Source organism: Methanolobus sp., assembly GCF_030682845.1.
Lineage (GTDB): Archaea > Halobacteriota > Methanosarcinia > Methanosarcinales > Methanosarcinaceae > Methanolobus.
Genome location: NZ_JAUXNK010000054.1, coordinates 1 through 41,841, shown reverse-complemented (window position 1 = coordinate 41,841; position 41,841 = coordinate 1). Strand labels below are relative to the sequence as shown.

Genomic DNA, 41,841 nt, shown 5'->3' with positions numbered 1-41,841 from the left:
CAGGGCGGCGTTCTTGGTAACCATGGTGAGGATATCAACCAGTTATTGAAGAAGATGAGGTGAGCCGGGATGGTAAAAGGTAACACTAAGAAATTCAGGGGATCACGCACCTGCGGTGGAGGCACCGGCAAGAACAGGCGTGGCGCCGGAAACCGTGGTGGAAGAGGTAAATGTGGTGGAAACGCCCATCATCACACCCGTGCAATGCAGCGAGGCTACAACCTTGGTTTGCAGAAAGGATTTGTCCGTCCTTTCAAGACACTGCACGACACCTCCATTGTCAATGTAGGCGAACTCGATGAACTGGCAGACCAGCTTGTAGAAGACGGTTTTGCTGAGCTCAAGGATGGAGTTTACCACATCGATCTGGATGATCTTTACATTGAGAAAGTGCTCGGTACTGGCAAGATATCAAAGAAACTGGCCATTACTGCATGTGAATTCTCAGCGACAGCAAAGGCCAAGATCGAAAATGCAGGTGGTTCCTGCACAGGACCTGAAGAGTAATGCCTTAATGGCATTACTTATTTATTCATTGTTCTATATCGCAAAGAAAGCGTATATTTATTAATATTTAAGATTATTTAGCCATACTCGTTTAAATCAATAGTATGGATTTCCCAGTCAAGGGTGGAATTAATGAGTCTTAAGGAAAGTTTAAAACCAATTTTTAATAAATTACCTGCGGTTGCAAGTCCTGAAGGGCACGTGCATTTCAAAAACAAGTTGATGTGGACACTTGGGATACTCGTGCTTTATTTCATACTTGCTAACGTCCCGCTGTTTGGATTGTCACCGGATTCGATTGACCTGTTCGAATCTTATCGAGCATTCTTTGCAGGAGCTTCCGGATCATTGATGCTCCTTGGTATAGGACCAATAGTCACCGCATCCATCGTTCTCCAGTTGCTGGTAGGTGCCAATGTCATAAATCTGGATATGTCTAACCCGGAGGACCAGGCATTCTTCCAGGGTGCACAAAAAGCTCTGGTTTTCGTGATGATAGTCCTTGAGTCTCTGCCACAGATAGTTGGTGGATTCGTACTGCCAGATGCGGGTATAGCGGCCACTCTTGGTATCAGTGTGGGTGCTCTCACGTTCATACTGTTCCTCCAGATATGTATAGGCGGTGTGCTGATCCTCTTCATGGATGAGGTCGTTGCCAAATGGGGAATCGGTTCAGGTGTAGGCCTGTTCATCGTGGCCGGTGTATCACAGCAGATAGTTACAGGTCTGTTCAGCTGGGTCAGGGATTCAACTGGCTTGCCAGCAGGTTTCTTCCCCAAATGGATCTACATAATACAGAATGTTGGCACTGATTACCTGTTCACAGGTGACGGTCTAATGTTCATGCTGATCAGGGGAGGCATACTTGCTCTTAGTAGCACGATTCTTATATTCCTGATTGTGGTATATGTTGAAAGTACCCGTATCGAGATTCCTCTGGCGCACAGTGCTGTCAGGGGAGCAAGAGGAAAGTTCCCGGTAAAACTTATCTATGCATCAGTCCTTCCAATGATCCTTGTGAGGGCATTGCAGGCCAATATCCAGTTGATAGGGCTCCTGCTCAGTAGCAGGGGGATCACTATCCTGGGTGAGTTCCAGGGTTCGACACCAATCAACGGAGTAATGTATTATCTGTCACCTATCAACAGTCCTTATGACTGGATACCATCCCTTGTAAGGGAGTCATTTACCAGTTTGGGCGCTGTTGCCCCGGCAACATGGCAGATAGCTTTACACGTCCTGGTCGATGCAGTATTCCTGATAGGGGGAGGTATGATCTTCGCTCTGTTCTGGATAGAAACAACCGGAATGGGTCCAAAGCCGACTGCAAAGAAGATCTTTAACTCGGGTATGCAGATTCCCGGTTTCAGAAGGAACATAGGAAGCATTGAAAAGGTAATGATACGCTACATTCCAAAAGTCACTATTATCGGTGGTGCTTTCATAGGTGCCCTTACTCTTGTTGCAAGCATGCTGGGCACTCTTGGAGGTGCAGGAGGTACGGGGCTTTTGCTTGCAGTCAGTATCACCTACCGTCTCTATGAGGATATAGCATCCGAACAGATGATGGAAATGCATCCGATGGTAAGGTCCTTCTTCGGAAAATAAATCAGGTGTTGAGTATGAACGTAGTATTATTTGGTCCGCCGGGTGCTGGAAAAGGCACCCAGGCCAAAGAACTGACAAAGAAATACGGCATTCCTCACATATCCACAGGAGACATCCTCCGGGCAAATGTCCGCGATGCGACTGAACTTGGTAAGGAGGCAAAAGGTTACATGGACCGGGGCGAGCTTGTCCCGGACACCGTACTTATTGGTCTTATCAGGAACAGGCTCAATGAAGCAGACTGCGTGGATGGCTATCTTCTTGATGGTTATCCACGGACTATACCTCAGGCAGATGCTCTTGATGGGATTCTCCGGGAGATCGGTAAACCTCTTGAAGTGGTAATTAATATCGATGTTTCAGATGATAATCTAGTGGAAAGGCTAAGTGGACGCAGGACATGCCCAAATTGCGGTGAGAGCTACCATATTGTGTTCAATCCTCCTGAAAAGCAGGGTATATGTAACGTGTGCGGTTCCCAACTCTACCAGAGAGACGATGACCGGGAAGAAGTCATCCGGCAGAGGCTCACTGTCTATAACCAAAAGACAAAGCCACTGATCGATTACTATGGGAAAGCAGGTATCCTTGTCAATATCGATGGCAGTGGTAATGTCGATGAGGTATTCCAGACGGTTTCCGGGGTAATGGACAAATACTAGTAACTGATTAATAAAATAAGGTGATGATAACCCGTGGTAACTGCCAATTATAAGAAACAGTTTGAGCGAGCGCTGCTTGCTCTGGGTATTTCCATGATGATAGGCATTGTGGTCCTGGGGGAGGAGTTCAGGAATTCACTGGGAAACTCAGTGGGATTCTTCATGAATCCTCTGATCACTCTACTGGGAGACAGCAATTTTCATATTGTGCTGTTCATAATGGCAGCCATAACTGCTCTTTACGCAACGCTCATCCAGAAATACACTATGGATTGGGATCTTATGCGCAACGTTCAGGAGAAGATGCGCGTATTCCAGAAAGAGTTCAGGGAGGCACAGCTCTCTAACAACACTGCCCTGATGAAAAAAATGGAGAACCAGCGCTCTGAGATGATGACCCAGCAACTTGAAATGTCAAAGCAGCAGTTCAAGCCAATGGCATATATAAGTATAATCTCTCTGCCTCTGTTCATGTGGGCTTACTTTTACATCAACAGCCATGAAGCCGCGACCATGGTTTTCCCATTCTGGGGCGAGCATATACTGACAGATGGATTGCTTGGTCCTTTCCATTACTGGATATTCTGGTACTTCATAGCGTCCCTGGCAGTAAGCCAGTTAATGAGAAAAGCACTGGATGTCGGTGGAATTTAATTGCTGCTGACAATCAGCGGTCTTCCGGGCAGTGGTACTACCACTGTTTCCCGTATCCTTTCCCAGAATCACGGTCTGGAGATGATCTCTGCAGGTGAGGTTTTCCGTTCCCTTGCGAAGGAGTACGGTATGACCCTTGCAGAGTTCGGAGAACTGGCTGAGTCGGATGATTCCATAGATCTCCAGATAGACGAGCGCCAGAAGGAGATGGCCCGTACAAGAGATAACATCATCCTCGAAGGAAGGCTCGCGGGTCATATGGCAACGCGTGCTCTCAAGGTATGGATAAAAGCCCCTGTGGAAGTAAGGGTCCGGCGCATAGTGACGCGTGAATGTGGTTCCTTCGAACAGAAACTTGAGGAAACGAGGGAGCGCGAAGCATCGGAATCTATCCGGTACAAAGGCATATACAGTATTGACATAGGCGATCTCTCAGTCTATGACCTGGTCATCGATTCCATGAAATGGGACCAGTTCCAGGTTGCAGATATTATCTCCTGTGCGATAGAACGCTTTTCTGAACAATAGTTTTCCGGCAGGTTATGATATGAAATCTGATGAAATGATATTTGATGGCGTGAGGTCTGCTGGGATGCTACCCTCAGAGTATCCACGTGAACTGGTTCAAAGGACACAGGCAACAACAAATCCGTCATATGGGTGCTTACCTGCTGAACGTCCTATCCGGGAGTATGTGGAAATGGGTGTGGTGAACCTCGATAAGCTGCAAGGTCCTACAAGCCACGAAGTGACTGCATGGGTCAAGGATATACTTGAGCTGCGCCGTGCCGGACATTCGGGTTCCCTGGATCCGGGTGTCACCGGCGTCCAGCCAATAATGCTTGGGAGGGCAACAAAAGTGGTCTCAGCCTTGCGCCTGTCAGGCAAGGAATATATCTGCCACATGCGTCTTCATGAACCGGCTCCTGAGAAAAAGGTGCGTACCGTGTGTGACGAGTTCGTAGGCCCTCTATTTCAGATGCCTCCCGTGATATCTGCCGTGAAGCGTGAACTGAGGGTCAGAATGATCTATTATCTCGAAGTGCTTGAGATAAAGGACAAGTCCGTACTTATGAAGGTTGGCTGTGAGGCGGGCACATATATGCGTAAATTGTGCCATGACATCGGTATGGCCCTTGGCACCGGCGCCCACATGCAGCAATTGCGAAGGACCAAAACAGGCCCTTTCAGGGAAGATACCCTTGTAAATCTTCATGAACTGAAGGATGCTTATGTATTCTGGAAAGAGGACAACGATGAATCATGTCTTCGCAGGGTGGTCAGACCCCTTGAAGAAGGTCTTGCCCACCTGCCAAGGATTATCGTCCGGGATAGTGCCATTGATGCAGTATGCCAGGGCGCCGCACTTGCTGTGCCGGGGATAGTAAGCCTTGAAAAAAGCATCCGGATAGATGACCAGGTATGCATCTTCAGCCTGAAAGGTGAGGCAGTGTCCTTGTCCAGAGCGCTCATGGACACTGAGGAAATGCTCAGTTCGGAGCATGGTCTTGCTGCATTGACCGAAAGAGTAATAATGGTTGCTGGCACTTATCCGCAAGGCTGGAAGAGCAAACCCCGCGAAACATAATGCCGAGGTAGTCTAGTGGTAGGGCGCAAGCCTGGAAAGCTTGTGGGGCATCCGCCCCTCGGGAGTTCGAATCTCCCCCTCGGCGCTTTTTTAAAAAAAATCAGTCATTGAGCCAGACTCAATCCTGATGTGATTATTCAGCGATTACTTTATCTGTTTTTATTTCTTTTGTTAAAGGTATGGTTGCTGAAAATGAATCCTCCGTGGAGTTATCATGCATCACTTTTAGTGATTGCTTGCGGGAAGTGAACTGGGAGGAAGCCTCGACAGTATTTGAGCTTCCTCCTCTTGGAAGGCAGAAGCGTGAACCGGAAAAACTTAAGCGTGCTTTTGAGGCAAGTTACGCTGTTATAGTTGTGCACGATTCCGGTAAACTGGTTGGTATGGGCCGTGCCCTCTGTGATGGTGAATATCAGGCTGCCATATATGATATGGTGGTGCTGCCGGAGTATCAGGGCAAAGGCATCGGAAAAGAGATAATTTCAGGATATGTGAAAAACTGCCTGTTGAAAACATAATTCTGTATTCAGTCCCGGGTCGTGAGGATTTTTACATGAAATGCGGCTTCAGAAAAATGCGTACTGCAATGGCGAAACTGAATCCTTTTATGTCTGACCGGGACAGCGGTTATCTGTAATTGCCAGGAGCTGCACCAGAAAAGACAGTGAAGGTTTAACCTTCACTTATCCCTCTTCTCTTTCATGCCCTCTACTTTTTCTTTGATATCCTCCTGTGCCTTCTTAATGTGAGGTTTTGTCTGTTCATAAGCTACCTTGCTCTGACGGGCAAGTTCTTTTGTCCCCTTTACGGTCAGCTCGGCAGCCTTCCTGCTTCCTTGTTTGATTGCAGGGAGACCTTTTTCATTGAACTCTTTGACTCCTCTTCTCGAAAGCTCTCCAACCCTGGCGTTCTTTTTTCCGAGCACAATGAGCCCTACTCCAAGTATCGGGAGCAACAGCCACATAAGCGGGAACTTCCTGTCACTGTCGTCGTGGTCTGTCCCGTCGGCTATCTTCAGGTCGAATTCCTCACCCAGGTCGCCCTCATAGGCATAGACCGGGTCTGTATCCTTGTAGGTCTCATAAGGCATGTCGCCCACAACACCGGTCTTCTTCAGGGAAAACTTGTGGCTGTCAAAATACTTTCCGGGTTGCTCCAGCCGGCTGACAAGCTCCTGGTTGCTTATGGTATAGTCTTCCTTTGCGGCATATTCAACAGAATAAGGGGTGATACTGATATCCGCATGCACATTTCCGGGCAGGGGTTGCACGTACAGCAGACCGTCCCTGAGATCCACGACATACTCGTAGTCATCCCCTCTTCCCGGTTCGGTATAGTGTACTTTGACAAGGTACTGTTTTAATTCCTTGTCGCTGACCTTGAGGTAGGCGCCATCCAGCCTCACTGCAGTGCTCCTGTTGAGCCTCTCATAGTTTGCAGCCCGCCCGACGATCATGCCCTTCCTGTACTGTATCTCGTTTGTGGAGTTCAGGCAGCCAAGGTCAAAGAAATACTCTCCGATATCGTATGCATTATTGCTATTGGCATCTATGAAGCCTTCAAACGAATCCCGTATGCGGTTGCCTTCAGTGGTGTCCGCGAAGAATCCATGTTCAATGAAGAGCCTGTCGATATCGTCAGCCTTACTGGGATTGGCCTGCTTGAATGCCAGGTAATAATCGTAGAAGTCATTCCTTTGGACCTTCAGCACGGACCAGATGTCCTCCAGGGACATGGTAATGGAGTCACCTTCCTCATTGTTGCTGTCGTAAAGGTCCCAGAGCAGGGAGGCAACGGCAAACTCCTCCAAGTACCCCCGACTGTCCCAGGGACGGTAGTTGTTCTCCAAGCTTCCAAACGATGCGTAGATCTCCGGCCTTGTGACACCGTCCGCAGGGTTGGAGTCCCCGTACTTGTCAGATATTGCCAGTGCTATGAACTCGGCAAAACCTTCCTCGTAAGAATCTCCTGTATTGGGGTTAAGGAAACCATTGTGGTTGACAGTGCCAGATACATTGCTTCCATGTGTCCATCCTCCATAGGTGGCATACATCAGGTGGTGGGCGAACTCATGGTACTCCCGGTTCTTCGGTCTGTTGGAGTTTGAGTATCCCGCATCATTCGTGGAAATAAGTATCTGCGAACGAGAGGGTGAGTAGAGTGTCTTATCTTCCGTATTTCCTACAAGCACCTTCACAGGCAGCTTGTGATCAACATCCGCTTTCAATTCCACAAGGCAGAAATCCACTGCCTCGTGCATGTGGGAATATATAACTGAAAGGCTTTTGAGATCAGAAAGCAGTCCTGTGCTGCTGCCAGCCTTTGTGTCCCAAGCACCGTTAAGCCTGATGTTTGCCTCTATGTCCTGATGGTCTTGCAGTCTGAATTCCTTATAGTACCATACACCTTTGTATGTGCTGCCGCTCAGATCATATACCGTGAAATAGTTCTTTCCGTCCCTTTTGTAAACGAAGTCAACCCATAATTGTACTTTCACATCGTCCTCTTTATCCTTTAGGTCTAATGTAAGCGGTATTCTGAAGTCTCCGTCCTTGTCAATACTGCCTTTGAATGTTTCACCTTTCACCTTAGCGGTCAGTTGAGCATACGGCATAGGATTGCCATCAGCATCGACCACATAACCGTAAATTGAAACACTCTTCTTTCCGGAGATCGGCAGGTTTGTTTCAAGGACAGATGGGTGTGTACCACTCCCCGTTGCTATGGGTGCATATTTCTGGCTCATGACTATTTTGTGGCACTCTTCCTCAAATTCACTTACAACATCCTCTATCTCCGATTCTCTGACCTTCATCTGTTTTATGATGTTCCCGTTGTACAGGAGGAAATCATTGATCAGCACGGCGTAGTTGTAGCTTATACTTATGTCGTACTCCTCATAACGCTCACTCGTGCCGGGTTCAATTCGGGTGACCTTCATGGTTGGTGACCATTGCAATATATAGTAACCTGTTGATGTCCCGCCCTGTCCGAATGAACCATAATTGTAACCGGATACTTTCATACGTTCGGGAGGATTGCTCATATATTCTTTTCTTATATAACTCCCAACAAGGTAATCATCAAGCGTCTGATAACTGGTCTCCCTGCTAAAGCTTCCTCTGTAAAGTTTTGTCTCTGCATAGAAGTCACTCTCAACATACCTGAATACAGGAGTGAAAATAACCTTGTCCCAGTAATCCGTTTCAAACCTGCTCGTTTCAGTATTGGGGAATTCGGGTGTCTCAACAGAGAAGCTTACGGGAGATGCATGCACCTTCTTTGAAATTTTGACGATGTAGTCAGGATACGATGGCTTCCAGTCCGGATATTTTTTCTGTATTTCTCCGGTGTTGCCAAAGAATTGGAAGATCAGGGTAGACTCTTCATCCCCGTCCTGGAAACCTGAGAACTTGACAGCATCGAATACTATCCTTTCCTGTCCGGCGTATTCTATCAGTGAGGGGTTATTTATGTCTCCCTCCACCTTTAGCTGGATTCTTCCGCCGTTCCTCGTTATATCTATGGTTTGTGTCAGTTCCCTTACCAGCGGGTCATCGATAATAAGGACTACTTTGAACATCTCTCCGGATGCTACATTATCAGGCATCTCTATCCGGACGCTGTCCTGCGCGGATGCAGGTGTCAGGGACAGAATGAACAGTATCAATATTGTAAAATACTGTTTTAGCCTAATATTTTGTTTGTCAGTACATGGCTTCTTGCTGTTGTTGTTGTTGTTGCTCATAGCATCGCCCACAATAAATAGTATTATAATATTATTTATATTATATTTCTATTTTAAGTATAAAATAGATTGCAACCACATTTTGCTATCTGTTAGGGAGCTGTCTAAAATAAAAGACTCTCACCAAATTATGCGTAAATAGGTTGAAATAGACAAACAGGATTATGGTCCGATTATACGATGCGAATAAACACGATCCAGCTTCTGACGAATACCTCGCATACAATGTCCAATGTGTTCGTCCCGATATTTGCAGCTTCTCTGGGTGCTTCCTTCTTTGAGATAGGGCTGATAAGCGCTCTGTTCGGCCTGGCTTCTTTTGTGTCTTCATTTATATTCGGGAAGGCTGCGGACATCAATCGTCTGCGCCCTATAGTGCTTATCGGCCTGGTGGTCTCCGGGGTAGCGTTCTTCCTGCAAGTGTTCGCATATGATGCCCTTTCTCTGGCGCTTTCCAGGGCGCTTGTGGGTTTTTGCATGAGCATATATCCGGCTGCACTCACCGTGTACATCTATTATCAGAAGGGCAGCATTGGGAAATTTACTTCCTTTGGCTCACTGGGGTGGATGATAGGCTATCTGCTTGCAGCCGTGATCGAGGATGTCCATTTCCTGTTCATACTCTCATCAGTATTTTATTTCGTAGCTTTCCTGAATGCCTTGAAACTAAAGGATATCGAAAAACCTTCTATGAATATCAGTTATTTTTCAGTTGACACATTCTCCCGTAATATTGACGTGTACCTCTCTATATTTGTCAGGCATGTAGGTGCGGTTGCAGTCTGGACAATGCTGCCTCTGTATTTGCTCCATCTGGGGGCCACAAATTTCTCCATAGGTGTTATTTACGCTATAAATCCTCTCGTGCAGTTCATTGTTATGCGCAGGATGGACGGACTTGATAATGAATGGCTTATCAAGTGGGGATGCATCACATCCGGGCTGGCGTTTACTTGCTATCTGCTTGCTCCCAGTTTCATTTATGTGATACCTGGGATGGTCTGTGTGGCATTTGGGTGGTCTTTCCTGTATGTGGGCGGTAACCAACTTCTCGTGAGCCGCAATGCTGAAAAGGCAACGGCTACCGGCATTCTTAACTCGGTCATAGCTGCAGCCAGTATCGTGGGATCGATCGCAGGAGGAGTAATGCTTCAACAATTCGGGTATAAGGAAACCCTGATCTTCGCAATAGTATGCTCTTTGCTGGGCATGGCCTTTTTTAAAATAAGGGTCAGTTCGTCTTTGGCTGCCTCTGATAAACCGCAGGTGGGTAATTCCCTAACGGATTAAATCATTGTCATGGTATTAGCCTGCTGTTCTGGGGAAAGTATTTATGTAATAATACTGTAGTGAAGTTCGCTTTAACTACTATTTTGTGTTGCACAATAGCATTAAATACAAAAGATAGTATATACAGCCGAGTCATGTTCTATTATTTAGAATAACATTACCCGCAAAGTCGGGTGTGCCGGAGTTTCTGTGCTCCGGGGCTACGGGATGCATTGCATCCTTAAGGAGGAAATTAAATGGCAGATGAGGAAATAAGACATTTAGTCCGTATCATGAATACTGACCTTAAAGGAAGTCAGTCCGTAATGTATGCGCTGACCGGTATCCGTGGTATAGGATTAAGGACAGCAAGGATTATCGTAGACGGAACCGGTATTGACCCTAAGGGCGTTATTGGTTACCTCCCTGATGAAGATGTTGCAAAGTTGGATGCAGCTGTTGGGGAATTTGAGAAGAAGATGCCAACCTGGATGCTCAACAGACGCCTGGACCCCCTTAGTGGAGAGGACAAGCATCTGCTTGGACAGGACATACTCCTTACCTTCAGAGAAGATATAAACAACCTTAAGAAGGTCAGAGCCTACCGTGGTCTCAGGCACGAGAGGGGTCTCAAGGTAAGAGGTCAGAGAACAAAATCCACCGGAAGGCGTGGTTCCACCATTGGTGTGAGCAAGAAGAAGTAAGGTGATTTTATGGGATATCCAGGTAAAAAGAGAAAGAGCTACGATACTCCGAAGCATCCATGGCAGGCAGCCAGGATGGCAAGCGAACTTGAGCTTGTTAAAAAATACGGTCTTCGTAACAAGAAGGAACTCTGGAAGGCACACAGTGTCCTCAGAAGATATAGGGCGGATGCACGCAGGCTTCTGGCAGAGGGTGAACTTTCAGGTCACAACAAGACTGAAGCTGACCAGATTCTGGCAAGGCTCATACGCTTTTCCATGTTGAGCACCGATTCCAATATTGATGATATCCTTGGTTTGCAGACCAACTCAATCCTTGAGCGCAGGTTGCAGACTCAGGTGCACAGACTTGGACTTGCACGCAGTCCCAGGCAGGCAAGGCAGTTCATCACTCATGGTCATATTGCTCTCAATGGCAAGAGAGTAACTATCCCGAGTATGCTTATATCCAAGGATGAAGAGATGCTCATTGACTACTATGGCAACTCCCCGCTGACCAGTGAAATGCATCCGGAGAGGCCGGCCCAGGTAGCATCTAATGTCGCAGGGGCATGAAAGGAGGAATAAGACATGGCTATAAACGGAATATGGGGCATAGCTCACATAAAATGCTCATTCAATAACACTATCATCACTGTAACTGATATTACAGGCGCTGAAACACTGGCTAAGTCCTCAGGTGGCATGGTCGTAAAGGCAGCACGTGATGAGAGTTCACCATACACTGCTATGCAGATGGCAAGCCAGCTCGCAGATATGCTCAGGGACAAGGGTATCGAAGGTATCCATATCAAGGTACGCGCTCCCGGAGGCAACAAGCAGAGAAGCCCGGGGCCCGGAGCTCAGGCTGCTATCAGGTCCTTTGCAAGAGCAGGGATCAAGATCGGCAGAATACAGGATGTAACTCCTGTACCACACGACGGAACCCGTCCAAAGGGTGGAAGAAGGGTATAATTGTATATAATCTAATGGATATGGACTCATGACAATGGAAGTAGACATACTGGAGATGTCAGAGAGGTCTGCAAAGTTCGTATTGTCCGATGTGAGCGCAGCTTTTGCAAACGGTATAAGGAGAGCAGCGCTCTCTGACGTACCTACACTTGCAATAACCTACGTGAACATCTACAACAATACCTCCGTCCTCTTTGATGAACAGCTTGGATTAAGGCTTGCCCTTATTCCTTTAGCCGCAAACATTGAAGAGTTCGTACCTGTTGAAGAGTGCATATGTGGTGGCTCAGAGTGCCCTGCTTGCAGGGTCTCTCTTACACTTAGTGCCGAAGGCCCGAAGGTGGTCCATTCAGGTGACTTCGTTTCATCTGATGAAACTGTACAGCCTGCCGAGGCCAACATTCCGATCATTGAACTGAAGGAAGGCCAGAAAGTTGTGCTTGAAGCCATAGCCCACATGGGCTACGGTAACCAGCATGCTCGGTGGCAGGCAGGTGTTGCTTGTGGATACAAGAACATGCCTCTGGTCACATTCAACAAATGCGATAGTTGCGGTGCCTGTATAGGGGAATGTCCTCAGGGTATCATCAAAATGGGACCAGAAGGAGCAGGGATCTCCGAGGATGACATTCTTAAATGCATACTCTGTAAACTCTGCCAAGGGATTTGTGAAATTGACGCAATTACTGTTTCTCAGGATGAACGTGCGTTTGTTTTCACTATGGAATCAGATGGTTCCTATACAATCCAACAGTTAATTATAAATGCAGGGAAGAGCATTAAGGACAAAGCCACCCGGATGAGGGAAATTCTAGAGTCCTTGTGATCCGGTCAGGAGATACATCTCCTGGAAATTTATTTCATTTGCACTCGTGCGGGGGTTGCCCAGCCAGGCCAAAGGCGCTAGGTTGAGGGCCTAGTCTCGTAGGAGTTCGTGTGTTCGAATCACACCTCCCGCACCATATTTCTCTTATTTGATAAGGTTGATTTAAACAATATCTCTTAGTTAATATAAACACATTCAATTTACTGATCATTTGCGGGGGTTGCCCAGCCAGGCCAAAGGCGCTAGGTTGAGGGCCTAGTCTCGTAGGAGTTCGTGTGTTCGAATCACACCTCCCGCATACTATTCTTCTATAGTTTTTAAAAAGAGCTTTTAATATGAACTCCATGTGCTGTACTTACTAGTCAGTTATTCTGTTATGTGCACTCTCTGTTAGCGAGGCATGTTTTACTTCACTTATCTCTGCCTTGCCAAGCGCTTTCAGGAAATGAGCAGCACGCACAGTTGCATGCTGTTTCCTTTCTTCTACGCGGGCCTGGTAGACCCGTATGGAGCGCAGGAAATCTATCTTGCGGAACTCCGGCCAGAAAGGCGCACAAAAATAGGATGCACACTCATTACCGTTTGCCTGCCATGGCAGGAAATTGGATACGCGTTCATCGCCTCCGGTACGGATTATAAGGTCTACGTCGGGAAGAGCGGATCCGCCGGCCGGGTAGAGGTGGTCTGAGATAGTGTCCTCATTAATGTTATTGAGTTCAATTTCGCCATTTTCGACCATCACGGCTATTTCCCTTACTGCCTGCACAATTTCCTGGCGACCTCCGTAGGCAATTGCAACATTGAGATTGAACCGGTCATAGCCTGATGTCACAAGCTCCACGTTCTTTATGGACTCCCGGAGCATATCCGGCAATTTATCGATGTCACCGATGGCATGAACGCGCATCCTTCTCTCATGGGTCCTTTCATCCTCTCCTATTTCGTCGAACTTCAGTCCGATCAGCTCGAACAGTTTATCCTTCTCAGCGTTTGAGCGGCTGAAATTCTCTGTGGAGAATGCATATATCGTCAGGTGTTCGATGCCCAGCTCGCAGGACCACTCAATAACCTTCTCAGTGATATCGGCTCCTTTAATATGGCCAAAAGAAGCCATTTGTCCCAGCTTACGTGCATACCTGCGGTTACCATCCATTATTATGGCGACATGCCTTGGAATAGGTGCATTTTTGACCTCCTGTGTAAGGAGATGCTCGTATCCCTTATAGATCCACGGGGGTATGTGCTTTAGCATACGGAACACCATTCAATATCAATCGAATATCTCACTCAACTATGTATGGCGTTTTGCTTTTCCATTTAAAATAAATAAGCAGGTAAGGGTATTGGGATAATAATGATTGATGGTCGTAGTTGTATAACAACGATGAAAGCAAGCACAAAAATCCAATAATTAATAATTCTCCAGGACAGACTTGACTATGTTCTTATAGTCTTCCTTCAGCAGATATATATTATGATCGCCAGTCACATCAATGCTAAGGATTCCAAGTCTTGTGTTCATAAGACCGACCATCGCAGAAACTCCCCTGTAGCTCACATCAAAATCCGCATTGTTAAGATGTTCGTACACGTCACCTGTAGTGAATTTACCACCACTCAGGAACAATTTCAATACTACTTTACGTATACCCGTATCATCGCGACTGAGATATTTTATTAACCTATCCCTTACTCGCTCTTCTATCGTTTCCAGTACAAACACCTCTTTTTTCAATATGTTATTTTATCTTATAAAACTATTGTACCTGTGAGCACGCAAAACCTGCGCGCGTAATGAAAATCGTACTACTTATACAATTCTAAGATATATAAGTTGGCTCTAAAGAGGTATCCTTTCAACGACCAATCCATTCTCAAAAGGATACCTCTCCACAATAGACATATTATTTGTAATTTCTCTTACCATCTCTGCAACATCTTCCAGTATCCACCAGGCAGTTTCAACAGATACTTCATTTGTTTCTACCATTTCCGGAGGGATTTCCTGTTCAATAAGCAGTTCTGTCACTTTCTGTGCAGCCATTGCGTCCTTGCATATTATCTGCCCGTAAACAACAGTGCCATCCTCGGTTGTGTCATCAAATGCTCTTGCTGTGTTGCGGGCGACACGCAACAGGCGTTCCCTGAGCTGCACAGCATCCTTGTATGTTGATGAGCAGAAATGCACTTTGCCTGTATTATCCTCGCTGAATATGCGTCTTGTAAGTTCCATTGAGCCAGCAACGGCGTTAGATATATCACCTTCAAGTACAAAACCTTTGAGTTTCATATCCCTCGCATTTGAGTCTGAAAATTCCAGTTCGTTCATATTGAGAAAACAATCCATCTCTCTGGCAAAAAGTGCGACCTTGTCTATACCTTCAATAGCAGGGATCTCTATTCCGGCCATGATATTACACTTTCTGGCGAACCTTATGGACCTGGCATAGGGGCTGGTGTCCAGTACGCTCCACATGGCAACAGGGGGGTGGAATCTTATCTCATCAAGCCCTGCTTCTGCAAGCCTGGACATAGTGTCCTCATCAGGTGCAAGCGAGGTGTACAGGTGTATATGGTGTCCCTTGCCAAATTCTGATTTGAGGAGCCTCATGTAATGAAGCACCCTTTCAGGCACCAATAAGGGTTCCCCCCCGGTAATGCCTGTTCCCAGGGCATCCATTAGCCTTGCCTCTTCCAGTACATCCTGATCGCAACTGACAGACCTTTCATTCGCATAAGTCGCATCCTTTTTTCTCTCAACAGAAACCGGGCAATAGAAGCAGTCCCTGGGGCATACCCCTGTTATAAAGAGAACCATCTTGGCTCCCTGCTGGCACAGCTTGCAGCCCTCGGACAGGTATGTATGGAATGATCCTGATTCAGTCTGGTTCAAGTTACTCATTTCGGACTCTATACTCTGGTCATATATAAGACTTAGTTATCAGACATGGTTCAATACTTTAATGTATCATCCTTCTGATATGTTCCCGCATGCACGGAAAGGAGGGACACATAGCAGTCATAGGGTGCAGGAAATGTTCGAGATGCGACAATTCCTGTCCTTACGGAGCCCTTTACAGGGTTAATGGCTTTACAAGGGTTGATTACAGTAAATGCACTCTCTGCATGGCATGCATTAAAGTATGCCCTAACAAGGCGCTGATACATATCGATTAAAGCTGCACTCTCTATTTTATTTCCTTTCCGATTGAGAAAGCCTTGCCCAGTACTTTGCCAACTCCGTAATAATTCCGGATCTCAGGTCCGAATATGATCGGTCTCACCTTTTCTATGTCAGGCACGCCTCTCTCATCCAGCACGGATTCCTCTGCCCGGATGTCCATGATCTCTCCGATGAACTGCGTATGGAGCCCGATCTCAAAACTGTGTACCAGTTTGCATTCAAGTACAATTGGGAATTCCTGGATGTAAGGTGCATACACCAGGTCACTTTTCACGGGGGTGAGGCCGGTAGTCTCGAACTTGTTCTCATCCTTTCCGCTTGCCATCCCGCAATAGTCCGTGTGTTTCACATATTCTTCCGAAGGTATGTTTACAGTGAACGCCTCTTTTTCCATAATATTGGTGTAGCTGTAGGTCGCTTTCCGAAGGGATATGCTAACACAGGGAGGGCTTGAGCAGGAAATGCCTCCCCATGCAATGGTCGCTGCATTCGGGGTGCCGAACGCATCATATGTACCGATCACCCATGCAGGTGCAGGATAAACAAATGGTTTAGCTCCTATGGATCTTTTCATTGATATCAACTCCCTGAGCTATATTTGAACGATGGATATTGAACTTTACGGAACTTTCTGCCATATTACACAAGCCCCCTGAAGATGACCCTTGACACCACTGTTGAAAGAGTGAATATGATTATGGATAATGGAAGCACCTGTCCCAGGTCGTACATCAGCTGAGCCCTGTCGCCTCCGTATTCGATGGTGCCTGAGAAACGGGTGAGTATTACCGTTATCATGATAAGGTATACGCCTATGGAGAGCATGAACAGGTCAGACGGGATGGACTGCTCAAGGTCTGCCGGGGATATCTGTCCTGGTCCAGGTATCATATTTGCCGGAAGGTTCGCCATGCTGTGGGATATGTTCTGAAGTATCTTTGCAATGACCTCAGACAGGGCCATGGTGACTCCTGCTATCAGGGGTGCGAAGATGGCTGCTGTTGAGCGCATTGTGGATGTCATGTCATATAGCGACCTCTTAATGTTCTGCTCGACATCCTGCAGTTCCTTGAGGTGGTCTGCAAGCTTGACAATGGCCACGCCTGCCGCCTCATGGCTTTTGTGTGCGCTCTCTACAAAGAGCTTCATGGTGGTCCGTATCCTGTCAGAGTAAATATCCTTGAATGCTCCAAACTCATCGTCAAAGATGGCTGTCATGATATCCGCCCTGATGCTCAGCAGGTTCAGGGATATCCTTTCAAATGCTCCGGCTATCTGTGATCCCTGCATGGTCGATGCCGCATGCATAAATGCCTCCTCGGTGGCCCTGCCCTCAGATATTCTTCTGCCCAGTACAAAAAGGGCATCTGAGAATTCTATTTCCATCCTCTTAATCTCGTCACGTATCTTCTTGTAGGGTGTATAACTCATGTTCAGGTAGAATGCAATTGCAAAGACCAGCCCCCACAGGATAAGCAGTCCCGGAGGCAGGACGCCCTCAAGCGTTGCGGTTGATATGATGTTGCCGGGATTTCCCAGGACCATCCATACATAGCCAAGGAAGATTATTCCAATGCCCAGAACCGTAGATATCATCGCAGCAGTCGCCTTTTTCTTCTTTATGCCCGTCAGTTGCGGGTGACTGTCGGGGATATTCTGTGGAACAAACGTGGCAGGCCTCTGCATGAGGATATATTCCGCGTAGGCAAATGTCGCCAGCGGCAGGATTATGTTATACAATGCAACAAGAGTGCCTATGCCAAAGCGGATGCCTACCACGGTTATCGCAGGCATGAGGGCGACCAGTGCAAGAGGGATAAGGATGAATATGGAGTACAGGATGTATGTAGGGCTTTTCAGCTTTGATGCAAAGTTCTCCATCAGTCTCTTTGTGTTCTCCAGCACTATGTCAAGGGCCCTGTTCAGGGTGATCACCCTCTGGGCTTCGTCCGGTTCACTGGTCGAGCTCTTGATAAGGTGCAGGGCCCGTTTGAAATACTCACTGTTCTTGCCCCATATGTTAGCAAATTCCAGTGTGGCATCATCCATTCCCCTGTATTCCCTAACATGAAGGTTCCATAGCATCTTTCTCAGATCCTTTGCCAGAGGCCTGTCCGAGCTCTCGCCAGCAAACCGGATAGCTACTTCCATGTTAGGGACAAGCTTCATTGACATGACTATATAGCTCAGGATCTCGGGCATATCTCCAAGGGAGCGGACCTTCATCCACCTGGAGTATATTTTGAGGTACTCGCTGAGGTATATCAGCGTAAGAAGGGGGAGAATAAGGCTTATGGCCACGGTTATCTTGAGCGTGGCAGCCTCAAAGCTGGTAAGCCTGAATATGATAAAATCAGCAATGAGGAAGCAAAGGAACATAAAACCTGATACTGTATACGCGAAGAATGCAGTTTCATAAGGTTCCAGATCAAGTCCCGTATATACAAGCGAATCCCTGTATTCTTCGCTTACAGCCTTATCTGCTTTCTTTCTAAAGGAAGCAGGGTTCCACAGGAGCCAGCTAAAGTTCCTGAATGTGAACTTGCAGCCGTGGTAATACCAGTTCTCTTCATTGCTCAGAGAAACCACCTGCTGTTATCAGGGCGTTTTCGTCCGTGACAGGAAATTCATGCGTATGCTGCGCAAATTGGGGTGAGTGCTTTGATGCGAAATCCTCAAACCACTCCGACCATCTCCTGTAGATCCTCTCCGGATCAGATCCTCCCTGAGAGCTTTTCTCTTCTTCTGTTAGCAGCCAGAACATATTGTTTGCTGTGCCTACAGTGACTGATTCCACAAAGAATGCATCCTTCTTGCCGTAATCCGCCATTTTCTCCTTGATCTTTGCTCTCAGGCGTATATTCTGGGAGGCCTGGTCGATGCTCATGCCCCATTTGCCTGCTATCTTGCTGATGAGCACCGACTGTCCCCTGTCCATTATATCAGCCGGTACCAGAGTATCAATGGATGCGTTATATTTCAGTACATCAGAGAACACTGTGTCGGTGTCCCGGGGGTCCCAATTCTCGTTGACCTCGGCTATCTGGATAACCCTGCGCTTTGAAACCATGCTTCCCTCGATTCTGGTATTGCTACAAACTATAACTGCATCCGTTGACTTGAAAGATGCAGGCGGGACGCCAAGTGTATGCACTATGCGCTCGTAGACCGAACGCGTTGATGAGCCGTGGATAGTGCCTATGACCGAATTACCGGCGGCTCCAACCTGCATGGCTTCGTAAAGGACCGAAACCTCGGGACCCCTGACCTCTCCCATTACAAGGGATGAGCTCCCAAGCCTCAGGGAAGCCCTCAGTGCCATTGAAGGCTCTATTTCGATGCCATATTTTATGATGGCCGATTGTGAGTTAAGTCCCTGCACCTTCCACCCCATCTCCTGAAGCTGTTCGATTGGTATTTCCGGTGTATCCTCTATGGTGAGTATTCTGTACTTCTGGGGTATCTCCAGCAGCATGGCGCTCAGCAGGGATGTCTTGCCGGCTCCCACACCACCAGCAACAAGTACAGAGGCCTGTCCATCCATGATAAAGCTCAGCAGCCCCGCAGCCAGCGGGGATATGGAACCGGTGTTGATGAGTTTTGGAAGCGTCCATGGGTCCTTTGCGTGCTTCCGGAAAGCATAGGCTATTCCTTTTGCACTGAGGGGATCCCCGATGACCGACACACGCACTTTATATTCCTTCAGGAACATCTCAAGCACAGGGGTGGCTTCCCCAAAGGGGCGACCGCTTATCGACCGGAGCCTGGATACCATCGAGTCCATGTCATCCTGGGACAGGAAAATATTGGTGACGCACTCTTCCCCGTCCAGCACAACATGCACAGGGTTCCTGTCAGCCGGTGCATTGACATACACGTCCGTGATCCTTTCATCAGAGAGCAGGTCCTCAAGTATGCCAAGGCCGGTTGTGTACTTGGCGAGGATGTCTGTGTAAAGTTTAACTTTCGAAGGTTCCAGTGCCATTCTCCGAAGTTCAGCCTCTTCCAGTAACAGGCGTTTTCCCAGGAGCTTGAAATAGTTCCTTGAGCTGGAGGGGTTTGCGAACTGCAGGTCTTTGGGACGATGCCTGATCATCTTCTTTCTCACGGTTTCAATGATCTCCAGCTCATCTGCTTCAAGGCAATACTCCGCAGGGTTTATGACATACATCTTCTCCGGCCGGTCGGTCAGCTGGTAGATAGATACGGGAAGTGACCTTTCGTTCATGTGATCAATGTCGTAGCACTCAAGGAAGACCGTATTGTCCGGAGGCTCGATGTATATGCGTGAAGTGGAAAAGGGCGGTCTGACATACGATCTCAGGTATACTTCGTAATCTGCATCTTCAACACCATCGGAAGGCCCTGTAACTTTAGTGTGCAAGGATCTTTTTATGTCGAGAGAGTAAGTTGACATCTCCTGAAGGATGCTCATGAAATCCTGAAGACATTTTTCACATTCCTCGTATTCTCCTGCTCTCATATCTCCAAGACTGTACGGATCGCAGTACCGGTTGATCATAGAACAGGCCTTCAAAGGGTCCTGCCCGGATTTTATAATGATATCCTCTATCAATTGCTGACGGATGGATGCACATTTCCTGCATTCCCTGTAGGTGCAATCCTCATGTGTTAACCTTGCAGTGGAATAAGAGCTCAGGCGGTCGTGGAGATGTGCCATCATGTAGATAATTGCAAGAGTTTTTCCTTCATAGTCCCTCTCATATAGGTTTGAGAGAACAAGCCTGTCAATTACGGGTTCTCTGAGGAGTATGTTGAAGACATTCTTTCTGCAGACCGGGCTCTGGAATGTGGACCCATGGGAGCACTCTTTGCAGTTCACAGTTATTATCCCGTGTTTTTTTGAGGACCTCATTTTGTAGGGACAGAGCGTCTCTTCGTTCTCACTGCTCTTATTCAGGAGGGATATCCCTGATATGATATTGTCTATCAAGAGAGAACACCATGTACTTGTAGCCCTTACCTTGCGGATGAACCCGCTTTTGGGTGCATATGTGTGTATTTCCACAAGGGTGCTGTTTTCTATATTTTCCTCTTTGTGTAACTCTTCTGCATTGATTGCCCTGATATCATGCAGTCCTTGCTCTTCCCCAAGGTAAATATCCGGTCTTGCTTTCGTTTTGGTCAAATCGTCTCTCCTCTTTGGATATTTTAGAAAGGAATTTGACTAACTATTAAAACATTTCGAAATAAATCTGCAGATAAATTTTCTTAGTGTACTAATATTTTAAAAGTAATCGTGTCGGGAATAGTAATATAAAAGTTGGCATAATACTTTCACACGACTTCCTTTATGATATAATACCAGCAAAGCGTTCTCATAAAGGCCGGGAGATAACTATGGGAATCTATACTGTTTCACAACTGAACGACCATATCAAACAGTTACTGTGCCAGGATCCCCTGCTCAACCAGGTCTGGGTGCGCGGGGAGATATCAAACCTCACAAAACATAGTTCCGGCCATTACTATTTCACCCTGAAGGACAAAGGCAGCCAGATAAGCTGTGTCAGCTTCAGGTCGACCAACAGGTCGCTCAAGTTCGAACCGGAATCCTCCATGAAAGTCCTCATATTTGGCTCGCTGGACGTTTATACGGTTCGCGGACAGTATCAGCTCCATATACTTGATATGAGGCCGGACGGTATAGGCGAACTGTACAAGGCCTACGAGCAACTGCGGGCAAAGCTGGAGGCTGAAGGGCTGTTCGACAGGTCACGCAAGAGGCCAGTTCCGAGATTCCCGCAAAGGATAGGTGTTGCCACTTCTCCCACAGGTGCAGCGATCCATGATATCCTGCATGTGCTTGGACGCAGGTATCCTGTGGATGTGCTGCTGGCCCCTGCTGTCGTGCAGGGGGAGATGTCTGCGCCAAGCATTGTAAAAGCCCTTGAGCACCTCAACAGGGCGGATGTCGATGTCATCATCGTAGGCAGGGGAGGAGGCTCGCTGGAGGACCTCTGGTCATTCAATGAAGAAATTGTTGCAAGGGCAATATTCGAATCAAGGGTTCCTGTGATATCGGCCGTGGGGCATGAGACCGATTATACAATAGCTGATTTTACGGCAGATATGCGGGCTCCCACGCCATCAGCCGCGGCTGAGCTGGCAGTTCCGGACAGTTTAGACCTGAAAAGGCATATACTCTCCCTGTCGGTACGTATGGGGAAGGCTGCAATACATTACATGTCTGAACTTTCTGACAGGCTTGATCACCTCTCCGGCAGGATTGGTCCTGAAAAGCTCAATGAATTCCTGCGCCAGAACTATCAGAGGGTGGATGAGCTGAACATCAGGCTGGAGCGCCATGCGGGAAGGGTAATGGAATCCAAGCGCACTTCCTTGAGTGGTCTGGCAGGCCGGTTGAATGCGGTAAGTCCCCTGAGCACTCTGGAACGTGGGTACTGCATTGCGATGATGGCTGACGGGAGCAGGCCCGTTCGTGGCGTGTACGATGTCAATACGGGAGACGATCTCAGTCTTAAGGTAAAGGATGGTACTATCATGTGTAGTGTGAAAGATGTGTCAAAAAGCGTAATACCGGAATAAGGGGAACATAGGACGGAGGGAAATAATCATGAGTAAAGGTATTGGCGAGAGTGCCGGGAAGAAGAAAGTTGCGGGGAATCAGGACGTGATTAATGCTGATAAGAGAAATCAAGCTGCTAATATGGATAATGAAGCCTGCGAAGATGAAACAAGCTTCGAGGAATCCCTGGATGAGCTTGAAGCCCTGGTGGACAGGCTCGAAAGAGGCCAGCTGCTTCTGGACGAAAGCCTGGAACTGTTTGAAAGAGGCATGAAACTTGCCCGTATATGCAACAGGAAGTTATCAAAAGCAGAAAGGAAGATAGAGTTGCTCATTGAAGAGAACGGCAGCCTGAAGACCGTGACCTTCATGGAAGAATAACAGGCGTTTCCCGGGATTGAAAAATAGTGGGCTTAAGCCTTATTCTCATCCTCAAAGTAACGCCTTGCCAGTAATAACGTGCTGCTTCCCAGCAGGATCAAGAGGAATATTGCTATTACCATTCCTTCTGTATTGAAATCCTGCCATGAATGGACCGAGGCCCACATGCCGCTGCGGGTCACAAAGGTGGCGAATATCACAAGTATGAATGATGCCATCGCAAGCAGGGGCGCAAGGAACCCATATTCTCCGTGGGATGTGCGTGTCCTGGCATGCAGGAACGCAGTGGCTGTTATCCATGGGATGAGTGATGATGTTTCCACCGGGTCCCATGACCAGTACCATGCTCCCCATCCAAGCACTTCGTACGCCCAGAAGCCTCCGAGTCCGATGCCAAGGGTAAGGAAGAGCCATGCTATACGCATCCAGTCCCTTGCGATGTTCGTCCATCTGCCATCTTTTATAAGGAGGTTAGCAACGGCTGCTGCAAAGGGTATCGTGAAAGCCGCATATCCCAGGAACAGCACCGGCGGGTGTATAGCCATCCAGGGGTTGCGCAGCAGAGGGTTCATGCCCTGCCCGTAGGGTACTTCTACAAGAGTTGCAAAAGGGTCCCAGTAATTGATCCCGATACCTGTGCCTGCAATGGTGTAGGTGGCAAAGGGGTTCTTGATGACCAGTATCAGCAGGAAGACCGATGCGATGGCCAGAGACACCATTCTGGTGATGTTCATCAGTTTCGTATCTGCGAGTTCTTTACTCTGTCCGGTGTACTGCACAAGCAGTAGTATTGCAAGTATTGCCCATGCCCAGAGCAGTAGTGAGCCCTCCTGGCCTGCCCAGAGAGCCGAGATCCTGTAATACCATGCAAGGTCCATGCTGGAGTGGCTGTAAACATAATAGTAGGATGCATTGACTCTCAAAAGGTGTGCAACGAGCAGCACTATGGATAGTGTGGCCGATACCGCACATGCCATCTCCATTTTTTTGGAGCGGTTGCTGTGGGTGTGCCGTCCTTTCAGGTGATAGGCAAGTGAAAATACTGTGGCTCCCAGTCCTGTGAGGAAGGCTACCCAGATAAGGATCATCCCAAAATTCATACTTTGCCTCTTATGTTCTTATCCTGTTTCTGAACCCGGGATCTTCTATCGCTTCCGTAATCTATTGCGATGAGTGCAGTGATACCTATGACCATCAGATAGAAACCGCCCCAGAGGAAGTTTATGTAGGGTACGGTTCTCATGTACAGGTCTATCTCTCCTTTCTGCAGGCTGATGGCCCTGGGAGCGATGAAGAGCTCTTCAGTGAGCCCGCGGTGTATATAGGTAGTCGTATAACTCTGGCCCCACTTGAAATCAGTAATGTACTTTACCTGACCTTCCCGGAAGTAAGCTCCATTCCTGTATATGTCAAAATCCACTTCAGTTGTATACGCGGATCCGGGATATGTCTGGTATGGGTCGCCTGAGTAGTATGAACTCATATTGCTGACCTTTATTGCATAGTCCTGCCCGGGGAACTGCCCCATATTACCAGAACTGATCAAATTTGACCCTTCCACTTTCATATTGGCACTAAGCACTATTCCGAGCAGGATGAAAAGTATTCCCAGGTGGATGATGTGTGCGCTTGCACCCCTGGCTGTTGCGACGAAGGAACTCCTTGTGAATGTTTTTCCGATCTTGTATATGGTTGCAAACACGGCAAGCGCAATTATGGGAATGGAAACATCTATGGCCAGGTTCCCAAAAGGCGATATAAATGCAAAGAAAGCTGCAAGTGCCGTATAGCCTGCTACTATCAAGGCAGTGTTCTTTTGCCCCAGATAGCCTGCGAGCATGCACACGCTCAGCAGTATTACAAGCCCGGCTGTGGGCAAAGCTGTCCGGTAGTTGAAATAACTGGGTTCAAGACGTATCTCCGCTCCTGTGGTCAGCTTTGCAATAAGCGGCGTAAGCATACCCATCAATATTATTGTTGCCAGGAGCAAAAAGACAACAACAGCAGCAAGCATTGTATTTTTAGGTGTCAGAAGGGGCCTTGTATTTTTCATCTGTTGTCAGCCTTAATCTTACAATAGGTATGTAATATAGAGTTTTCTCTTGCATGCATCATAATTTAAATAGATGCCGTGCAATCATGTGCATATAAATGTGATAAAACGGATGGACATAATGATAGAGATACTGCTTACTGCTCTCTGGCTGATGCTTCCTGCATATATCCCAAATTCAACAGCTGCCGTATTTGGTGGTGGCAGGCCCCTGGATGGTGGAAAGACGCTTAAGGATGGGCGCCGCATACTGGGTGACGGCAAGACATTCCGTGGACTTATTGCAGGCACCGTGTGCGGAATGCTGCTTGGCCTGCTGCAGATGTATTATATGTCACGGCAGACCACTATCTTTGGAATAGAACTTCCATCCTTTGGCGCGATGCCGGGCGCCCTTTTGGTAATATTTGCGCTGGCTTTCGGGGCACTGCTTGGTGATCTTTCCATGAGTTTCTTTAAACGCAGGCTGGGTCTTAAAAGGGGTGCTCCACTTCCGGGTGTTGACCAGCTTGATTTTGTACTTGGGGCATGGGTACTGACGTATATCGTCGCACCTTCGTGGTTCACAGCCAATTTTACATTCTACGTAGCACTTGCAGTAATTCTTGTCACTCCTCTGCTGCATGTTTCTACAAACATTGTCGGATACTTTATAGGGGTAAAGAAAGAGCCTTGGTAAAGCCCGGGCATTATATACTTTTATTTATGATTTTACAGCAGATGGGGATATATTTACATTTCCAATCAGGTGATCATTATGCCAGGATCAGAGAAAAGCAAACAGTTACTTACCGATGCGCTGAAAGCCTGCGGTGCTGTCAGGTTCGGGGATTTCACACTTGCCTCCGGAAAGAAGAGCACTTACTATATCGACATCAAAAAAGCAAGCACTGACCCTGCGACCCTCAGGATCATTGCGCAGGAAGCTACAAAGATTATAACGGGCATGCAGGTAGATGCGGTTGGCGGCGTGGTGCTTGGCAGCGTCCCCCTGGCTACTGCCGTGTCCCTGGAATCCGGACTGCCTCTCTTGCTTATACGCAAAGATGATAAAAGCTATGGCACAGGCGGGCGTTTTGTGGGTGAACTCAGAGCAGGCTCAAAAGTGCTGCTTCTGGAAGATGTGACCACAAGCGGTGGTTCTGTGAAGGATGCCATTGAGGCGATACGCGCGCAAAGTGGTGAAGTTCAGCATGTTGTTACTGTCGTGGACCGTGAATCGGGAGCTACGGAGAATCTCGCTTCCATCGGTGTCAAGCTTATACCGCTTGTGAGGGCGAGTGATCTGGTATGATCCTTGCGGAGTTTTTACGGGAAAATGAAATAGTAAATTATTTATTACAATAACTAGCACTTTATGCTATTCCAATTTCTAATGAATCAGGGGTCCGATTGCAGACCTAAACCATGTCCTAACAAACAAATCCCTATCTAGCAACATGTCGTAGTCATAATTGTTTCAATAACGAGGTTTTAAGTCATGAACATTCTAGTAGTAGGTGGTGGCGGAAGGGAGCACGCTATCACGGCAGCACTGGCGAGGAGCAGGAAAGACCCTTCTCTATTTGCAGTAATGTCAAAGAAGAATCCGGGAATCGCAGAACTATGTGAGGATTTCCTTCTTGCCAAGGAAACAGATGTTGAGAAGGTAGTCGGGTTCGCAGTCAGAAAGAATATCGAAATAGCAGTTATAGGGCCCGAGGCCCCGCTTTCCGTGGGCCTTGCCGATGCCCTGGAGGATGCCGGTATCAGTGTTGCCGCCCCTAAAAAAGCAGTGGCACAAATAGAGTTCAATAAGGGCTGGGCTCGCAATTTCATGAAGGATAACGGAATAGCAGGCTGCCCGAGATTTGAAGTGTTCACGGAGAGAGGGCCTATGGACTCTTTCATTGACGAGCTTGGCGATGTTGCTGTCAAGCCTGCCGGCCTTACAGGTGGCAAAGGCGTAAAGGTAATGGGCGATCAGTTGCCTGACCTGGATGCTGCTAAGGAGTATGCAGCAAGCCTGCTTGCAACCGGCAGCGTGGTCGTGGAGGAGAACCTTAAGGGCGAGGAATTCACCCTGCAGGCTTTCGTGGATGGCGAGCACCTGGCTTTCATGCCGACGGTGCAGGATCACAAGCGTGCCTTTGAGGGCGACCTTGGGCCTAACACCGGAGGTATGGGCTCTTACAATGATGCGGGAGAGATCCTGCCATTCCTTGTGGAGGAAGACGTAAGCCAGGCAAAGCAGATAATGCTGGATACCATCAGGGCCCTGCGCAGGGTCACAGGCGTCGGTTACAGGGGAGCCCTGTACGGCCAGTTCATGATAACCAGGGCCGGACCCAAAGTGATAGAATTCAATGCGCGCTTTGGAGACCCTGAGGCTATGAATGTGCTGTCCCTTCTGGAGACCGACTATACTGATGTGCTGTCAGCTATTGTTACGGGCACACTTGACAAGCTTGATGTGAAGTTCAGCAGGAAGGCTACTGTGTGCAAATACGCTGTTCCTGCAGGCTATCCTGACGCTCCGACGAGTGACAGGGAAGTCACAGTGGGGGATATTGGTGACGCCCTGCTCTTCTATTCAAGCGTCTATGAGAGTGATGGCAAGGTCTATACGACCGGATCAAGGGCTGTGGCAGTGGTGGGCGTCGCGGATACTATTGCTGAGGCTGAGAAGATCGCACAGCATGCGCTGGACAATCTTAAAGGGGACCTGCATTCCAGGCGGGATATCGGCACTGCAGGGCTCATACAGAGGCGTATCGATCACATGAGGACGATACGCAATATGCAGTAACTGACCAAGGGAATGATAGCATGAAACATCTTATCTCAATGGCTGACCTCTCGCAGGAAGAGATCATCGAAATCCTTGATGTGGCAACAGACCTGAAGGAAAAGCGTGTGAAGGGCAAGGTCACTGACCTTCTGAAGAACAAGAGCATCGGGATGATCTTCGAGAAGTCATCCACACGCACCAGGGTGTCTTTCGAGGTTGCCATGAACGACCTCGGGGGCCATGCGCTCTACCTGAACCCGAGGGATATGCAGCTTGGCCGCGGAGAGACAGTGGGCGATACCGCCAAAGTGCTCTCGCGCTACCTCTACTGTATTGTTGCAAGGGTGTACAGCCACGATACTGTTAGTGAGCTTGCGGCACACTCTGATGTGCCTGTCATCAACGCACTCTCGGACAGGGAGCATCCCTGCCAGATAATCGCAGACCTGATGACCATCCGCGAATACAAGAACCGGCTCAAGGGCCTGAAATATGCCTGGGTCGGCGACGGTAACAATGTGTGCAATTCCGCCATCCTTGGCTGTACGCTGGCGGGAATAGAAATCGCGGTTGCCTGCCCGCCAGGATATGAACCCGACCCGGAGATAGTGAAACAGGCCAGGCGGCTTGGCGGCAAAGTGACGGTCACCAACGACCCGGCAGAGGCTGCAAAGGATGCCGATGTCCTCTATACCGACGTATGGGTGTCCATGGGAGATGAGGACGAGCGCGAAAAGCGCCTCAGGGACCTCGCCCCCTACCAGATAAATATGCAGCTTGTCAACCTTGCAAAACAAGATGCCATCGTGATGCACTGCCTCCCCGCACACCGCGGCGAGGAAATCTCCGCTGAGGTCATGGACGGCCCTCACTCCGTAGTCTTCGACCAGGCCGAGAATCGTCTGCACTCACAGAAAGCCCTCCTGCTGAGAATGATGGCCTGAAGGCCATCCCCAACATTCTCACCCAAACACAAAGTTTAACTAGAAAAAGCGCTACTAAGCATCATTCACAATGCGGGAGTCGCCCAGCCAGGTCAAAGGCGCTAGATTCAGAGTCTAGTCTCGTAGGAGTTCGTGCGTTCGAATCGCATCTCCCGCACCAGGAACTATTTCTCATAAGACATTTAGATCTCTTCTCTTTAGTGCTATGCTTTGTATTTTTGCAGAATTTTGTCTATAGATTATGATTTCAATAGGTTTCCTACAGAGCCATTTAAACTGTAATTATTAAATAGACTTAAAGATTTTTAGTAAATGATTTATATTAACAACTATATTCTAACTTAGAAGATAGTTTATTATGTTTGTATGTATCTTCAAATAAGTTCATAATACAATCAAAATAGAATCTCAGGAGCATTGCTCAGTAAATTTAAAGTCATGGGAACACAAAATTTTAGCTCCTGAATAGGTCTTATAATTAAAACCGAATAGATTCTGCATTAATAATGTGACTGTTTGTAAGTTTCATCATAATAATTTAACAATTTGAATTATGAAGGCCTGAATAATGACTGACAATGAACAGCAATTTTTAAGTGATCTTGACACCAAGCTCTGGAAGGCTGCTGACAGACTACGCTCTAACCTGGATGCTGCCAACTATAAACACGTGGTATTAGGACTTATTTTCCTTAAATATGTATCAGATGCCTTTGAAGAGCGTCAGCAAGAACTGGTTGAGCTGTTTAAAAATGACGATGAGGACAACATCTATTATTTGCCTCGTGAAGATTACGATAGCGACGAAGACTACCAGGAGGCCATAGCAAGGGAGCTGGAGATCGGGGACTATTACATAGAGAAGAATGTTTTCTGGGTACCCAGGACCGCCCGCTGGAACACTCTTCAGGAAACTGTCACCCTTCCCACAGGCAGTGTGATATGGCAAAACGAACAGGGTGAAGACGTTAAACTGCGTTCAGTGTCATGGTTGATCGATAATGCCTTCGACGAGATCGAAAAGGCAAACCTGAAGCTTAAAGGCATTCTCAACAGGATCAGCCAGTATCAGCTGGATTCTGACAAACTCATAGGCCTGATCAATGAATTCAGCACTACTCGGTTCCATGATCCTGAATATAAGGGCAAAAAGCTTAACCTGAAATCAAAAGATATTCTTGGTCATGTTTACGAGTACTTTTTAGGCCAGTTCGCACTTGCCGAAGGGAAGCAGGGTGGCCAGTACTACACACCTAAATCCATTGTTACCCTGATAGTTGAGATGCTGGAGCCTTATAAGGGACGTGTCTATGACCCTGCTATGGGAAGCGGCGGGTTCTTTGTTTCCAGTGATAAGTTCATTGAAGAGCATGCTAATGTGATGCACTATAAGGCCGCTGAGCAGAAAAAGCAGATATCGGTTTACGGTCAGGAGTCAAATCCGACCACATGGAAACTGGCTGCTATGAATATGGCTATTCGAGGCATTGATTTTAATTTCGGTAAGAAGAACGCCGATTCCTTCCTTGATGACCAACATCCTGACCTGCGTGCTGATTTTGTAATGGCGAACCCTCCTTTTAATATGAAAGAGTGGTGGCATGAGAAACTGTTAGGGGATCCGCGCTGGGAGTATGGTACACCGCCCCAGAACAATGCTAACTTTGCGTGGATGCAGCACATGCTATACCATCTGGCACCAACAGGCAGTATGGCACTGCTTCTTGCTAACGGTTCCATGAGCAGTAATACTAACAATGAAGGCGTGATACGCAAAGCTCTTGTGGAGAATGATATCGTGGATTGCATGGTTGCACTGCCCGGTCAGTTGTTCACTAACACTCAGATCCCTGCCTGTATATGGTTCTTAACAAAGGACAAGTCAGCAAAGGATGGTAAAAGGGACAGGTATGGTGAGGTCCTGTTCATTGATGCCCGCAACCTTGGTTATATGAAAGACCGTGTGCTGCGTGATTTTAAGAATGAGGATATACAAAAGATAGCCGATACCTTCCACAAGTGGAAAAAAGAATGGACCGAGGAGGACAACGAGCCAGGCTTCTGTTTCTCAGCAAACCATGAGACTATCAAAAAGCACGATTTTGTCCTTACTCCCGGTCGATACGTTGGTGCAGAGGAAGAAGAGGATGATGGTATTCCTTTTGCCGAGAAGATGGGATCACTTACGAGCAAGTTGAAGGGTCAGTTTGAAGAGAGCGACAAACTGGAAGCTGAGATCAGAAAGAATCTGGCAGGTCTGGGTTTTGAGATATGATACATGAACGAAGCCGGATCATTAAAAGGGAATGCTGAATATGGATAAAACGGAACTGTTCAACCGGCTGGAAGAGCTTGAGTGGGAAGATTTTGAGGTGAAGGAGGCAAAATTTTCTATTCCAAAAAGCAGTTTTGAAACAGTCAGTGCGTTTTCGAATACAAATGGTGGCTGGCTTGTTTTTGGAGTTAGGCATCAAAATAGCGGTTTTGAGATCAGTGGTGTTGAAGATGCTGAACGAATAGAGCAGGATTTTACCACGGCTCTTCGGGGGGACAAGTTCAACCAGAAGATCAGGGTCAGAAGTGTGAAGTATGATTTTGATGGGAAAGTTGTGCTTGCTTTTTATATTCCTGCATCTGAGCAGAAGCCCGTCTATTTCAATTCAAGAAAAAATACGTTTATACGAACCGGCAGTGGAGATCAACGTGCGACGGATGTTGAGATCGATGCGATGTACAGGGATTCTTCGTTCGGTCTAAAGGATAAGGAACTTACCGGGTTTACTATTGATGATCTGGATGAGAGGACGATTTCTGATTACAGGACTTATCTTGAGAATGTGAACCCTGAGCACAGATATAATAAATTGTCAACAGAACAATTGCTGGAGAAGCTACAGGTTGTAGTCGATGGCAGGGTCACTATCGGTGGTTTGCTGGTCTTTGGAAATGAGGATAACCTTAACCGTATGCTTACTGATTTTCGGATAGATTATCTTGAGATCATGGGTACGTCCTATTCTGATGCTCCTACACGGTATAATTACAGGCTTTATGAGGAAGAGAATCTGTTCCGGTTCTATTTCAGCATTTTTGAACGCCTTATGAAAAAAATCGACCTTCCGTTCACATTAAGAGCAGATGGCTTTGCCACTGACAGCCAGCCCCAGCTTGTTGCTATTCGTGAGGCTCTTGTGAATCTTCTGATGCATTCTGATTATTTCAGCCCTATGAAGCCAAGGATAAGAGTTTTCCTTGACAGGATAGAGTTCTTAAACCCCGGCAGCCTCCCAAAAGATATCGAGTCCATCATGAAAGAAGATTTCACGATGCCAAGAAATCCCATTATTACGAAAATTTTCAGGGTCATCAAACTCTCCGAAAACGCAGGTTCCGGCTTTGATAAAATGTTCACCGGCTGGAAGTCCTATTATAATACCGAACCTCTGGTTTCAAACGATGTGGATTTCTACAAGATCACTTTCCCACTGACAAGAGATATCATCTCCGAAAAAGCGTCGGAGAAAACTAGGGAAGAAACTAGGGAAGAAACTAGGAAAAAAACCAAGGAGAAAATAATTGAGATTATATCTCAGACTCCACAGATAACAACTGATGAATTGGCTGAATTGACAGGTATAACGGCCAAAGGCGTTGAATGGCACATCAAAAAACTAAAGGATGAAGGTTTATTGAAAAGGATCGGTTCGACAAAAGCAGGTTCATGGGAAGTAGTTGGTAGATGAGGTATAAGTCTAGTTCTGGCACAGCTTGCGCCAGAATTGTCCAACGGCTTGTTGGACAATTACCCTGTGTGCATAATGAAAGTTACATGTAGAGTATCAGGAGACCAAATATGCAGTTTTTCGATGCCATTGGAAATATGCTCAATATCGTGTTAATTATTGTAAATGTAATATTCATATCCATCTTGATTTGCCAATTTCGAGAGGCTAAAAAACCTATTTTGTCCACGCATATTGTTTCAAATCTCAAAAATGAAATTGAATTATCTGATGTGCTTGAATCAACCTCTGCCTACAATTTTGAGCATCAATATATACGTATAACTAATGTTTCAAAGAATGAAGCAAAGAAACTAAAATTAACTTACAGAATAAGTTTAAAAGATGACCCTGCAAAATCTGCTGAAAAAACAGAAGAATTAGATTATTTAAATCCATCGGAAATGGCACAATTTTCACTTTACACTAAAATAGTCAGAGATAAGTTTCCAGATCAGTTTGAAACAGTTAATCTTGATGATAACACAACTTTGATTCGACCTAAAGGAAAATTAGAAATGAATCTCGATCTGTTTGTCGAATACAATCCTTTATTCTTGAATATTAAAAAACATACATTAAAAGATAGCTACACAATTGAGTGGAGCAAATTAGAGTCGGAACCTTACGTCGTTTTTAATAATTGGAACAAAAGAAACAGCCATTACATATCCAAAAAAAATGTAATCACAAAAATGGGTGCAGTTGATGATTGCTGATGATTTGAACGAAAAAACACTGGATGTTCTGTCGATAATGAACGCACAGTTTTTGACAAAACCCAAACACCAGTACAGGCAATTTTTGGTGGAATTAATTAATGAATAACGATTGGCCAGTAATTAAACTCAAGAATTATTGCCTTAAAATAGGGAGTGGTGCCACACCTAAAGGTGGAAACAGTGTATATCACAGTGAAGGTGAAATTTGCCTTATCAGAAGTCAAAACGTGTATAATGAAGGATTTAGACCAGACGGCCTTGTTTATATAGATAAGGAAGCAGCAGACAATTTAAAAAATGTTATTGTTGAAAAAAACGATATACTGCTAAATATCACAGGTGATTCAGTTGCTCGTGTTTGTTTAGTAAAAGATGAATACTTACCTTCAAGAGTTAATCAACATGTAGCTCTAATTAGAGTTAATCCAATTGAGTTAGATGCTCGTTTTGTGAGGTATTTTTTAGCATCATCAAAAATGCAAAATTTATTATTAATAATTGCTAGTTCTGGTGCAACTAGAAATGCTTTAACAAAAAGTATGATTGAGCAATTAGAAGTACCTAAGCCAAGCTTAGATATCCAAAAATCTATCGCAGACAAATTGGCTTTGCTAGACGACAAAATCACCCTCAACACCCAGATCAACCAAACCCTGGAATCCATGGCACAAGCCATATTCAAAAGCTGGTTCGTGGATTTCGACCCAGTCAAAGCTAAAATAGCAGCCATTGAAGCAGACGAAAATCCCGAAAGCGTAAACCGAGCCGCCATGCGTACCATTTCCGGCAAATCCGATGATGAGCTGGATAAGATGCAGGCTGAACAGCCGGATGATTATGTACAGCTTGAAGGCATTGCTGAGTTATTCCCGGCGGCTATGTGGGAAGCGGAGTTGGGGGAAGTGCCGGAGGGGTGGGAAGTGAAGAAAATTGGTGATTACTTAAATACTATTTCGAAAACTTATCCATTAAAAACTGTATCCGAAGTGATTTTTCTCAATACTGGTGATATTCAAAATGGAAAAGTTTTACATTCCAATTACTCAATCGTTGAAACACTTCCCGGGCAAGCTAAAAAATCAATTCAAAAAGATGATATATTATATAGTGAAATTCGTCCTGAAAACAAAAGATTTGCTTATGTTTTTTTTGATGGAAAAGAACATGTTGTATCTACAAAATTAATGGTATTAAGGCCAATTGCCGATATTGATTCTAAATTCCTTTATTTTATTCTTACACAGCAGAATACTATTGATTTTTTACAAATGATGGCCGAATCTCGATCAGGCACTTTTCCACAAATAACCTTTAATATTATATCTAAAGTTGAATTTTTCGGACCAAAAGATAATGCACTAATTCATACATTTTCTAAATCAATTCTCGCACCTTTTATGCAAGAACGGTATTTGAAAGATGAGGAGAATATTCAACTCTCCAACCTTCGTGACACCCTCCTCCCGAAACTTCTGTCCGGTGAATTGTCAGTTGAGGGAATTGAACTTAGCGAAACTTGAGTGTAATTCATCATTTCAATTTAAAAAAGATTAAATAAGTGCTGGGAGTAAACACTTACAACTGACAAAGGGATGCTCATGATGAACGAAGATCAACTGGAACAGCTATGTCTTGACTGGTTCAGGGAGAAGGACTGGGATGTAATTCATGGTCCTGATATTGCTTGTGATTCTTATCGTCCTGAGCGTGGTGATTACCATGAGGTTGTGTTAAAGAGGTATTTGCGCGAAGCACTGGTGCGTATCAACGGGGGATTACCGGAGAGTGCTGTTGAGCAGGCTTTAGCAAGTGTTTTAAAACCAGAGGGGCTGGACCTGACGATCAATAACCGGGTATTCCATCGGTTCTTGCTGGAAGGGGTGCCGGTTGAGTATCGTAAAGATGATAAGATCGTTCATGACAGGGCATTTTTGATCGATTTTGAGAGACTGGAGAATAATCGGTTCCTGGTGGTCAATCAGTTTACGATCCAGGGGATGAAACAGCCCAGAAGGCCGGATATTGTTTGTTTTATCAATGGGTTGCCTGTTGCTATACTGGAGCTTAAGACTCCGGGTGATGAGAACGTAGATATCTGGGATGCATACGACCAGTTGCAGACCTACAAGGACGAGATAAGTGACCTGTTTGTGTTCAATGAAGCACTCATAATAAGTGACGGGTTCAATGCACGCATCGGGTCACTGACAGCCAACAAGGAAAGATTCGGACCGTGGCGTACTATCAAAGATGAAGATGATAAACCGTTACTGGAATGGCAGCTGGAGACAGTTGTGCGGGGATTCTTTGACCGGGAATTGCTGCTTGATTATCTTCGATATTTCATACTCTTTGAGCACGATGGCGCAAGCTTAATCAAAAAAATAGCCGGGTACCACCAGTTCCATGCAGTCCGTGAAGCAGTAAGGGTTACACTGATAGCTTCACAGATGCCGGATGAGCACATAAGTCATGAGAGTCGTGCAAGCTATGGCAGAGAAGTAGTGCCCGGCAACAAAAAGGCCGGAGTCATCTGGCATACCCAGGGGTCCGGCAAGAGCATCTTAATGTGCTGTTATGCCGGAAAACTATTGCAGCAGCCGGAAATGAACAATCCTACCATACTGGTAGTAACAGACCGCACCGATCTTGATGGACAACTCTTCAACACCTTTTCCAATCTGCAGGAACTCTTCAAACAAGCACCCGTGCAAGCCCAAAGCCGGGAAGACTTACGTCTCATGCTCTCTGAAAGAGAATCCGGGGGCATAATCTTTACCACTATACAGAAATTCTCACCGATCGGGAATGAAACCACACATCCGGTCCTGAACTCCCGCCACAACATCGTGGTCATCTCGGATGAAGCCCACCGCAGCCAGTATGGAAGCAAAGCCCGCCTGGTTGATATAAAAGATGAGAATGGCAAAGTGATAGGCAGCAAAACAGTATTCGGATATTCCAGATATCTGCGTGATGCTCTGCCAAACGCCACATTCATCGGATTTACAGGCACGCCCATATCAACCGATGACAAAGACACCTATGACGTATTTGGCAAAGAGATATCCATCTATGACATACAGGATGCGGTAGATGATGGGGCAACTGTGCCCATTTACTACGAATCCCGTCTGGCAAAGCTTGACATAAATAATGAAATCATCGCAGAGCTATCTGCAAAGGTCGAAGAGATAGTCGAGGACGAAGAAGAGATATCCAGTCGTGAAAAGACAAAAAGCAACTGGAGCCGTCTGGAAAAACTAGTAGGATCAAAACCACGTATTCAGCAGATAGCCATTGATCTTGTCCGGCATTTTGAAAAGCGCAATGAGTCTCTGGAAGGCAAAGCAATGATTGTCGGCATGAGTCGCAGGATATGTGTTGATCTTTATGATGAAATAATAGCACTACGCCCGCAATGGCATGACCCTGACCCGAAAAAAGGCACAATAAAGATCGTGATGACCGGCTCAGCATCCGATAAAAAAGAACTTCAGCCGCACATCTACAATAAGAAGACCAAAAAGGATATCGAAAACCGTTTCAAAGACAGTGATGATCCTCTAAAATTGGTCATAGTGCGTGACATGTGGCTCACCGGGTTTGACGTACCCTGCTGCAATACCATGTACATAGACAAACCCATGAGAGATCACAACCTGATACAGGCCACTGCAAGAGTTAACAGGGTATTTGGTAACAAGCCCGGCGGGCTGGTAGTAGATTATATCGGAATTGCAAATGAGCTAAAGCAAGCACTTAATAACTACACCGAAGCCAAAGGCAGAGGTGAACCCACAAAAAATGCCGAAGAAGCCTACTCCATATTACTGGAAAAAATGGATATCGTACGTGGTCTTTTCCATGGCTTCGATTACAGCGGATTTGAAACCCGGGCCTACAAACTACTTGTGCCTGCAGCCAACCATATATTAGGTCTTGATGACGGTAAAAAGCGTTATATGGACACAGTGCTTGCAATCACCAAAGCATACTCTTTATGCAGCACTTTAGATGAAGTTGAACCGTTACACACCGAAATTGCATTTTTTTCAGCCATCAAAACAGCTATTGGTAAATTCACATCTGTTGATAAAAAACGGACGCAGGAAGAAAAGGATTCCCTCCTCAAACAGATACTTGATAATTCCATAATCGCTGAAGGTGTCGTCGATATATTCGAACTGGCCGGTTTAGAAAAACCAGATATCAGTTTATTGTCCGACGAATTCCTGGAAGATGTCCGGCACATGGAATATCGTAACTTAGCAGTTGAATTATTAGAGAAACTACTAAAAGACCAGATCCGATCAAAATCTTCAAATAATGTTGTTCAGGAAAAGAAATACAGTGACCGTTTGCAGGAAACTTTGCGTAAATACAACAATCGTGCTATTGAAACCGCTCAGGTCATCGAAGAACTTATCCAGATGGCAAAGGATTATCGCAAAGACCTGGAACACGAAAAAGATCTCGGCCTTAACCCTGATGAGATCGCTTTTTATGATGCCCTGGCAAATAACGAAAGTGCTGTACGAGAGTTGGGTGATGAAACTCTCAAAAAGATAGCAAGGGAAATAACCGAAAAGCTACGCAACTCCACAACCGTAGACTGGCAGGTTCGTGATAGTGTTAGAGCTAAATTACGCATTCTTGTTCGCCTCACATTGCAGAAGTATAAATATCCTCCGGACATGGCTCCGGATGCTATTGAGTTAGTACTGAAACAAGCTGAGGCACTTTCAAATTCATGGACAGTATAAGGCACTTGGAATTAGTAATTAGTATATAGAGGACCAATATCATGAAAGTAATCGCAATAAACGGCAGCCCCCGGAAAGAGGGCAACACAGCCGCCCTCCTGAAAGAGCTTCTTTCGGGGCTTGAGGGCGAGGGCGTGGAGACTGAGCTCATACACATAGGCGGGCAGAAGGTTCATGGATGCACTGCCTGTATGAAGTGCTTTGAGATGAAGAACGGGCAATGCGTGTTCGATGATGATCCGATCAACGGGTGCATCTCAAAGATGAGGGAGGCGGACGGGATTGTTATCGGGTCGCCGACTTATTTTGCTGATGTGTCAACCGAGGTGAAGGCGCTCATCGACCGCACGGGATTTGTGTCTATGGCGAACGGGGGCTTCCTTGCCAGAAAAGTGGGCGCAGCGGTGGTGGCTGTGCGCAGGGCTGGGGCGGTGCATGCTTATGATTCCATCAACCATCTCTTCGGGATATCGAATATGTTCACCGTGGGCTCTTCTTACTGGAACCTGGGCGTGGGGCTCAATCCAGGGGATGTCATCGATGATGCGGAGGGCATGCAGACCATGAGGGACCTGGCCTCCAATATGGCATGGCTGCTGAAGAAGATCCACTCAGGGGAGTAGTATCTGGAGGAACGCAACCTATATAAGCGGGTAAATGAGAGTCCTTTTAGGTATTCTTCGCATGGATATCTCCAGGAAAGGAGGGAACATGACAACGGAAGTCACTGTAAATTCGAATATATGTAATCTGACCCATAGGATCAAAGGAGAGAACAAAGGCGAAACGATCGAAATATCCATTGAAAGCCCATGTGACAAGATTCAGTCGATGCAGCACATGGAAGTGCCTGTTATGGAGATATTTGGGTTCAGGGACAACTGCGTGGTCCGGATGGCGGAGGAGGCAGGCTGTGACGTGACCTGCATCGTCCCGTGTGCCATCCTGCACGTATGCCACATCGAATCCGGAATGATGTCCCGGTCCCTGGTAAAACAGGCAGGCAACATAAGCATCGCCTTCGAAAAGTGAGGCCTGGCCAATATCCCGGCTCTCTCAGGATACGTCCGTCTGGCTAAGCAGGACTCCCGGGCGCAGGTTCAGGAAACATCACTGTCATCAAGAGGGGACGTGCCGCTTCTATTCACCTTGACCGGCACTTAATGACCACGGAGGACCTGGAGTTCATAGAAAGGTACTTCCCTCATCTTCTCATTTCCAGGTGATCCTTGCGGGCTCGCGTCCGGGGATGCCATATACCTTGTACTTCGGATATCCGAACATCATGGCATACTGCACTTCATGTCCTTCCGGCAGGCCAAGCTCGTCCTTCAGCTCTTGGCAGTAGGATGCGGCTATCTTGAGGAAGCCCGCCCAGCAGGCACCCAGTCCGAATGCCGGAGCGGCAATCTCGAACCATGAAAGGGCGATGAGGCTGTCAGTATAAGCCATGGGATTTGCAGCAGCCGCATATGCGATGGCAACATGCGGGGCACCACGGCAGATGGGGTCCTTTCCGTTATCATATGCAGCAATGAGTGATGGAAGGATTGGCTTCAGGGGGTGCTCTATGCCGCTGTCCATGATACTGCGCATCCAGTCAATGGTAATGTGCGCAAGTTTACGTACCTGTGCCGGGTCGTGGACAATGAGCCAGTGTACCGGCTGGTTGTTCATCCCGGAAGGCGAATAGCGCACGATATCAATTATGTCCTCTATGGTTTTCCTGTCTACTATCTTATCCTGGTAGTTACGTACAGACCTGCGCTGGCGCATGTACAGTCCAAGGCTTCCGGCAGTGATATCCTGCGTCGCCTCTTCAGAAAGTGTCGGGTACCGGGTATCATATTCAGGCAGGATTGCTCCTTCGGGGCAGAAGGCTTCGCAATTACCGCATTTTGTACAGAAGGCTCCGACCTCATCAGGCATGAACGGCATATTGCCTTTACCTTTCATTATCAGGCCAAGGGCGCAGATCTCGATGCACGTGCCACATTTCGAGCAGGTGTCCGGGTCAATAGAAATTGTCATCATGGTGTAGAACTCCACTAATTACTGGCAAGAGAGACTAATAAATATTTGCATCCCTGGTCCTGACAGCTTGCACAATATGTCTATATCCTCAAATGCTGTAGCAATAGCATGGCAAGTTACAAAATGCTCGTAAACGATGTAATTAAGAAAGCAGACATCCTTCTTGAGATAGTGGATGCGCGTTTTCCGCAGGAGACAAGGAACAGTCATGTGGAGAACGATATAATCCGCACGGGCAAGCCTTTCATAATAGTCCTTAACAAATGCGACCTTGTTTCAAAGAAAAGTCTTGACGATTCCAAATCCGCACTTTCATCCATTGCGCCAACAGTCTTCGTATCGGGCAAGGACAGGTCCGGCACGACTATCCTCAGGCATAAGATAATGGAGATTGCCGGAATAAACAATCTCAAGGACGGGGATATCCTGGTAGGCTGTCTTGGCTACCCCAATGTCGGCAAATCATCTGTCATAAACGGTGTGACCGGGAGACACAGGGCCGGCACATCGTCCATATCCGGCTATACAAAAGGAGTCCAGCTTGTGAACGCAGGCTCAAACATCAAATTCATTGACACCCCCGGAGTGATACCATTTGATGAACATGATGAATGCATGCAGGGCCTTCTGGGGATAAAGGATGCAACACACCTGAAGGACACCCTTGGTGTGGCCCTCAGGATGATCGAGATACTATGCGCTGAAAACAAAGCTGCCCTTGAATCCTTATATAACATAACTATCGAAGGACAGGACACCTATGGAATTGTCGAACTCATAGGTCAAAAGAGCAATTTCCTGAAGAAAAAGGGCGAGATAGATGAGATGCGTGTGGCCCGGAAGGTAATCGATGACTGGCAAAAAGGGCTGCTTGTAGCCTGACCGAATATGCCGTCTTTCCAGTGATATGGTCCATGCGTAAATGTTTTAGGCCAGCACGCCAATCTGGAAGTGAGATCTCATATGTCTGAAATTCGCGCAAAATACTTTGGTGTATGCACATCCTATCACCACTCAAAAGGCTGTAATTGTCCCCGGTGCCCTTCCTATCCTGGAAATGGCACATTCATGTTCTGTGCCAAAGGCAGGAGTTCCAACGTGCAGCAAAAAGCAGGATGTTTATGTACCGGGTGTGAGATTCACAGAAAGTTCGGATTCGAAGGCGAATATTTCTGTCAATAGCCTCGCGAAAAAGATTTAATCTGTTGTATACCTTAGGATATGGCATGGGAACCGCCATGAGGATTCACTGTTTGCAGCACCTTGAATTTGAGACACTGGGCAATATCCCTGGATGGGTGCAAAGCAAGGGACATGTGCTTTCAAAGAGTCTTCCGTAAATAGAAGCAGAATTCCCGGACATCGATTCTTTTGACCTGCTGGTCATTATGGGTGGCCTTATGAGCGTATATCAGGAAAGTGAATACCTCTGGCTTAAAAAGGAAAAAGACTTTGTCAAAAGTGTTATCGAGGCCGGTAAAGCTGTTCTTGGTATCTGTTTTGGTGCCCAGATGATCTCTGATGTTCTGGGTGGGACTGTTCACAGGAATAATTTCAGGGAGATAGGATGGCACGATGTAGAACTGACATCTCTTCCAGGGAACGAGCCCTTTCAGAAGTGCCTGCCCCGGAGTTTTACCGTTTTCCAGTGGCATGGCGACACTTACACCCTTCCGGCCGTTGCAAGGAGGCTCTTCTCATCAGAAGCCTGTAGGGAACAGGGTTTTGTCTACAGGGATAATGTGCTTGCTGTACAGTTCCACCCTGAGGTGGATGAACAATGTATATCAAATCTGATAACAAAATGCGGTGCTGACCTGAAGGATGGAGGCCCGTATGTACAGGGAGAAGCAGGTATCCGTAACAGGCCGGAAATGGTAGAAAACTCTGCCGGGATAATGTTCTCTATCCTTGACAGGTTTGAAGAATTACGATACGCATTCCCCCGTCTTTAGACGGGGGTTAGTATCGTCCCTGCGAAGGCATTAGTTTAGTAACCAAACTTTGACAGTCAAAAGTAATAATAGTGTTCTTAGCCTTGATGTATTCGACCAAAAATGCAACAAAAACTAAGAACATACGAGATTATTCCTAACGAGAATATATGCTTTCCTGTCGGAACTATTGTGGCAGTA

39 protein-coding genes and 4 tRNA genes are annotated in these 41,841 nt (G+C 46.7%); 33 read left to right on the top strand and 10 right to left on the bottom strand.

Features of this window, described 5'->3' with window-relative positions; all coding sequences use genetic code 11:
- Positions 1-69: 69 nt before the first annotated feature.
- From Q8J68_RS06610 to Q8J68_RS06575, 8 genes are all read left to right on the top strand, one after another.
- Positions 70-507, top strand: coding sequence for an uL15m family ribosomal protein (locus Q8J68_RS06610; protein WP_305310729.1), 438 nt, complete (start codon positions 70-72; stop codon positions 505-507).
- A gap of 132 nt (positions 508-639) precedes the next feature.
- Positions 640-2,115: a preprotein translocase subunit SecY gene (gene secY / locus Q8J68_RS06605; RefSeq protein WP_305310728.1), complete on the top strand. Its 1,476-nt coding sequence runs from the start codon at positions 640-642 to the stop codon at positions 2,113-2,115.
- Positions 2,116-2,129: 14 nt separating this feature from the next.
- Positions 2,130-2,777, top strand: a complete 648-nt coding sequence (locus Q8J68_RS06600; RefSeq protein ID WP_305310727.1) for an adenylate kinase — start codon at positions 2,130-2,132, stop codon at positions 2,775-2,777.
- A gap of 33 nt (positions 2,778-2,810) precedes the next feature.
- On the top strand, positions 2,811-3,431 hold the full coding sequence (locus Q8J68_RS06595) for a DUF106 domain-containing protein (protein WP_305310726.1): 621 nt from the start codon (positions 2,811-2,813) through the stop codon (positions 3,429-3,431).
- Positions 3,432-3,959 (top strand): (d)CMP kinase, encoded by a 528-nt coding sequence (gene cmk, locus Q8J68_RS06590; protein ID WP_305310725.1) that lies wholly within the window; start codon positions 3,432-3,434, stop codon positions 3,957-3,959. It abuts the gene before it with no gap.
- A gap of 19 nt (positions 3,960-3,978) precedes the next feature.
- Positions 3,979-5,019 (top strand): RNA-guided pseudouridylation complex pseudouridine synthase subunit Cbf5, encoded by a 1,041-nt coding sequence (locus tag Q8J68_RS06585; protein ID WP_305310724.1) that lies wholly within the window; start codon positions 3,979-3,981, stop codon positions 5,017-5,019.
- 1 nt (position 5,020) lies between these two features.
- Positions 5,021-5,104 (top strand) — tRNA-Ser (locus Q8J68_RS06580).
- A 94-nt stretch (positions 5,105-5,198) separates the two neighbouring features.
- Positions 5,199-5,537, top strand: coding sequence for a GNAT family N-acetyltransferase (locus Q8J68_RS06575; protein WP_305310723.1), 339 nt, complete (start codon positions 5,199-5,201; stop codon positions 5,535-5,537).
- Between the two features lie 161 nt (positions 5,538-5,698).
- On the opposite strand, the gene Q8J68_RS06570 is transcribed toward Q8J68_RS06575, so the two are convergent.
- Positions 5,699-8,767, bottom strand: coding sequence for a carboxypeptidase-like regulatory domain-containing protein (locus Q8J68_RS06570; protein ID WP_305310722.1), 3,069 nt, complete (start codon positions 8,765-8,767; stop codon positions 5,699-5,701).
- A 180-nt stretch (positions 8,768-8,947) separates the two neighbouring features.
- Between Q8J68_RS06570 and Q8J68_RS06565 the strand changes: the two genes are divergently transcribed.
- From Q8J68_RS06565 to Q8J68_RS06535, 7 genes are all read left to right on the top strand, one after another.
- Positions 8,948-10,057 (top strand): MFS transporter, encoded by a 1,110-nt coding sequence (locus tag Q8J68_RS06565; RefSeq protein ID WP_305310721.1) that lies wholly within the window; start codon positions 8,948-8,950, stop codon positions 10,055-10,057.
- Positions 10,058-10,293: 236 nt separating this feature from the next.
- Positions 10,294-10,740, top strand: coding sequence for a 30S ribosomal protein S13 (locus Q8J68_RS06560; protein WP_305310720.1), 447 nt, complete (start codon positions 10,294-10,296; stop codon positions 10,738-10,740).
- 9 nt (positions 10,741-10,749) lie between these two features.
- Positions 10,750-11,295, top strand: a complete 546-nt coding sequence (locus tag Q8J68_RS06555) for a 30S ribosomal protein S4 (protein ID WP_305310719.1) — start codon at positions 10,750-10,752, stop codon at positions 11,293-11,295.
- Between the two features lie 15 nt (positions 11,296-11,310).
- The gene (locus Q8J68_RS06550) at positions 11,311-11,694 is read left to right on the top strand and encodes a 30S ribosomal protein S11 (RefSeq protein WP_015053038.1); all 384 of its coding nucleotides are present in this window, start codon (positions 11,311-11,313) and stop codon (positions 11,692-11,694) included.
- Positions 11,695-11,722: 28 nt separating this feature from the next.
- On the top strand, positions 11,723-12,520 hold the full coding sequence (locus tag Q8J68_RS06545; protein WP_305310718.1) for a DNA-directed RNA polymerase subunit D: 798 nt from the start codon (positions 11,723-11,725) through the stop codon (positions 12,518-12,520).
- A 48-nt stretch (positions 12,521-12,568) separates the two neighbouring features.
- Positions 12,569-12,656 (top strand) — tRNA-Leu (locus Q8J68_RS06540).
- Between the two features lie 77 nt (positions 12,657-12,733).
- A tRNA-Leu gene (locus Q8J68_RS06535) sits at positions 12,734-12,818 on the top strand.
- A 60-nt stretch (positions 12,819-12,878) separates the two neighbouring features.
- On the opposite strand, the gene uppS is transcribed toward Q8J68_RS06535, so the two are convergent.
- The 3 genes from uppS to Q8J68_RS06520 all read right to left on the bottom strand — a co-directional run bounded on the left by uppS (position 12,879) and on the right by Q8J68_RS06520 (position 15,422).
- Positions 12,879-13,772: a polyprenyl diphosphate synthase gene (gene uppS / locus Q8J68_RS06530; protein WP_305310717.1), complete on the bottom strand. Its 894-nt coding sequence runs from the start codon at positions 13,770-13,772 to the stop codon at positions 12,879-12,881.
- 159 nt (positions 13,773-13,931) lie between these two features.
- Positions 13,932-14,255, bottom strand: a complete 324-nt coding sequence (locus tag Q8J68_RS06525; RefSeq protein WP_015053035.1) for a DUF2551 domain-containing protein — start codon at positions 14,253-14,255, stop codon at positions 13,932-13,934.
- A gap of 105 nt (positions 14,256-14,360) precedes the next feature.
- Positions 14,361-15,422, bottom strand: coding sequence for a radical SAM protein (locus Q8J68_RS06520; RefSeq protein WP_305310716.1), 1,062 nt, complete (start codon positions 15,420-15,422; stop codon positions 14,361-14,363).
- Positions 15,423-15,511: 89 nt separating this feature from the next.
- Between Q8J68_RS06520 and Q8J68_RS06515 the strand changes: the two genes are divergently transcribed.
- Complete coding sequence (locus Q8J68_RS06515; RefSeq protein WP_305310715.1) at positions 15,512-15,697, top strand: DUF362 domain-containing protein; 186 nt, start codon at positions 15,512-15,514, stop codon at positions 15,695-15,697.
- Positions 15,698-15,708: 11 nt separating this feature from the next.
- Here the strand turns inward: Q8J68_RS06515 and Q8J68_RS06510 are convergent, their stop codons facing one another.
- The 3 genes from Q8J68_RS06510 to Q8J68_RS06500 all read right to left on the bottom strand — a co-directional run bounded on the left by Q8J68_RS06510 (position 15,709) and on the right by Q8J68_RS06500 (position 20,853).
- Positions 15,709-16,278 carry a flavin reductase family protein gene (locus tag Q8J68_RS06510; protein WP_305310714.1) on the bottom strand — a complete coding sequence of 190 codons (570 nt, stop codon included), beginning with the start codon at positions 16,276-16,278 and terminating at the stop codon, positions 15,709-15,711.
- A 65-nt stretch (positions 16,279-16,343) separates the two neighbouring features.
- The gene (locus Q8J68_RS06505; RefSeq protein WP_305310713.1) at positions 16,344-18,293 is read right to left on the bottom strand and encodes a hypothetical protein; all 1,950 of its coding nucleotides are present in this window, start codon (positions 18,291-18,293) and stop codon (positions 16,344-16,346) included.
- On the bottom strand, positions 18,274-20,853 hold the full coding sequence (locus tag Q8J68_RS06500) for a type II/IV secretion system ATPase subunit (protein ID WP_305310712.1): 2,580 nt from the start codon (positions 20,851-20,853) through the stop codon (positions 18,274-18,276). The genes Q8J68_RS06505 and Q8J68_RS06500 overlap by 20 nt, the downstream gene beginning before the upstream one ends.
- 212 nt (positions 20,854-21,065) lie before the next feature.
- Here Q8J68_RS06500 and xseA point away from each other — a divergent pair, with 212 nt between their 5' ends.
- Complete coding sequence (xseA, locus tag Q8J68_RS06495; RefSeq protein WP_305310711.1) at positions 21,066-22,274, top strand: exodeoxyribonuclease VII large subunit; 1,209 nt, start codon at positions 21,066-21,068, stop codon at positions 22,272-22,274.
- 28 nt (positions 22,275-22,302) lie between these two features.
- Positions 22,303-22,635 carry an exodeoxyribonuclease VII small subunit gene (locus Q8J68_RS06490; protein ID WP_305310710.1) on the top strand — a complete coding sequence of 111 codons (333 nt, stop codon included), beginning with the start codon at positions 22,303-22,305 and terminating at the stop codon, positions 22,633-22,635.
- 32 nt (positions 22,636-22,667) lie between these two features.
- Here Q8J68_RS06490 and ccsA read toward each other — a convergent pair whose 3' ends face one another.
- Positions 22,668-23,735 carry a cytochrome c biogenesis protein CcsA gene (ccsA, locus tag Q8J68_RS06485; protein ID WP_305310709.1) on the bottom strand — a complete coding sequence of 356 codons (1,068 nt, stop codon included), beginning with the start codon at positions 23,733-23,735 and terminating at the stop codon, positions 22,668-22,670.
- Positions 23,732-24,688 carry a cytochrome c-type biogenesis CcmF C-terminal domain-containing protein gene (locus tag Q8J68_RS06480; protein WP_305310708.1) on the bottom strand — a complete coding sequence of 319 codons (957 nt, stop codon included), beginning with the start codon at positions 24,686-24,688 and terminating at the stop codon, positions 23,732-23,734. Before Q8J68_RS06480 ends, ccsA begins: the two co-directional genes overlap by 4 nt.
- Positions 24,689-24,809: 121 nt before the next feature.
- On the opposite strand from Q8J68_RS06480, the gene Q8J68_RS06475 reads away from it, so the two are divergent.
- From Q8J68_RS06475 to Q8J68_RS06420, 12 genes are all read left to right on the top strand, one after another.
- Positions 24,810-25,367, top strand: a complete 558-nt coding sequence (locus tag Q8J68_RS06475; protein WP_305310731.1) for a CDP-2,3-bis-(O-geranylgeranyl)-sn-glycerol synthase — start codon at positions 24,810-24,812, stop codon at positions 25,365-25,367.
- 78 nt (positions 25,368-25,445) lie between these two features.
- Positions 25,446-25,982, top strand: a complete 537-nt coding sequence (gene pyrE / locus Q8J68_RS06470) for an orotate phosphoribosyltransferase (RefSeq protein WP_305310707.1) — start codon at positions 25,446-25,448, stop codon at positions 25,980-25,982.
- 186 nt (positions 25,983-26,168) lie between these two features.
- Positions 26,169-27,476: a phosphoribosylamine--glycine ligase gene (gene purD, locus Q8J68_RS06465; RefSeq protein ID WP_305310706.1), complete on the top strand. Its 1,308-nt coding sequence runs from the start codon at positions 26,169-26,171 to the stop codon at positions 27,474-27,476.
- A gap of 20 nt (positions 27,477-27,496) precedes the next feature.
- Positions 27,497-28,402, top strand: a complete 906-nt coding sequence (gene argF, locus Q8J68_RS06460; protein ID WP_305310705.1) for an ornithine carbamoyltransferase — start codon at positions 27,497-27,499, stop codon at positions 28,400-28,402.
- A gap of 72 nt (positions 28,403-28,474) precedes the next feature.
- Positions 28,475-28,562, top strand: a tRNA-Leu gene (locus Q8J68_RS06455).
- 408 nt (positions 28,563-28,970) lie between these two features.
- Complete coding sequence (locus Q8J68_RS06450; protein WP_305310704.1) at positions 28,971-30,677, top strand: class I SAM-dependent DNA methyltransferase; 1,707 nt, start codon at positions 28,971-28,973, stop codon at positions 30,675-30,677.
- Between the two features lie 40 nt (positions 30,678-30,717).
- On the top strand, positions 30,718-32,145 hold the full coding sequence (locus Q8J68_RS06445; RefSeq protein WP_305310703.1) for an RNA-binding domain-containing protein: 1,428 nt from the start codon (positions 30,718-30,720) through the stop codon (positions 32,143-32,145).
- 110 nt (positions 32,146-32,255) lie between these two features.
- Entirely contained in the window at positions 32,256-32,903 is a 648-nt protein-coding gene (locus Q8J68_RS06440; protein WP_305310702.1) for a hypothetical protein, read from the top strand.
- 101 nt (positions 32,904-33,004) lie between these two features.
- A complete protein-coding gene (locus Q8J68_RS06435) occupies positions 33,005-34,426 on the top strand; it encodes a restriction endonuclease subunit S (protein WP_305310701.1) in 1,422 nt (473 codons plus the stop codon).
- 81 nt (positions 34,427-34,507) lie between these two features.
- Positions 34,508-37,672 carry a type I restriction endonuclease subunit R gene (locus Q8J68_RS06430; protein WP_305310700.1) on the top strand — a complete coding sequence of 1,055 codons (3,165 nt, stop codon included), beginning with the start codon at positions 34,508-34,510 and terminating at the stop codon, positions 37,670-37,672.
- Positions 37,673-37,713: 41 nt separating this feature from the next.
- Positions 37,714-38,295, top strand: a complete 582-nt coding sequence (locus Q8J68_RS06425) for a flavodoxin family protein (protein ID WP_305310699.1) — start codon at positions 37,714-37,716, stop codon at positions 38,293-38,295.
- A gap of 34 nt (positions 38,296-38,329) precedes the next feature.
- Positions 38,330-38,704 (top strand): hypothetical protein, encoded by a 375-nt coding sequence (locus Q8J68_RS06420; RefSeq protein ID WP_305310698.1) that lies wholly within the window; start codon positions 38,330-38,332, stop codon positions 38,702-38,704.
- A 180-nt stretch (positions 38,705-38,884) separates the two neighbouring features.
- On the opposite strand, the gene Q8J68_RS06415 is transcribed toward Q8J68_RS06420, so the two are convergent.
- Positions 38,885-39,706: a nitroreductase family protein gene (locus tag Q8J68_RS06415; RefSeq protein WP_305310697.1), complete on the bottom strand. Its 822-nt coding sequence runs from the start codon at positions 39,704-39,706 to the stop codon at positions 38,885-38,887.
- Between the two features lie 108 nt (positions 39,707-39,814).
- Between Q8J68_RS06415 and Q8J68_RS06410 the strand changes: the two genes are divergently transcribed.
- The 3 genes from Q8J68_RS06410 (at position 39,815) to Q8J68_RS06400 (ending at position 41,661) form a co-directional block, all read left to right on the top strand.
- Entirely contained in the window at positions 39,815-40,588 is a 774-nt protein-coding gene (locus Q8J68_RS06410; RefSeq protein WP_015052996.1) for a GTPase, read from the top strand.
- Positions 40,589-40,669: 81 nt separating this feature from the next.
- Positions 40,670-40,888 carry a DUF2769 domain-containing protein gene (locus Q8J68_RS06405; RefSeq protein ID WP_305310696.1) on the top strand — a complete coding sequence of 73 codons (219 nt, stop codon included), beginning with the start codon at positions 40,670-40,672 and terminating at the stop codon, positions 40,886-40,888.
- 218 nt (positions 40,889-41,106) lie between these two features.
- On the top strand, positions 41,107-41,661 hold the full coding sequence (locus Q8J68_RS06400; protein WP_370867610.1) for a type 1 glutamine amidotransferase: 555 nt from the start codon (positions 41,107-41,109) through the stop codon (positions 41,659-41,661).
- Positions 41,662-41,841 lie beyond the last annotated feature (180 nt).

What these genes read in the sequence shown, in the direction of transcription:
- Q8J68_RS06435 (WP_305310701.1), top strand. Translation starts at nt 33,005, where the DNA reads ATGAATAACGATTGGCCAGTAATTAAACTCAAGAATTATTGCCTTAAA.
- Q8J68_RS06475 (WP_305310731.1), top strand. Translation starts at nt 24,810, where the DNA reads ATGATAGAGATACTGCTTACTGCTCTCTGGCTGATGCTTCCTGCATAT.
- pyrE (WP_305310707.1), top strand. Translation starts at nt 25,446, where the DNA reads ATGCCAGGATCAGAGAAAAGCAAACAGTTACTTACCGATGCGCTGAAA.
- Q8J68_RS06425 (WP_305310699.1), top strand. Translation starts at nt 37,714, where the DNA reads ATGAAAGTAATCGCAATAAACGGCAGCCCCCGGAAAGAGGGCAACACA.
- Q8J68_RS06560 (WP_305310720.1), top strand. Translation starts at nt 10,294, where the DNA reads ATGGCAGATGAGGAAATAAGACATTTAGTCCGTATCATGAATACTGAC.
- Q8J68_RS06600 (WP_305310727.1), top strand. Translation starts at nt 2,130, where the DNA reads ATGAACGTAGTATTATTTGGTCCGCCGGGTGCTGGAAAAGGCACCCAG.
- argF (WP_305310705.1), top strand. Translation starts at nt 27,497, where the DNA reads ATGAAACATCTTATCTCAATGGCTGACCTCTCGCAGGAAGAGATCATC.
- xseA (WP_305310711.1), top strand. Translation starts at nt 21,066, where the DNA reads ATGGGAATCTATACTGTTTCACAACTGAACGACCATATCAAACAGTTA.
- secY (WP_305310728.1), top strand. Translation starts at nt 640, where the DNA reads ATGAGTCTTAAGGAAAGTTTAAAACCAATTTTTAATAAATTACCTGCG.
- Q8J68_RS06440 (WP_305310702.1), top strand. Translation starts at nt 32,256, where the DNA reads ATGCAGTTTTTCGATGCCATTGGAAATATGCTCAATATCGTGTTAATT.
- Q8J68_RS06575 (WP_305310723.1), top strand. Translation starts at nt 5,199, where the DNA reads ATGGTTGCTGAAAATGAATCCTCCGTGGAGTTATCATGCATCACTTTT.
- Q8J68_RS06570 (WP_305310722.1), bottom strand. Translation starts at nt 8,767, where the DNA reads ATGAGCAACAACAACAACAACAGCAAGAAGCCATGTACTGACAAACAA.
- Q8J68_RS06405 (WP_305310696.1), top strand. Translation starts at nt 40,670, where the DNA reads ATGTCTGAAATTCGCGCAAAATACTTTGGTGTATGCACATCCTATCAC.
- Q8J68_RS06565 (WP_305310721.1), top strand. Translation starts at nt 8,948, where the DNA reads ATGCGAATAAACACGATCCAGCTTCTGACGAATACCTCGCATACAATG.
- Q8J68_RS06555 (WP_305310719.1), top strand. Translation starts at nt 10,750, where the DNA reads ATGGGATATCCAGGTAAAAAGAGAAAGAGCTACGATACTCCGAAGCAT.
- Q8J68_RS06410 (WP_015052996.1), top strand. Translation starts at nt 39,815, where the DNA reads ATGGCAAGTTACAAAATGCTCGTAAACGATGTAATTAAGAAAGCAGAC.
- Q8J68_RS06450 (WP_305310704.1), top strand. Translation starts at nt 28,971, where the DNA reads ATGACTGACAATGAACAGCAATTTTTAAGTGATCTTGACACCAAGCTC.
- Q8J68_RS06520 (WP_305310716.1), bottom strand. Translation starts at nt 15,422, where the DNA reads ATGAGTAACTTGAACCAGACTGAATCAGGATCATTCCATACATACCTG.
- Q8J68_RS06490 (WP_305310710.1), top strand. Translation starts at nt 22,303, where the DNA reads ATGAGTAAAGGTATTGGCGAGAGTGCCGGGAAGAAGAAAGTTGCGGGG.
- Q8J68_RS06480 (WP_305310708.1), bottom strand. Translation starts at nt 24,688, where the DNA reads ATGAAAAATACAAGGCCCCTTCTGACACCTAAAAATACAATGCTTGCT.
- Q8J68_RS06510 (WP_305310714.1), bottom strand. Translation starts at nt 16,278, where the DNA reads ATGAAAAGATCCATAGGAGCTAAACCATTTGTTTATCCTGCACCTGCA.
- Q8J68_RS06585 (WP_305310724.1), top strand. Translation starts at nt 3,979, where the DNA reads ATGAAATCTGATGAAATGATATTTGATGGCGTGAGGTCTGCTGGGATG.
- Q8J68_RS06430 (WP_305310700.1), top strand. Translation starts at nt 34,508, where the DNA reads ATGAACGAAGATCAACTGGAACAGCTATGTCTTGACTGGTTCAGGGAG.
- Q8J68_RS06415 (WP_305310697.1), bottom strand. Translation starts at nt 39,706, where the DNA reads ATGATGACAATTTCTATTGACCCGGACACCTGCTCGAAATGTGGCACG.
- Q8J68_RS06515 (WP_305310715.1), top strand. Translation starts at nt 15,512, where the DNA reads ATGCACGGAAAGGAGGGACACATAGCAGTCATAGGGTGCAGGAAATGT.
- purD (WP_305310706.1), top strand. Translation starts at nt 26,169, where the DNA reads ATGAACATTCTAGTAGTAGGTGGTGGCGGAAGGGAGCACGCTATCACG.
- Q8J68_RS06545 (WP_305310718.1), top strand. Translation starts at nt 11,723, where the DNA reads ATGACAATGGAAGTAGACATACTGGAGATGTCAGAGAGGTCTGCAAAG.
- uppS (WP_305310717.1), bottom strand. Translation starts at nt 13,772, where the DNA reads ATGCTAAAGCACATACCCCCGTGGATCTATAAGGGATACGAGCATCTC.
- Q8J68_RS06420 (WP_305310698.1), top strand. Translation starts at nt 38,330, where the DNA reads ATGAGAGTCCTTTTAGGTATTCTTCGCATGGATATCTCCAGGAAAGGA.
- Q8J68_RS06610 (WP_305310729.1), top strand. Translation starts at nt 70, where the DNA reads ATGGTAAAAGGTAACACTAAGAAATTCAGGGGATCACGCACCTGCGGT.
- Q8J68_RS06550 (WP_015053038.1), top strand. Translation starts at nt 11,311, where the DNA reads ATGGCTATAAACGGAATATGGGGCATAGCTCACATAAAATGCTCATTC.
- Q8J68_RS06445 (WP_305310703.1), top strand. Translation starts at nt 30,718, where the DNA reads ATGGATAAAACGGAACTGTTCAACCGGCTGGAAGAGCTTGAGTGGGAA.
- Q8J68_RS06400 (WP_370867610.1), top strand. Translation starts at nt 41,107, where the DNA reads ATGAGCGTATATCAGGAAAGTGAATACCTCTGGCTTAAAAAGGAAAAA.
- ccsA (WP_305310709.1), bottom strand. Translation starts at nt 23,735, where the DNA reads ATGAATTTTGGGATGATCCTTATCTGGGTAGCCTTCCTCACAGGACTG.